62 protein-coding genes, 1 other RNA gene, 2 riboswitches and 1 other annotated feature (1 of these 66 running past the window's edge) are annotated in these 57671 nt (G+C 36.1%); of the genes, 48 read left to right on the top strand and 15 right to left on the bottom strand.

Features of this window, described 5'->3' with window-relative positions:
- From N0K80_RS06340 to mprF, 12 genes are all read left to right on the top strand, one after another.
- A protein-coding gene (locus tag N0K80_RS06340) for an RNA polymerase sigma factor (protein ID WP_146342911.1) crosses the window boundary here: on the top strand, window positions 1-526 show its 3' portion. The gene continues 83 nt to the left of window position 1, outside the view; only the last 526 of its 609 coding nucleotides appear in the window; the start codon falls outside the window, past its left edge; its stop codon occupies window positions 524-526.
- 121 nt (window positions 527-647) lie between these two features.
- Entirely contained in the window at window positions 648-797 is a 150-nt protein-coding gene (rpmG, locus tag N0K80_RS06335) for a 50S ribosomal protein L33 (protein ID WP_057974231.1), read from the top strand.
- Between the two features lie 11 nt (window positions 798-808).
- Window positions 809-988 (top strand): preprotein translocase subunit SecE, encoded by a 180-nt coding sequence (secE, locus tag N0K80_RS06330; RefSeq protein ID WP_057974232.1) that lies wholly within the window; start codon window positions 809-811, stop codon window positions 986-988.
- Window positions 989-1103: 115 nt separating this feature from the next.
- Entirely contained in the window at window positions 1104-1655 is a 552-nt protein-coding gene (nusG, locus tag N0K80_RS06325; RefSeq protein WP_057974233.1) for a transcription termination/antitermination protein NusG, read from the top strand.
- Between the two features lie 32 nt (window positions 1656-1687).
- A complete protein-coding gene (locus N0K80_RS06320; RefSeq protein WP_146744986.1) occupies window positions 1688-2545 on the top strand; it encodes an alpha/beta hydrolase in 858 nt (285 codons plus the stop codon).
- Window positions 2546-2659: 114 nt separating this feature from the next.
- Window positions 2660-3085 carry a 50S ribosomal protein L11 gene (gene rplK, locus N0K80_RS06315; protein ID WP_057974235.1) on the top strand — a complete coding sequence of 142 codons (426 nt, stop codon included), beginning with the start codon at window positions 2660-2662 and terminating at the stop codon, window positions 3083-3085.
- 106 nt (window positions 3086-3191) lie between these two features.
- Window positions 3192-3875, top strand: a complete 684-nt coding sequence (rplA, locus tag N0K80_RS06310; RefSeq protein ID WP_057974236.1) for a 50S ribosomal protein L1 — start codon at window positions 3192-3194, stop codon at window positions 3873-3875.
- A 63-nt stretch (window positions 3876-3938) separates the two neighbouring features.
- Window positions 3939-4054: a sequence feature (ribosomal protein L10 leader region), on the top strand.
- 34 nt (window positions 4055-4088) lie between these two features.
- Window positions 4089-4595, top strand: coding sequence for a 50S ribosomal protein L10 (gene rplJ, locus N0K80_RS06305; protein ID WP_057974237.1), 507 nt, complete (start codon window positions 4089-4091; stop codon window positions 4593-4595).
- A gap of 69 nt (window positions 4596-4664) precedes the next feature.
- The gene (gene rplL / locus N0K80_RS06300) at window positions 4665-5033 is read left to right on the top strand and encodes a 50S ribosomal protein L7/L12 (protein WP_057974238.1); all 369 of its coding nucleotides are present in this window, start codon (window positions 4665-4667) and stop codon (window positions 5031-5033) included.
- A gap of 155 nt (window positions 5034-5188) precedes the next feature.
- Entirely contained in the window at window positions 5189-5761 is a 573-nt protein-coding gene (locus tag N0K80_RS06295) for a dihydrofolate reductase family protein (RefSeq protein WP_269024144.1), read from the top strand.
- A gap of 249 nt (window positions 5762-6010) precedes the next feature.
- A complete protein-coding gene (locus N0K80_RS06290; RefSeq protein ID WP_186726297.1) occupies window positions 6011-6592 on the top strand; it encodes a TMEM175 family protein in 582 nt (193 codons plus the stop codon).
- Between the two features lie 57 nt (window positions 6593-6649).
- Window positions 6650-9259 carry a bifunctional lysylphosphatidylglycerol flippase/synthetase MprF gene (gene mprF, locus N0K80_RS06285; protein WP_269008294.1) on the top strand — a complete coding sequence of 870 codons (2610 nt, stop codon included), beginning with the start codon at window positions 6650-6652 and terminating at the stop codon, window positions 9257-9259.
- A gap of 299 nt (window positions 9260-9558) precedes the next feature.
- Here mprF and N0K80_RS06280 read toward each other — a convergent pair whose 3' ends face one another.
- Window positions 9559-9912 carry a bacteriocin immunity protein gene (locus tag N0K80_RS06280; RefSeq protein WP_269024145.1) on the bottom strand — a complete coding sequence of 118 codons (354 nt, stop codon included), beginning with the start codon at window positions 9910-9912 and terminating at the stop codon, window positions 9559-9561.
- A gap of 54 nt (window positions 9913-9966) precedes the next feature.
- Window positions 9967-10287 carry a bacteriocin immunity protein gene (locus N0K80_RS06275; protein ID WP_146342904.1) on the bottom strand — a complete coding sequence of 107 codons (321 nt, stop codon included), beginning with the start codon at window positions 10285-10287 and terminating at the stop codon, window positions 9967-9969.
- Window positions 10288-10549: 262 nt separating this feature from the next.
- On the opposite strand from N0K80_RS06275, the gene N0K80_RS06270 reads away from it, so the two are divergent.
- A complete protein-coding gene (locus N0K80_RS06270; protein WP_057974245.1) occupies window positions 10550-11902 on the top strand; it encodes a hemolysin family protein in 1353 nt (450 codons plus the stop codon).
- A gap of 195 nt (window positions 11903-12097) precedes the next feature.
- On the opposite strand, the gene nrdF is transcribed toward N0K80_RS06270, so the two are convergent.
- Genes nrdF through nrdH form a run of 4 tightly spaced genes read right to left on the bottom strand, consistent with a single transcriptional unit; the run spans window position 12098 to window position 15871 of the window.
- The gene (gene nrdF, locus N0K80_RS06265) at window positions 12098-13090 is read right to left on the bottom strand and encodes a class 1b ribonucleoside-diphosphate reductase subunit beta (RefSeq protein WP_269024146.1); all 993 of its coding nucleotides are present in this window, start codon (window positions 13088-13090) and stop codon (window positions 12098-12100) included.
- A 21-nt stretch (window positions 13091-13111) separates the two neighbouring features.
- Complete coding sequence (gene nrdE, locus N0K80_RS06260; protein WP_269024170.1) at window positions 13112-15283, bottom strand: class 1b ribonucleoside-diphosphate reductase subunit alpha; 2172 nt, start codon at window positions 15281-15283, stop codon at window positions 13112-13114.
- Complete coding sequence (gene nrdI, locus N0K80_RS06255) at window positions 15261-15641, bottom strand: class Ib ribonucleoside-diphosphate reductase assembly flavoprotein NrdI (protein ID WP_057974247.1); 381 nt, start codon at window positions 15639-15641, stop codon at window positions 15261-15263. Before nrdI ends, nrdE begins: the two co-directional genes overlap by 23 nt.
- Window positions 15641-15871 carry a glutaredoxin-like protein NrdH gene (gene nrdH / locus N0K80_RS06250; protein ID WP_057974248.1) on the bottom strand — a complete coding sequence of 77 codons (231 nt, stop codon included), beginning with the start codon at window positions 15869-15871 and terminating at the stop codon, window positions 15641-15643. Before nrdH ends, nrdI begins: the two co-directional genes overlap by 1 nt.
- A 211-nt stretch (window positions 15872-16082) precedes the next feature.
- Here nrdH and N0K80_RS06245 point away from each other — a divergent pair, with 211 nt between their 5' ends.
- From N0K80_RS06245 to N0K80_RS06185, 13 genes are all read left to right on the top strand, one after another.
- Window positions 16083-16685 carry a class I SAM-dependent methyltransferase gene (locus N0K80_RS06245; protein ID WP_269024147.1) on the top strand — a complete coding sequence of 201 codons (603 nt, stop codon included), beginning with the start codon at window positions 16083-16085 and terminating at the stop codon, window positions 16683-16685.
- Entirely contained in the window at window positions 16686-17186 is a 501-nt protein-coding gene (gene tadA / locus N0K80_RS06240; protein ID WP_269024148.1) for a tRNA adenosine(34) deaminase TadA, read from the top strand.
- Window positions 17187-17227: 41 nt separating this feature from the next.
- Window positions 17228-17314: signal recognition particle sRNA small type (ffs, locus tag N0K80_RS06235), an RNA gene on the top strand.
- 87 nt (window positions 17315-17401) lie between these two features.
- Window positions 17402-19117 (top strand): DNA polymerase III subunit gamma/tau, encoded by a 1716-nt coding sequence (gene dnaX, locus N0K80_RS06230; RefSeq protein WP_269024149.1) that lies wholly within the window; start codon window positions 17402-17404, stop codon window positions 19115-19117.
- 17 nt (window positions 19118-19134) lie between these two features.
- The gene (locus N0K80_RS06225) at window positions 19135-19449 is read left to right on the top strand and encodes a YbaB/EbfC family nucleoid-associated protein (RefSeq protein WP_057974252.1); all 315 of its coding nucleotides are present in this window, start codon (window positions 19135-19137) and stop codon (window positions 19447-19449) included.
- Window positions 19450-19476: 27 nt separating this feature from the next.
- Entirely contained in the window at window positions 19477-20076 is a 600-nt protein-coding gene (gene recR / locus N0K80_RS06220; protein ID WP_057974253.1) for a recombination mediator RecR, read from the top strand.
- 15 nt (window positions 20077-20091) lie between these two features.
- Entirely contained in the window at window positions 20092-20334 is a 243-nt protein-coding gene (locus N0K80_RS06215) for a YaaL family protein (protein WP_146342902.1), read from the top strand.
- 162 nt (window positions 20335-20496) lie between these two features.
- Window positions 20497-21138, top strand: a complete 642-nt coding sequence (gene tmk, locus N0K80_RS06210) for a dTMP kinase (protein ID WP_269024150.1) — start codon at window positions 20497-20499, stop codon at window positions 21136-21138.
- A gap of 19 nt (window positions 21139-21157) precedes the next feature.
- The gene (locus N0K80_RS06205; RefSeq protein ID WP_057974256.1) at window positions 21158-21487 is read left to right on the top strand and encodes a cyclic-di-AMP receptor; all 330 of its coding nucleotides are present in this window, start codon (window positions 21158-21160) and stop codon (window positions 21485-21487) included.
- A gap of 12 nt (window positions 21488-21499) precedes the next feature.
- A complete protein-coding gene (holB, locus tag N0K80_RS06200; RefSeq protein ID WP_269024151.1) occupies window positions 21500-22507 on the top strand; it encodes a DNA polymerase III subunit delta' in 1008 nt (335 codons plus the stop codon).
- Window positions 22508-22529: 22 nt separating this feature from the next.
- The gene (locus tag N0K80_RS06195) at window positions 22530-22886 is read left to right on the top strand and encodes a DNA replication initiation control protein YabA (protein ID WP_057974257.1); all 357 of its coding nucleotides are present in this window, start codon (window positions 22530-22532) and stop codon (window positions 22884-22886) included.
- Window positions 22883-23764 (top strand): 16S rRNA (cytidine(1402)-2'-O)-methyltransferase, encoded by an 882-nt coding sequence (gene rsmI / locus N0K80_RS06190; RefSeq protein WP_269024152.1) that lies wholly within the window; start codon window positions 22883-22885, stop codon window positions 23762-23764. The genes N0K80_RS06195 and rsmI overlap by 4 nt, the downstream gene beginning before the upstream one ends.
- A gap of 12 nt (window positions 23765-23776) precedes the next feature.
- Window positions 23777-24523, top strand: a complete 747-nt coding sequence (locus tag N0K80_RS06185) for an acyl-[acyl-carrier-protein] thioesterase (protein WP_269024153.1) — start codon at window positions 23777-23779, stop codon at window positions 24521-24523.
- Window positions 24524-24572: 49 nt separating this feature from the next.
- Here the strand turns inward: N0K80_RS06185 and N0K80_RS06180 are convergent, their stop codons facing one another.
- Window positions 24573-25550, bottom strand: coding sequence for an asparaginase (locus N0K80_RS06180; protein WP_057974259.1), 978 nt, complete (start codon window positions 25548-25550; stop codon window positions 24573-24575).
- Window positions 25551-25644: 94 nt separating this feature from the next.
- On the opposite strand from N0K80_RS06180, the gene brnQ reads away from it, so the two are divergent.
- The 7 genes from brnQ (at window position 25645) to tsaD (ending at window position 31696) form a co-directional block, all read left to right on the top strand.
- Window positions 25645-27006 carry a branched-chain amino acid transport system II carrier protein gene (brnQ, locus tag N0K80_RS06175; protein WP_269024154.1) on the top strand — a complete coding sequence of 454 codons (1362 nt, stop codon included), beginning with the start codon at window positions 25645-25647 and terminating at the stop codon, window positions 27004-27006.
- A gap of 63 nt (window positions 27007-27069) precedes the next feature.
- Window positions 27070-27168, top strand: a riboswitch (THF riboswitch).
- Window positions 27169-27208: 40 nt separating this feature from the next.
- On the top strand, window positions 27209-27730 hold the full coding sequence (locus N0K80_RS06170) for a folate family ECF transporter S component (RefSeq protein WP_269008317.1): 522 nt from the start codon (window positions 27209-27211) through the stop codon (window positions 27728-27730).
- Between the two features lie 12 nt (window positions 27731-27742).
- Entirely contained in the window at window positions 27743-28132 is a 390-nt protein-coding gene (locus tag N0K80_RS06165; protein WP_057974262.1) for a tautomerase family protein, read from the top strand.
- Between the two features lie 122 nt (window positions 28133-28254).
- On the top strand, window positions 28255-29244 hold the full coding sequence (galE, locus tag N0K80_RS06160; protein ID WP_057974263.1) for a UDP-glucose 4-epimerase GalE: 990 nt from the start codon (window positions 28255-28257) through the stop codon (window positions 29242-29244).
- A 123-nt stretch (window positions 29245-29367) separates the two neighbouring features.
- Window positions 29368-30087 (top strand): tRNA (adenosine(37)-N6)-threonylcarbamoyltransferase complex dimerization subunit type 1 TsaB, encoded by a 720-nt coding sequence (gene tsaB / locus N0K80_RS06155; protein WP_269024155.1) that lies wholly within the window; start codon window positions 29368-29370, stop codon window positions 30085-30087.
- On the top strand, window positions 30071-30637 hold the full coding sequence (gene rimI, locus N0K80_RS06150) for a ribosomal protein S18-alanine N-acetyltransferase (RefSeq protein ID WP_112251112.1): 567 nt from the start codon (window positions 30071-30073) through the stop codon (window positions 30635-30637). Before tsaB ends, rimI begins: the two co-directional genes overlap by 17 nt.
- 30 nt (window positions 30638-30667) lie before the next feature.
- Complete coding sequence (tsaD, locus tag N0K80_RS06145; protein WP_269024156.1) at window positions 30668-31696, top strand: tRNA (adenosine(37)-N6)-threonylcarbamoyltransferase complex transferase subunit TsaD; 1029 nt, start codon at window positions 30668-30670, stop codon at window positions 31694-31696.
- Between the two features lie 90 nt (window positions 31697-31786).
- On the opposite strand, the gene cytX is transcribed toward tsaD, so the two are convergent.
- The 6 genes from cytX to N0K80_RS06115 all read right to left on the bottom strand — a co-directional run bounded on the left by cytX (window position 31787) and on the right by N0K80_RS06115 (window position 38076).
- Window positions 31787-32974 (bottom strand): putative hydroxymethylpyrimidine transporter CytX, encoded by a 1188-nt coding sequence (cytX, locus tag N0K80_RS06140; RefSeq protein WP_269024157.1) that lies wholly within the window; start codon window positions 32972-32974, stop codon window positions 31787-31789.
- Complete coding sequence (gene thiE / locus N0K80_RS06135) at window positions 32967-33635, bottom strand: thiamine phosphate synthase (protein WP_269024158.1); 669 nt, start codon at window positions 33633-33635, stop codon at window positions 32967-32969. The genes cytX and thiE overlap by 8 nt, the downstream gene beginning before the upstream one ends.
- The gene (gene thiD, locus N0K80_RS06130; RefSeq protein ID WP_269024171.1) at window positions 33622-34446 is read right to left on the bottom strand and encodes a bifunctional hydroxymethylpyrimidine kinase/phosphomethylpyrimidine kinase; all 825 of its coding nucleotides are present in this window, start codon (window positions 34444-34446) and stop codon (window positions 33622-33624) included. Before thiD ends, thiE begins: the two co-directional genes overlap by 14 nt.
- A 2-nt stretch (window positions 34447-34448) precedes the next feature.
- The gene (gene thiM, locus N0K80_RS06125; RefSeq protein ID WP_269024159.1) at window positions 34449-35240 is read right to left on the bottom strand and encodes a hydroxyethylthiazole kinase; all 792 of its coding nucleotides are present in this window, start codon (window positions 35238-35240) and stop codon (window positions 34449-34451) included.
- A 57-nt stretch (window positions 35241-35297) separates the two neighbouring features.
- A riboswitch (TPP riboswitch) is annotated at window positions 35298-35404 on the bottom strand.
- Between the two features lie 77 nt (window positions 35405-35481).
- Window positions 35482-37419 (bottom strand): ABC-F family ATP-binding cassette domain-containing protein, encoded by a 1938-nt coding sequence (locus N0K80_RS06120; protein ID WP_269024160.1) that lies wholly within the window; start codon window positions 37417-37419, stop codon window positions 35482-35484.
- Window positions 37420-37437: 18 nt separating this feature from the next.
- Window positions 37438-38076, bottom strand: a complete 639-nt coding sequence (locus N0K80_RS06115; RefSeq protein WP_269024161.1) for a CPBP family intramembrane glutamic endopeptidase — start codon at window positions 38074-38076, stop codon at window positions 37438-37440.
- A 226-nt stretch (window positions 38077-38302) separates the two neighbouring features.
- Here N0K80_RS06115 and groES point away from each other — a divergent pair, with 226 nt between their 5' ends.
- From groES to N0K80_RS06100, 3 genes are all read left to right on the top strand, one after another.
- Window positions 38303-38587, top strand: coding sequence for a co-chaperone GroES (groES, locus tag N0K80_RS06110; protein ID WP_057974273.1), 285 nt, complete (start codon window positions 38303-38305; stop codon window positions 38585-38587).
- Window positions 38588-38617: 30 nt separating this feature from the next.
- Window positions 38618-40243, top strand: coding sequence for a chaperonin GroEL (gene groL, locus N0K80_RS06105; RefSeq protein WP_057974274.1), 1626 nt, complete (start codon window positions 38618-38620; stop codon window positions 40241-40243).
- 253 nt (window positions 40244-40496) lie between these two features.
- Window positions 40497-42326, top strand: coding sequence for an APC family permease (locus tag N0K80_RS06100; RefSeq protein WP_146342889.1), 1830 nt, complete (start codon window positions 40497-40499; stop codon window positions 42324-42326).
- 280 nt (window positions 42327-42606) lie between these two features.
- Here the strand turns inward: N0K80_RS06100 and N0K80_RS06095 are convergent, their stop codons facing one another.
- A complete protein-coding gene (locus tag N0K80_RS06095) occupies window positions 42607-43170 on the bottom strand; it encodes a DUF5067 domain-containing protein (protein WP_269024162.1) in 564 nt (187 codons plus the stop codon).
- 450 nt (window positions 43171-43620) lie between these two features.
- Between N0K80_RS06095 and N0K80_RS06090 the strand changes: the two genes are divergently transcribed.
- Both N0K80_RS06090 and N0K80_RS06085 read left to right on the top strand, forming a co-directional pair.
- Window positions 43621-44067, top strand: coding sequence for a hypothetical protein (locus N0K80_RS06090; protein WP_269024163.1), 447 nt, complete (start codon window positions 43621-43623; stop codon window positions 44065-44067).
- A 337-nt stretch (window positions 44068-44404) separates the two neighbouring features.
- Complete coding sequence (locus N0K80_RS06085; protein WP_146302665.1) at window positions 44405-45490, top strand: glycosyltransferase family 4 protein; 1086 nt, start codon at window positions 44405-44407, stop codon at window positions 45488-45490.
- Between the two features lie 40 nt (window positions 45491-45530).
- Here the strand turns inward: N0K80_RS06085 and N0K80_RS06080 are convergent, their stop codons facing one another.
- Window positions 45531-46163, bottom strand: a complete 633-nt coding sequence (locus N0K80_RS06080; RefSeq protein ID WP_269024164.1) for a YigZ family protein — start codon at window positions 46161-46163, stop codon at window positions 45531-45533.
- Window positions 46164-46211: 48 nt separating this feature from the next.
- On the opposite strand from N0K80_RS06080, the gene N0K80_RS06075 reads away from it, so the two are divergent.
- The 10 genes from N0K80_RS06075 to N0K80_RS06030 all read left to right on the top strand — a co-directional run.
- Window positions 46212-47540, top strand: a complete 1329-nt coding sequence (locus N0K80_RS06075) for a DEAD/DEAH box helicase (protein WP_269026230.1) — start codon at window positions 46212-46214, stop codon at window positions 47538-47540.
- Entirely contained in the window at window positions 47537-48217 is a 681-nt protein-coding gene (locus tag N0K80_RS06070) for a ComF family protein (RefSeq protein WP_269024166.1), read from the top strand. Before N0K80_RS06075 ends, N0K80_RS06070 begins: the two co-directional genes overlap by 4 nt.
- Before the next feature lie 191 nt (window positions 48218-48408).
- Window positions 48409-48972 carry a ribosome hibernation-promoting factor, HPF/YfiA family gene (gene hpf, locus N0K80_RS06065; RefSeq protein ID WP_146342886.1) on the top strand — a complete coding sequence of 188 codons (564 nt, stop codon included), beginning with the start codon at window positions 48409-48411 and terminating at the stop codon, window positions 48970-48972.
- Between the two features lie 151 nt (window positions 48973-49123).
- The gene (gene secA / locus N0K80_RS06060; RefSeq protein WP_269008341.1) at window positions 49124-51487 is read left to right on the top strand and encodes a preprotein translocase subunit SecA; all 2364 of its coding nucleotides are present in this window, start codon (window positions 49124-49126) and stop codon (window positions 51485-51487) included.
- Between the two features lie 82 nt (window positions 51488-51569).
- A protein-coding gene (gene prfB, locus N0K80_RS06055; protein WP_112251078.1) for a peptide chain release factor 2 occupies window positions 51570-52686 on the top strand; the annotation gives its coding sequence in 2 pieces (ribosomal slippage) (window positions 51570-51641 and window positions 51643-52686; 1116 coding nt in all).
- A gap of 96 nt (window positions 52687-52782) precedes the next feature.
- Window positions 52783-53478 carry a cell division ATP-binding protein FtsE gene (ftsE, locus tag N0K80_RS06050; protein WP_057974283.1) on the top strand — a complete coding sequence of 232 codons (696 nt, stop codon included), beginning with the start codon at window positions 52783-52785 and terminating at the stop codon, window positions 53476-53478.
- Window positions 53459-54346, top strand: a complete 888-nt coding sequence (ftsX, locus tag N0K80_RS06045; RefSeq protein WP_112251076.1) for a permease-like cell division protein FtsX — start codon at window positions 53459-53461, stop codon at window positions 54344-54346. Before ftsE ends, ftsX begins: the two co-directional genes overlap by 20 nt.
- A gap of 133 nt (window positions 54347-54479) precedes the next feature.
- Window positions 54480-55616 (top strand): PDZ domain-containing protein, encoded by a 1137-nt coding sequence (locus N0K80_RS06040; protein ID WP_269024167.1) that lies wholly within the window; start codon window positions 54480-54482, stop codon window positions 55614-55616.
- Between the two features lie 20 nt (window positions 55617-55636).
- Window positions 55637-56338, top strand: a complete 702-nt coding sequence (locus N0K80_RS06035) for a response regulator transcription factor (RefSeq protein ID WP_269024168.1) — start codon at window positions 55637-55639, stop codon at window positions 56336-56338.
- Window positions 56339-56397: 59 nt separating this feature from the next.
- Window positions 56398-57671: sensor histidine kinase (locus tag N0K80_RS06030; RefSeq protein ID WP_269026228.1), on the top strand; the 1274-nt coding region annotated here is incomplete at its 3' end.

The raw sequence follows: 57671 nt of genomic DNA, 5'->3' as shown, positions 1-57671 counted from the left end.
ATTTGAACCGTTATTTGAACGCTATCGGCCAATGGTCTATTGTGTTATTCGCAAATACTATTTAAAATTATGGGATACAGAAGATTTTTTACAAGAGGCCAGGGCGGTTTGTTTTAGAGCGTTGAATAATTATCGACCGGACAAAGGTATCACGTTCGGGCAATATTTTAAAACGAGTTTATCAAATTGCATTTTTAGCTTAATTCGTAAAGAATCTGCGGCTAAAAGACTATCTGATGTTAACTCACATTCTTTAGAATGTTATGAAGAAACGTATGGTGAATGTGAACGACCAGCGTTTTATTGTGAATTGTTAGCAGATGATAGGTTGATCCTTCAAGAAAAGTTAAACGCTTTTGAATTGAAATTATCGGAATTTGAAAGAAGTACTTTTGTTTTACTTTATTATCAAATGAAAACACCGGAGGAAATTACGCTTGTTTTAGATTGTGACATAAAGAAAGTGTCAGGAGCTATCTCAAGATGTAAGAGTAAACTGGGATTATTCTTTAAAGAAAATCGATAATTTGAAAAGAAAGAAAAGAGGGTGGTTCCTTTTTTCTTTCTTTTAATGTAAAATGAGAGTATTCTTTAGAAATGTTGGTTGAAGCTAGCAATAGTTAGCTCTACATTAAGGAGAAACGGTTATGGCACAAAGAAAAGTAGCATTGGCTTGTATTGTTTGTGGCTCACGTAACTATATTGTGGCCGCAAAACCGAGCAGAACTGAACGTTTAGAAGTTAATAAATTTTGTAAATACTGTAATAAACATACGTTACATCGCGAAACAAAATAGGGGGATAAATCATGAGAAAAATTAATGCATTTCTTAAAAGTGTCATTGTAGAAATCAAAGCAACCACTTGGCCAACGGGTAAGGAACTACGTCGAGACACAACAACAGTTGTCGTAACTGCTATTATGTTTGCGATTTTCTTCTGGATCGTTGACTCGGGTGCTTCCGCATTCTTAACCCTATTTTCATAGAAAAATAGCTATTTAACTGATATTTTGATATAATGACACGAGTGAGAAAACTTCGTTGATGCGGAGTTTTTTTTGTTTGAGAAAAATGAACCCGATAATTTAAGGAGAGATATATATAATGGAATCAATCGAAAAAAGCTGGTATGTCCTACATACCTACTCTGGTTACGAAAATAAAGTTAAAACAAATATTGAATCACGTGCACAATCAATGGGAATGGAAGATTTTATTTTCCGCGTAGTTGTTCCTGAAGAAGAAGAACGTGAAGTCAAAAATGGTAAAGAAAAAACAGACATGAAAAAAACATTCCCTGGATACGTTTTGGTTGAAATGGGTATGTCAGATGAATCATGGTATGTTGTTCGTAATACACCAGGCGTAACTGGTTTCGTTGGTTCTCACGGTGCCGGAAGTAAACCAGCACCATTATTACCTGAAGAAGTAGAATTAATTCTCCGTCGTTTGGGTATGAGTGCTCGTCATCAAGAATTAGATATTGAAATTGGCGAATCTGTCACAATCGTTGAAGGTGCATTTGCCAATCTTGTGGGTAAGGTAACTGAAATTGATAACGAAAAACTAAAACTTAAAGTTAATATTGATATGTTTGGTCGTGAAACAAGTACTGAATTGAACTTTGACCAAGTGGATAAATTATTAGGTTAAAGTAATGATTTACAAAATAGAAGGTGATTTAAGTGACTAAGAGACTCTTAAAGATGGGGCTATTAGGTCTGGGCGCTGGCGCAAGTTTCATCGTTGGCAACAAGTTCAGACGTTATGGACACGTTTCAATCGATGCATCTGATCCCATTGTACCCAGTGATAAAATGATACCAACATTATTTATTCACGGATATGGGGGTAATCGGCTCTCCTTTGGACCGATGATTAGCCGATTTGAACGTGATGGGTACGGTCGAAAAGACATGGTAATTATTGTTGATATCGATGGTAGTTTACACGTTGAAGGTCAATTGAGATCAGCGCAGCCATTTATTCAAATATTATTTAAAAATGATATTGCTTCTGTTGAAAAGCAGAGTGCATGGTTGTACCACATTATGCAATTCTTATTTGGTGCATATGGCATTAAACAAGTTGATTTTGTGGGTCATTCTATGGGTGGGGTCAGCATATTACGTTACTTAACGGAATGCAGGGATGCGCTTGATGCGCCAGTAGTGGCACATGCTATTTCAATTGGTGCGCCCTATAATGATCATAACGTGGCACAAACGACGCCACAAATTGAAGATTTACTTTTAACGGATGCTGGTCCAATAGAAACCACGCCCTTATATCGTTATTTTGAAAAAACGATGCGCCATCTGCCAAAAAACTTGCAATTCCTAAATATTGCGGGTGATTTAAAAGATGGCAATGATGGGGCAGTTTCTGTTAATAGTGCGTTATCACTTCGATATTTGGTTCAAAATCAGCTTAACTATCACGAACTTATTGTGAGCGGTCGAAAGGCAGCACATAGATTATTACACGAAAATCAACGAGTTGATGATTCAATTTACACATTTTTATGGAAAAAACATAAATAAGATTGCGTGGAACCCATCTAGGTGTTATATTATATAAGTATGTTCTGCATACAGTGGGAGGAGAAATTTATATCTCCATTTACCACGCACGGACTTTACAAGGAGGTATGTCACGTGGCTAAAACAGTAGCAAACGTCGTTAAATTACAAATTCCAGCAGGGAAAGCAACTCCTGCTCCACCGGTTGGTCCTGCATTAGGACAAGCTGGTATTAATATTATGGGCTTTACAAAGGAATTCAATGCACGTACAGCTGACCAAGCTGGTATGTTGATTCCCGTTGTAATTAGTGTTTACGAAGATCGTTCATTCGATTTCGTTACAAAAACACCACCCGCAGCAGTTCTTTTAAAGAAAGCTGCAGGCGTTGAAAGTGGTTCTGGCGAACCTAACACTAAAAAAGTTGCAACAGTAACTAGTGCTCAAGTTCAACAAATCGCTGAAACTAAAATGCAAGATCTAAACGCTTCAGATGTTGAATCTGCAATGCGCATGATCGAAGGAACTGCACGAAGCATGGGATTCGTTGTAGAAGGTTAATTCCTACACTACAAACACGCTTCTCGGTCGGATACTCTATGAAAGTAGATGTATCAAGTGGGAGGTTTATCCGTTAGACCACATATTGCAAGGAGGAAAATTCAAGATGGCTAAAAAAGGTAAAAACTATCAAGACGCACTAAAACAAGTTGAAGAAGGTAAAAACTATTCAATCGCTGATGCAATCGCATTAGCTAAGAAAATGGATTTTGCTAAGTTTGATGCAACAATCGAACTTGCTTACAACTTAAACTTAGATACAAAACAAGCAGACCAACAATTACGTGGGGCTGTTGTACTTCCAAATGGTACTGGTAAAGACCAAACGGTTGTTGTATTCGCTAAAGGCGATAAAGCTAAAGCTGCACTTGCAGCCGGCGCTGACGTTGTTGGTGATGATGACTTGGTTGAACGTATTTCTGGTGGCTGGTTAGACTTTGATGTTGCTATTGCAACACCAGATATGATGGCTCAAGTTGGACGTTTAGGCCGTGTCTTAGGACCTAAAGGCTTAATGCCTAACCCTAAAACAGGTACTGTTACAATGGACGTTGAAAAAGCAGTTTCAGAATCTAAAGCCGGCAAGGTAACTTACCGTACTGATAGAGATGGAAATGTTCATGTTCCAATTGGTAAAGTATCATTTGATGATGCTGCATTAATTGGTAACTTTGATGTTATTAACGATGTTATTGTTAAAGCTCGCCCATCATCAGTTAAGGGTGGCTACATCAAACATTTATCTGTTGCAACAACATTTGGTCCAAGCTTAAACTTGGCTCAAAACTAATATTAGATAATTAAATTTCTTTAGTTGACCCATAAATCTAACTGTGTTAAATTTATGGAAGTCAATTAATTTATGATTCTACCGAAGACTCAGGTGGCGTAAGCCTTAATTTTCCTGCCGAGGAGTGAAGTTCTACTCTCTCTGTGTCTTGGTGGACACGGAGTTTTTTTATTGTAAAAAAGCTCTGACACGACTACAGGAGGTGAATCAATTATGAGTAAAGAATTTATCGCACAAAAAGCATTAATCGTGGATGAAATAACTGAAAAATTCAACAATGCTGCATCTGCAGTTGTTGTGGATTACCGTGGTTTAACGGTTGAACAAGTGACTGCATTACGTAAGGAATTACGCGAAGCAGGCGTTGAAATGAAGGTTATTAAAAACAAGATTTTAGTACGTGCTGCTGAAAAAGCAGGGTATGAAGGTATGGAAGAAGTATTTTCTGGACCTACTGCAGTTGCATTTTCTAGCGAAGATGTTGTTGCACCTGCACGTATTATTGCTACTTTTGCTAAAACTGCTGAAGCACTTAGCATTAAAGGTGGCGTCATCGAAGGTAAAGTTGCAACGTTAGAAGAAATTAACGCTCTTGCTACATTACCAAGTCGTGATGGCTTACTTTCAATGTTACTTTCAGTATTACAAGCACCTGTTCGCAACGTTGCTTATGCGCTTAACGCTGTTGCAGAAAGCAAGGACGAAGAACCTGCTGCTTAATACTTAGCATTTATGATCGGTACCTAACGGTACAAACAAAATCGTACACATAAAATGGAGGATACACACATGTCATTAGATACAGAAAAAATCATTGCTGATTTAAAAGAAGCAAGCATTTTAGATTTAAACGACTTAGTTAAAGCAATCGAAGAAGAATTCGGTGTTTCAGCTGCTGCTCCTGTAGCTGCTGCTGGCGCTGCTGCCGGCGAAGCTGCTGGTGAAAAGTCAGAATTTACTGTTGAATTAACAGAAGCTGGCGACCAAAAAGTTAAAGCTATCAAAGCCGTTCGCGAAATTACAGGTTTAGGCCTTAAAGACGCTAAAGGTTTAGTTGATAACATTCCATCTGTTATTAAAGAAGGAATTGCTAAAGACGAAGCTGAAGCAATGAAAGCTACTTTAGAAGCTGTTGGTGCTGTAGTTACTCTTAAATAATTTAATTATTTTTGAATAGATTTTAGCCTAAGGCTACCCCATTTTGGGTTAGTTTTAGGCTATTTTTTTACAAAAAAATAGCCTAAAGTGGTACAAATGTGGTACGGTAAAAAGCATGAAGGAATTGATTAGTATTTCAGGGGGAGGACTTTATAATGAATAAGCGAAAAGTTACTCTATACATTGCAATGAGCTTAGATGGTTATATTGCGGATGAAGATGGGTCAATTGATTTTTTGAATCTACACGATTCAGAGTTAGATGGGACATCACAAAGTGATTTTGAAGATTTTTACGCCGAAGTGGACACCGTTGTAATGGGTAGTAAAACATATCAACAGGTTGTAATGGAATTAGCACCGGAAGACTATCCTTATTCGAATGTAATATCATATGTATCAACCTCACAAAGTATAAAAGTTCAGGAAAAAAATGTTCACCTTGTGAATGAGCCAGTTGACGCATTAGTGAAACGTCTTCGTGAAGCACCGGGACAATCAATTTGGATTGTGGGTGGATCTAGTGTAGTGACACCACTCATTACGGCCAATTTGATTGATGAATATATTTTAACAACCATCCCGGTTATCTTGGGTAATGGTATTCCATTATTTCATGCACAGGAGAAGTGGCTCGAATTAGTTCCAATTGAAACCAATTTGAAAAATGGGTATATTCAAAGTGTCTATCATAAAGGGAATCCTTCAAAAGGTATTGATAGAAAATAAATATGATTTATTGTTTCTTAGTTTCATACAGATGAAAAAAGCCGTTATTGAATAATGGCTTTTTCTTTTTGGCTAAAATCAAAAAGTACTTATTAACGACAATCATTGTAGAGTAAAATAATTTGGTTATCTTAATAAAGCGTGATACAGTATTTAAATGGTCGTTAGAACGAGATAGATAAAAAAATAACCTTATAACTGGAAAAAGGAAACTGATTAAAATATAATAAAGTATAGAGGGGAAAAACTATGGATAAAAAAAGATTAGAAGCGTTTACGGATGCGATAGTTGCTATTGTCGTGACTATCTTGATATTAGAGTTTAAGTCGCCGTCAAAACCAGATATTCGATTAGTTTTAGAAGAGTGGCAAAGTTTTGCCATCTACACAATCAGTTTCTTACTGATATTCACAGTTTGGTACGATCATCATGGACTATTCAAAATAGCTAAACGTGTTGATAAGCGAGCCTACTGGGCCAATGCATTCTGGTTATTTTGGTTATCAATTATACCGTACGCCACATCATTTTCAGGCAAATTTCCAAATTATCGTGGTGCTTCATTACTATATTTAGGTGTGTTATTCATGTGGACAATTAGTTATATCATATTGTCTAAGACACTTATAAGAATTAATCCTGAAATGACAAGCCAATTGAGACAGATTGGCTTTCTTAACGGTAGAGATCTAATTGTATTTGAAGGAACCTTAATATCAGGATTTATCATTAGTTTTTTTGTACCTATCTTTACATGGATCGCGTTGATTCTATTAACGATATGGACGGTATTTTTTAACAGAGGCTATGTGAAAGAACCAGGATCATAGATTTGTATACTTCGGGGGGAGCATACGTAACCAATAATAAGTCGGGGGATTTAAAGAATGAAGAAAATAATTAGTACAGGTAACGAATTTATTAAAAAAAGATTAACGGCTATTAAGCTTTTATTTATTTTATCAGTTTTAATTTTTGTTATTATTGAAGTTGGTCGAATTTTTAAAGATATCAATGGTGATCAGGTTCGACAAAGTCTTGAATCTCAATCTACTGCATCAATTTTATTAATGTTGGTAATAGGATTTATCGCTGTTCTTCCCATGATGGTTTACGATTTTGTCATGGTTAAATTTTTACCGGAGAAATATTCGTGGCGTTACATTCTTCAAAGTGGTTGGATTACTAATACAATAACCAATATCGCAGGATTTGGTGGTTTATTGGGTGCCTCACTTAGAGCAAACTTTTACAGTAAAAATGCGTCAAAAAAACAAGTTCTATTTGCTATTTCAAAAATCGCACTATTCCTAGTTGCTGGTCTATCTCTGTACTGTTGGGTTTCTTTAGCTATGATTTTTGGCTTAAATATTGGACCACAATTTGGTCAATATTGGGTATGGTTATTGTTAGGTGGATTATATTTCCCAATCGTGTTTATTATTACAAAAACTAAAGATTCAGAATTTTTTGCTGACTTAACACTTGGACGCGAATTAACCTTAATCCTCGGGTCGTCTTTAGAGTGGGGATCCGCCGGATTATTTTTCATTTATATTGGATTTATGATGAATGTGGATACATCTAGTTTAGTTGCCGTTTTCCCGTTATTTATTATCGCATCAATAATTGGTGTTGTATCAATGATTCCGGGTGGATTAGGTTCGTTTGATGTCTTCATGATATTAGGCCTTCAAACGTTAGGTGTACTTAACAGTACTGCCGTTATCTGGTTGTTATTCTATCGATTGTTTTACTATATCTTCCCATTTTTAGTCGGAGTAGCTTTATTTATTAAGGATTCTGGGAGCCGAATTAATGAGTATCTAAAAGGGTTACCTGTCATGGTACTTAGTCGAGTTGCGCACCTTATTCTTGTATTATTTTTCTATGTGACAGGGGTTGTCCTTTTATTGGCTTCAACGGTTCCAGAATTTACGTACGCTAATCCTATTATCAGACAATTATATCCATATACGTTCTACTTTATTCATCAAATGAGTAATATTTTCTTGGCCTTCTTAATGATTGGAATTGGTCGTGGAATTGAATCTAAGGTAAAACGTGCCTACTGGCCGATGGTTATTTTTGTGGTAATGGGAATTATTAACACTCTTTGGCATGATTTTTCGATTAGTTTACTTATCTTCTTATCTATCATCCTAATTTGCGCACTTTTATCTAAGCCAATATTCTATCGCGAAAGATTCGAATATTCATGGGGTCGTTTATTAATTGATGGAAGTATCTTTGCCGGAACGTTTATTTTATACACGATTGTTGGATTCTTTAATATGCCTGAATTTCACTATTCAGGTAAAGTACCAGATGTTTTCTTATTTCCATCAGAGAAAATATGGTTATCTGGATTTTTAGGGTTACTTTTGGCAGTGGTCATCCTATGGATTACGTTTACGTATCTATCTCGTAAGGATAAACGTTTTTGCGAACAAGAATTCCCAGCTGATCGCGTTAAAAATGTGATTGATACTTATGGTGGTAATGAGGTTAGTCACCTTGCTTACTTAAGAGATAAAAATGTGTATTTCTATCAGAATGAAGGTCAAGATGAGGTCTTTTTCCTTTATCAAAAGAAATCAAATAAATTAGTTGTTATGGGTGAACCAGTCGGTAACCCTGAATTTATTCGCGCTGCAATTGATAAATTTATTGTTGATGCAGATGTTGAAGGAATGGAATTAGTTTTTTATGAAGTTGATGCTCAATTGACAATGATGTTACATGAAGTTGGATTTGATTTTATTAAAACGGGTGAAGAAGGTTTCGTGAGGGTTGCCGAGATAGAGTTAGCTGGTAAAAAACGACGTTCTGAGCGTGCTTTAATGAACAAATTTGAACGAGAACATTATACATTTGCGATGATTGAACCGCCTTATTCAAAAGAAACGATTCAAGAATTAAAAGATATTTCAGATAGTTGGCTTAAAGGTCAATCTGAAAAAGGATTCTCTTTAGGATTCTTTGATGAATATTATCTAAATCAAGCACCAATCGCTGTTATTAACGATGCTGAGGGGCACAAAGTTGCCTTCGCAACAATGATGCCAACCGGAAATCACGAGGTCTTATCGATTGATTTAATGCGATATAACAGAGAAACGGCTCCTTCTGGTATCATGGATAAAATTTTCATTAGTTTATTCCAACAGGCAAAGGAAGATGGGTACGAATTCTTTGATATGGGTATGGCGCCATTGTCAAATGTTGGTGCATCTAAATTTAGTTTTATTGAAGAAAAAACGGCTCATCTAATCTATGAATATGGATACCGATTCTATGGATTCCAGGGATTAAAGAAATACAAAGATAAGTACGTAACCGAATGGCATCCAAAATACATTTCATTTAGAAAACGTAGTTCAATTGCATTTACGTTACTACAAATTTTAGCAGTTGTTAATCAAAAGCGTGTTTCAAGTAAAAAAGCGAAAACGCCTATCTTTATTTTGAAAAACTTCTTAAGAAATTCTAGGTAAATAATAAAAGCACCGAATCATATTTACATGATTCGGTGCTTTTTTACGATAAATTCAATAAAATCTAGTGAATTAATAAACTGAGATAGAAGTACGTCCGATAAATCTACTAAGATTGTTAAACATAAAAAATATCTATAAAAATTATTTAATCGTTAAATAATAGCATTACAGATTTCCCACGTTAACCAAGCGATAATTGTCTTTTAAAAGCCCTTGGATATTGAGATTTATGATAGCTAATGTGTAAGTTTGATAGGGGATGCAATTAAAGGATATAGTTAATGACTTAAATGTTATTAATTGTGGCGAGGCATTTCTTCCACATAACTGTAGAATTGGGATTTATCGGAAAAATCGGCCATGTACAAACCGTTTAATCCAGCCTTTTGACCAATGACACTTAAATCGATAATCAATTCTTCCTGATTTTCTGGAAAATGAAGGTGGTCTGCTATCGCTATACTACGGATATAATTAACCAGTCTGTTAATGAGCGCCTCAGGATTATGAGACGAGTCTAATTTTTTGTACACTTGAGCTAATACATCATCAATATCAAGTAGTCCTGTTGATTTGGTTTGGTGCTCTTCTAGAAGAGCACGTAAATTTTGGATATCTGTTTTTGCCTCTACAATAATATTTTTTGTCATGGTAAATAACCTCCTAAATTTTATGAATAATTTATATAAAATGGATAATTCTCATTAATTAAACGGACTGAAGGTAAAGTGTGTCGCAACCAATCCATAACCAAGATTTACGTTGCGTAATTCTTCTTGATTAAGTTTTTTTAATTTATCTTGAACATATTGATACAAAATCCGATTAGCTTTTGGAAAACTCATTGGGACCATGTAGTTATCATGGTAAAGCGCATATATTGCAATACAAACATTAACCTCATCTGCACCGCTTGACAGATTTTTGGCGACGTTTAAAAGGCCTTCTTTATACTGTTTTGGTTGATCAGAAAGATCCTCGGCGTACGCAGCGTCTATTAAATTAAATAGGTTATCATTCTCCAAAGTGGAACATCTCCTAGGTTAATAATATTTTTACGCTTTCATCATAGATCAACCAAAATTGGATGTCAAAGAAATATAAGAAAAATCCATTATTACTAGAATTATTATCTAATAAATGGGGACGTATGGATAATCAATGATGAATTGGATCATTGATCTGATATTTAAAAATGATACTCGCTACTTACTAGTTTATGGGAGGTGTTTTTGGTATAATGGGGGTTAATAAAAAATTATTATAAATTGAAAGTAGGGTGTTACCTTGGATTCTGGTCCGGAAAGTTACTTATTGAATATCATTGTTATCATTGCGATATTACTCTTGTCTGTGTTATTTACGCTTACTGAGTATGCGCTGGTTCGTGTGCGTGTTAGTGCGTTAAAAGATATGCAAGAAAAAAAGCCGTTTAATAAAAATGTTAAACGGGCTATCCATATGACGGAGAACCTAACGGAATACCTGTCGACGGCTCAAGTCGGAATAACCTCAACCAGTTTGATTCTTGGTTGGATTGGTGAAAAAACGATTGCGGATGCGATTATTCAATCGCATATATTACCCGCGGCCATGGCAAATGCTGTTGCATCGGTAGCTGCAATTCTGATTTTTACGGTTATCCATGCTGTATTTACTGATTTAGTCCCTAAAAATATTGCAATTGCAGATCCGTTACCGGTGTTATTATTTATTGTTCGACCTATCTTGTTTTTCCATATCGTTTTGTATCCTTTGATATGGATACTAGATCGATCAGCAAATTGGATTACACACTTATTAGGTTATGAAGTAGAAAATGAAGAAGACATTTATTCGCAAACTGAAATATTGTCATTATCACGTTTATCTGCGAACGCCGGCGAACTAGATGAAGAAGATTTAACCTTCATGCGACGTGCATTTGATATGAACGATAAAGTTGCAGTTGATATCATGATTGATCGGACATCTATGGTTGCGGTCGATATAGACGCGACAATTAAAAATGTTGTTAATCTGTATTGGAAAACAAGATATTCTAGATTCCCAGTTATTGCTAATAATGATAAAGATAAAGTTATCGGGTACGTTTATAGTTATGATTTATTGCGACAGGAAAGAATTAATAAAACAAGTTTGATATCAACTATTATGCGTGATATTCCGGCTGTTCAAGAAAATGCCGAAGTTCACGGTATTATGGATGTTATGGTATCGAGACGAACGCCAATTGTTATTGTTGTTAATGAGTACGGTGGTACCTCAGGAATTATTACTGATAAAGATATTTACGAAGAATTATTTGGCGTTGTTAGAGAAGAATTTGATGATACCAATGACGATAATATTGTAGATATGGGTAATAATATTTATAAGGTTTCAGGAAAAGTTACCCTGTACGATTTTGAACGTTACTTTGATACAACGCTCAAAGAGACGGAAGAAAGTGAAGCGGTGACGCTGACGGGTCTTGTTCTTAATAAAGACTCTAAATTCCGCGCTAACGATGAAATGACGATTGCTAACTTTAAAATAAAGGCATTAGATTATGAAAATGCTTATATTTCTGAATTTGAAGTGACCGTCTTACCAGTAAGTGAAAAAACTCATCATAATGAATTAAGTGAACAAAACTAGCCTTCACGATTTTGTACTGTGAAACTAAAGGCACACCCATAAGTTAATTTATGGGTGTGCCTTTTTATGTGTAGTTATTATTGGTAATTCTATAATAATGAAACCATATCCGATTAAATTAATATAGTCAGTGGAAGACAGCAATTTTTTTATGAGGTATAAAAAAATCCCATACAGGTGTATGGGATATCTTTTCTAGCGTTTAGGACGACGTTTCATTTGGCCACTTTCGCCAATTTCGTAATCTGAATCATCCATTGATTCAACACTGCCAAGTAGGTAACCATTACCAACTTGGGAGAAGAAATCATGATTAGATGTTGATGTTGAAATACCATTCATCACAACGGGATTAACATCAGAAGCCGTATCAGGGAATAAAGGATCTTGACCTAAATTCATTAATGCTTTATTCGCATTGTAACGAAGGAAAGTTAAGACTTCTTCAGTCCAACCAACTTCATCGTAAAGTTCGTGAGTATATTTTTCTTCATTTTCATATAATTCAAAAAGAAGATCATACATCCACGTCTTCATTTTTCCTTGTTCTTCTTCAGAAAGTTCATTAAAGCCTAGTTGGAATTTATAACCGATAAAGGTTCCGTGAACAGACTCATCACGTAAAATTAGTTTAATGATTTCGGCAACGTTAGCTAACTTATTATGACCCAGGTAATAAAGGGGCGTATAGAAGCCAGAATAGAATAAGAATGTTTCAAGAAAAACGGAAGCAACTTTCTTTTCTAAAGGCGTTCCATTTTGATAAATACCATTAATTCGTTGGGCCTTTTTTTGTAGAAATTCGTTTTTATCAGTCCATTCAAAAATTTCAGTAATTTCTGAAGCAGTATTTAAAGTGGAAAAGATTGATGAATAACTTTTTGCATGAACAGATTCCATGAATTGGATATTGTTTAAAACAGCTTCTTCATGAGCCGTACGTGTATCATGACGTAATGATTCCATCCCATCTTGTGATTGAACGGTATCCAACAAGGTTAAACCACCGAAATCATGGCTAACTAATGTTTTCTCTGCGGGACTTAATGTCCGCCAATCGTCTAAATCATTTGAAAGGGGGATACGTGTATCCAACCAAAACTGCTCAGTTAGTTTTTCCCAAGTTGCTTTATCGACTTGATCTTCAATTTCATTCCAATTAATTGCTTTATAAATATCATTATTCATTTAACTTTCCTCCGTTACAGTTTAGATAACACAACTCTCACAAGCATTTGCGCCAACTTCTTCTTGATCATCAGTAAAAGTTCTGATGTAGTAAATTGACTTAATACCTTTATTATACGCATAATTACGCAAAATGTTTAAGTCACGTGTTGTCATTTTATCTGTACGGCCATTCTTCCATTCATAGAGACCCGCAGGAATAGTTGAACGCATGAATAAAGTTAAACTAAGTGATTGGTCAATATGTTCTTGAGCAGCAGCATAGACGTCGATTACTTTACGCATATCCATATCATAGGCTGATGTGTAGTAAGGAATAGTGTCGTTTGAAAGGTAAGGTGCTGGATAGTAAATCTTACCAATTTTCTTTTCTTGACGTTCTTCAATTCTGTTAATGATTGGGTGGAGACTTGCAGTCGTATCGTTAATGTATGAAATAGAACCATTTGGTGCAACGGCAAGTCTGTTTTGATGATAGAGGCCAGTGGCTTGAATATCAGCCTTCAAAGCAGCCCAATCTTCTTGGTTAGGAATATCGATACCATCAAATAAAGCAGCGACTTTATCGGAATCTGGACCCCAATCTTCATTAATGTATTTGTCAAAATAAGTGCCTGTTGCATAAGTACTTTTTTCAAAGTTATGGAATGTTTCTTTTTTTTCTTGCGCAATTGCATTTGAAGCTTTCAATGAATGGTAGTTAAGCATCATGAAGTATACGCTTGTGAAATTGATTGAGTCGGCTGAACCATAATGCATATGATTCTTAGCAAAGTAGGCATGTAGACCCATTGCGCCTAACCCAATCGTATGTGCCAAACTGTTCCCTTTTTGAATAGTAGGGACAACGTTGATATCTGAGCTATCAGTTACAAAAGTTAAAGCGCGAACCATTGAATCAACTGAACGGCCAAAGTCTGGAGAAGCCATCATATTAACGATATTTGTTGAACCTAAGTTACATGAAATATCAGTTCCCATGACATCGAAACCTTGTTCGTTATTGATAACTGAGGGTGTTTGAACTTGCATGATTTCTGAACAAAGATTACTCATGATAATTTTCCCATCAATTGGGTTTGCGCGATTGGCAGTATCAACATTAACGATATAAGGGTAACCAGATTCTTGTTGTAATTTAGAAATTTCAGTTTCTAATTCACGAGCAAGAATTGTTTTCTTAATAATATTTTCGTTGGCAACCATATTGTCATATTCTTTTGTGATATCAACATATGAGTAAGGAACGCCGTATTCTCTTTCAACGCTATATGGATCAAAGAGATACATTGTTGCATTATCTTTAATGAGTTCATAAAATTTATCAGGGACAGTAACGCCCAATGATAAAGTTTTAACACGAATTTTTTCATCAGCATTTTCTTTTTTAGCTGATAGGAACGCTACGATATCTGGATGGAATACATCTAAATAAACAACACCGGCACCTTGACGTTGACCCAATTGGTTTGAGTATGAAAAGCTATCTTCTAACAATTTCATAACGGGTAAGACACCAGAAGCGGCACCTTCAATCCCCTTAATTGGTGCGCCAGCACCTCGTAAATTGCTAAGCGTGATTCCAACTCCGCCACCAATACGAGATAATTGAAGTGCTGAGTTAATACCACGGCCGATTCCGTTCATATCATCCGTAATTTGAATTAAGAAACAAGAAACTAATTCCCCACGACGTTTACGACCCGCATTTAAGAAACTAGGTGTTGCAGGTTGGTAACGTTGATGAATCATTTCATTAGCTAAGTTCATGGCTAAATCTGTATCACCATCGGCAAAGTAAAGAACGTTCATTGAAACTCGATCAATATAATTTTCAAGGTAATAGGCATTGTTATCTGTTTTAAGTGCATACTGAGCGTAGAATTTATAGGCCGCCATAAATGTTCCAAAATGGAATTTTTGAGCTGCTAAATAAGCGTACAACTCTTCAATAAATGAAAATTCATATTTATTATAAAAACCGGTTTCAATATAATTATTATCAATTAAGTAATCAAAACGAGCCTGTAACGAATCAAATTTCATTGTATTTTCAGCAACATTTTCTTTTAAGAAGGCAGTTAAGGCTTCTTGATCTTTTTGAAGCGGAATTTGACCATCTACGGGAATATTAATTTCATTATTTAAATCATAATAAGTGACTTTATCACTATCTAACGTTTTTAATGTCAATTTCATCAACTACTTTCTTCATATTGAGGACATCTTCTTCAGTTCCATTGAATTCGAATTCGTACAATAAAGGAACTTTATAGTCAGTCGCGATATCTTTAGCCGTAAAAATAAAAAGTTGGGCGAAGTTTCGGTTCCCACCGCCAACAACACCCAGTATGTTTTCTCTATTTGATTTGTATTCAATGAAGTCATTAACCGATTCAGTGAGCCCAATTTCATAGGTTGGAACAACCAATATGTAGGGCTCATTTAATTCAACGAATGGGTTCGTTGGGTCAATTTCGAATGAAGGATGGCCAATCTTGTTAATGAAGCGACGTGTCTGACCCGTAATACTAAAGAAAACAATTTTCATTAGACTGCCAACTTTTTAAGCATATCTGGACGGAATCCAGCAATTGTATCAAATCCAGTAGCTTCGACAACAGGAACAGCTTGGAATCCTTGGTCTTTCAAGTAGTCAATTGCGTTGTCATCTTCAGAAATGTTACGTTCGTCAAAGTCCACGTTATTTTCCTCTAAGAAGCGTTTTGTCATTTTGCATTGGATACAGTTATTTTTTGTAAATACAGTTACTTTTTTCATTATATAAATCCCCCTTTAATATTTTGTTAATAAGCTAAGTATACATCACGCAACTCAAAAATCAATTAAAAAAACACCACATTTAGTGTGATTTTAAGTTGCATCACACAAGATGTAGTGTTCAAGGTCTTGACTCGTTTATATTAAATTTAGATTGCGAAAATCGAATTTTCTCCGTATTATAGAAACTATTGAGAAAGTAGGGAAAAACATGACTAACTATTATTTTACGAAAAATCCAGATGTCATTCACAACGAAAAAGAATGGACATTTGAACTGCTGAACAACGAATTTAAGTTTACCACAGATAACGGTGTATTTTCAAAAAAAACGGTCGATTTTGGATCAAGAGTTTTATTAAACGCATTTGCTCAACAAGAAATTATTGCGGGAAATATTTTAGATGTGGGATGCGGGTACGGTCCAATAGGACTTGCTATTGCCAAGGATCAACCCGAACGCCAAATTGACATGACCGATGTGAATGAATTGGCATTAGAATTAGCAAAGAAAAATGCTGGAATTAATAAAATAACTAATGTCTCGATTTTTGAATCCGCTGCGTATGATAATGTCACGAAGACGGATTACGCTACAATTGTGACAAATCCTCCTATTAGAGCAGGTAAAAATGTTGTCCATGATATTTTAAGTGGTGCATTTGATCATTTAAAAGTGGGTGGTCAGTTATTTGCCGTGCTACAAAAGAAACAAGGTGCCGGGTCTGCTCAAAAGAAAATGACTGATGTTTTTGGTAATTGTGAGATTATTTTAAAAGATAAAGGATACTATATCTTGATGAGTGTGAAGTAGATGCCAGAAAAATTAACAGAAGAACAAAAAGAATTTTTTATGCGTGAAGCTTTGTATGAGGCAAGGAATGCAAAAATTATTGGCGAAGTCCCAATTGGTTGCGTTGTTGTACAAAATGGCGAAATTATTGGGCGTGGGCACAATATTCGTGAGCATGTTCAAGATGCAACCTTGCATGCCGAAATATTAGCAATTCAAGAAGCCTGCGCTGCTGTTCATAGTTGGCGCCTAGTCGACGCACAATTGTTCGTTACTTTGGAACCTTGTCCAATGTGTAGTGGCGCAATTATTAACTCGAGAATACCAGAAGTTTATTTTGGTGCATTTGACCCTAAGGCTGGAACTGTGGGTAGCATTGGTAACTTGTTAACGGACGAACGATTTAACCACCAAGCAAAAGTTGAATCTGGATTATTGTTGGATGAAGCCAAAAATCTACTCCAATCATTCTTTAGAGAAGTTCGACGTAAAAGAAAAGAAAAAAAGCGATCACAAGGGTAGCTTTTTTGTTCAATTTAAGGTATTATAATAATTGCCGCAAGGCCTTAAGGCAATAGTGTGCTTACGAATTGTGTCAGGTCCGGAAGGAAGCAGCACTAAGTTTGATTCACTTTGTGCCTTAAGTAATTATGATTAATTAAGACTCTTAGTCAGAAATGGCTGAGAGATTTTTTTATTTAAAAAACTATTTATAGATTTTGAAAGGGGAGATTGTGATGAGTTATCAAGCTTTGTACCGTGTTTGGCGGCCACAAAAGTTTAGTGATTTAGTGGGTCAGGACATGATTACACGGACGTTAAAAAATGCCATTATGACACATCAAACGAGTCATGCATACATTTTTAACGGGCCACGTGGAACTGGTAAAACATCCGCGGCTAAAATTTTTGCCAAAGCGGTTAACTGCCACTTTCAAGAAAATGGTGAACCGTGTAATAAATGTGAAACATGTGTCGCCATTACGAATGGTCAATTAAATGATGTCATTGAAATCGATGCCGCATCTAATAATGGTGTTGAAGAAATCCGTGATATTCGTGATAAAGTTAAATACGCACCCACACAAGCTGATTTTAAAATCTATATTATTGATGAAGTCCATATGTTATCTACGGGTGCTTTCAATGCGTTATTGAAGACACTTGAAGAACCTCCCGAAAATGTTATTTTTATTCTTGCAACAACAGAGCCCCATAAGATTCCAGCAACAATTATTTCTCGAACGCAGAAGTTTGATTTCAAACGAATTACGCCAGCTGATAGTTATGCTCGAATGGTGTACATTTTAACGGAAAAAGAAATTGAATATGAAGAACCGGCGCTTAAAGTTGTCGCAAAAGCAGCTGAAGGTGGTATGCGAGACGCCCTAAGTATTTTAGATCAGGTTATCTCATTTGGCGATAATAAAGTGACACTAGATAATGCGCTATTAGTAACGGGTAGTGTAACACAAGACAAAATTCAAACTTATGTGACAGAAGTTAGTCAAAAAGAAACCACACAGGCACTAGAAACGATTCAAGAAATTATTGATGAGGGTAAGGACTCAACTAGATTAATAGAAGATTTAATTGCGTATGGCCGTGATCTATTGCTATATCAACAAGCGCCAGCACTCATTAATCAACTTGAATTAGGGATGGTTGATGATACATTTAAGACGTTATCACAAACTATTTCTGCTGAATTCTTATACCAAATGATTAATATTTTAAATGAAGTTCAACAACAAATGCGATTTACAACGCATCCAGATGTCTACTTAGAGGTCTTAACGATTCGATTATCACAGTTTAGTACGATAGAAGTGATTAGTGATAATAGTCAGTCTGGACTTAATCAAGAAGCAGCTAAACAAATTGATGACTTAACTAAAACAGTAGAAACTTTAAAAAAACAATTACTTAACTTAAACAAGCATGATGATCAGCATCAAGCCGTAGCGGTAGTAAAACCAAAAAAAAATGTCGCTACACAAAAAAAGGCAACATTAAATTTAAGTCAAATTTATCCCATTTTAGATAACGCTACAAAAGAAAGTTTGGTACAATTAAAACAGGTTTGGCCGGAACTATTGCAACAACTTTCGGTAACACAACGAGCTATTATGCAAGCAAGTGAGCCGGTTGCGGCTAGTCCAGATAGTGTACTTGTTAGCTTTAACTACGATTTCTTAGCTGCTAAGGCATCAGGTGATACAGAACTGCTCGATGCTTTAGGTAATGGGTTAGATCGATTGTTGCATAATACGCCTAAGTTGGTCTGTATTACGGCTGAGCAATGGCCAGAAGTACGTAAATCGTATATCGAACAAAATGGGCACGAAGGAACTGAAACTACGATTGAACCAGTTCCTGAGGTGGTCGAGCAAGTCGTTTCAAAAGCCGAAGAAATTTTTGGAACCGAAAATATAGAAATTAAACAGGATTAGAAAGGGAGTAATTAATAATGATGCGAGGAAATGGCAACATGCAAGGTATGATGAAACAAATGCAAAAATTACAAAAAGAAATGACAAAGGATCAAGATGCTTTGAATCAAACTGAATTTGTCGGTGAAGCTTCAAATGGATTAGTCAAAGTAACCTTTACGGGAGACAAAAAAATGACTGATATTTCAATTAAAGAAGAAGTGGTTGATCCTGACGACGTTGATATGTTACAAGATTTGGTTATCATGGCTGTTAATGATGCGATGACTAAAATTGAAACAACAACGGCAGATAAATTAGGCAAATACTCTCAAGGAATGCCTGGACTATAAACTTAAAGTTAAAGAGGTCTAAAGAAAATGCAATATCCTGAACCTATCGCAAAGTTGATTGAAAGTTATATGAAATTACCGGGTATTGGTGGCAAAACGGCTACAAGATTAGCTTTTTTTACAATTGATATGGATGAAGACGATGTTACGGATTTTGCTAAATCATTGATATCTGCCAAACGCGATCTACATTATTGTAGTATTTGCGGTAATATCACAGAAGAAGATCCTTGTCAGATTTGTTCTGATCCATCGCGTGATCAAACGAAAGTTATCGTTGTAGAAGAACCTAAAGATGTTATGTCATTAGAAAAAATGAAGGAATATCACGGGTTATATCATGTTTTACATGGTGTTCTATCACCAATCGAAGGCAAAGGACCCGAAGATATTAATATCACGAGTTTATTAACAAGGCTTCAAACGCATCCCGATATGCAGGAAGTTATCATTGCGACAAATGCAACACCAGAGGGTGAAGCAACGTCAATGTACTTATCTCGATTGATTAAACCTGCAGGTATCAAAGTCACAAGGTTAGCTCATGGATTGGCAGTGGGTAGTGATATTGAATACGCTGATGAAATGACTTTATTTAAGGCTATTGAAGGACGTACTGAAATATAGAAATGGGTTGGTAGCATGTTTAATAAAAAAGCAAAACTTAAATTACGTAAAGAATACGATGCAGAATTGTTAAATTCAATTGACCGTGCTAAGTTAGCGTGGGATCAAGCTAAACAAACTGAAGAGGCCATTTATGAAGTTGATGCAGAATTAATCAATGAAACACAAATGGCGAGAGCGAGATATTTCTTTCTTTACAATGAAGCTCGTGTTCGTTCCGTTAAGGGACATATGCAGGCCTCAGTAATTACACATTAATTAGAGTGAACGTTGAGACGGTTGAATAACTTGTCTTGACGTTTTTTTGTAAATGAGTGATTAGATTTATTAAACGAGAGATAGTATACTGTTAACAGGTTTATCTTATAGACAGGTTTTTAAGATTCAAGTACAATAATAATAAGCATTGGGGTCGTTAATGTGACTGGAAAATTTGTAACGATTGAAGGACCAGATGGGTCCGGTAAAACAAGTGCTTTAAAAGGCATTATAGAAAAAATAAAAGTACTTTTAGCAACAGAGTTGGTCGTAACACGTGAACCAGGTGGGAATCCAATATCTGAAGCCGTTCGCGATGTCGTCTTAAATCAAGACTATCCCGAAATGGATAAACGAACAGAAGCGTTGTTATTTGCGGCATCAAGACGCCAACATATTGTAGAAACTATTTTACCAGCGCTTGAGGCGAATAAATTAGTCATGTGTGATCGTTATGTAGATAGCTCAATCGCCTATCAGGGAGCTGGTAGAGACATTGGCATGCAGGCGGTTGCTGATATGAATTTATTTGCAACAAATGGAACAGAGCCTGATTTAACTTTGTATTTTGATGTGCCATCCGAAATTGGCTTAAAACGTATTTTTGAACACCGTCAAAATGAAGTGAATCGATTGGACGATGAGAAATTAGCTTTTCATCAAAAAGTGCGTAAAGCTTACCAACAGCTAGCGGTGGAAAATCCTGAACGCATAGTTACTATTGATGCGACTCAACCTTTGGATAAAGTCATTGAAGATTGTACCAAGGTTTTGATGAAGAAATTACCCGAGTCTTTTAAATAAATGAAATGAGGGAATTCAAATGAAATTAATTACAGCGATTGTTCAAGATAAAGATAGTAACCGATTAAGTAATGTCTTTATCGATGCAAATGTCCGTGCGACAAAGTTATCATCAACAGGTGGATTTTTAAAATCTGGTAATACAACTTTTCTGATTGGGATTGAAGATGAACGCGTAGATGAGGTTTTACAGATTATTAAGGAAACATCATCGAGTCGTGAACAATTCATGGCACCTCCCGTTAATTTGGATGTCTCAATGGATGCACAAGTACCATTTCCTTTAGAAGTCCAAGTTGGTGGCGCAACGGTTTTTGTCTTACCAGTAGAACAATTCCACCAATTTTAGGAGTAAATAGTCATGACGGAAATAGTTACTGAAACCAGTAATATGACGATTCAAGAATTACAACCGGCCTTAGTTGGACATTTTAAAAAGCTAACAACAATGAATCAATTGGCTCATGCGTATCTATTCGCGGGGCAAGAAGGCGTTGGTAAAATTGAACTAGCACAATGGGTCGCGATGAGACTTTTTTGTACCGCTGATGAGGATCAAAAACCATGTGGTATTTGTGCGGAATGTCGCCGAATTCTTTCAGGTAATCATCCGGATGTCGTTGTCGTTAAACCCGATGGGCAGTCAATCAAAGTTGATCAAATTCGGTTTTTGAAGTCAGAATTTTCTAAAAGTGGTGTTGAAGGTAATCAAAAGGTCTTCATCATTGAAAAAGCTGAAAGTATGACTGCGAGTGCCGCTAATAGTTTATTGAAGTTTTTGGAAGAACCCGTTGGGACCGTAACGGCGTTCTTGTTAACGGAAAATAAAAATCAGATTTTGCCAACGATTCAATCACGTTGTCAGCTAGTCAATTTTGCGACGTTATCTCAAGATAAATTAATTCAAAGTCTAATGAATAAGGGTGTCTTAAAAGACCAAGCGAATTTACTTGTTCATGTAACTGAGAGTATTAGCCGTGCGGAAGAATTATCGCAAGATGAGAATTTTATTGAGATGACTAAGCAGGTCTGGAATTGGTTCAATAAGTTATTGAAAAATGATGCTGAGAGTTTTATTTTAGTTCAAACTAAATTAGTACCACTCGTAAAAGAAAAAGGCCAACAGCTATTGATGGCTGATTTAATTACATTGTTAGCACGAGATTGTTTACTTGTTCGTTATAATCGACAAGAACAAATTAGCTTTTCTGATCGATTAACTGAAATTGATAAAGCTATTCAATTAATTAGTGATGAAAAATTAGTGGAGATATTAGATAATTGCTTGCAAATTAAAAATTTACTTCAAATGAATATTGCATTTCAAAGTGTACTTGAATCAACAACATTAAAATTAATAGACTTATAGAATATGAAATGAAGGTGATTTTGTGGATAAGCGTCAACTATATGATAATTTTATAGCTATCGAAGAGGAAATGAAACGGATGTTATCGAGTTTTGAAACAATAAAATCTGACATGACCGGTGTTCTTGAAAATAACGCCGAATTAGAGATTGAAAACCAACATCTAAGAGAGCGACTAAGTGAAATAGAGCGACAAACGTCTAAAGATTTTAATGAATCTTCTGATGCTAATCTATCAAAATCACGCCAGAATTTAGAAAAATTATATGATCAAGGATTTCATGTTTGTAATATTGAAGGGATGTATGGTTCACGTCGGGTCGACGATGAACCTTGTGCATTCTGCCTAGACTTAATTTATGGGGAGCGCGAAATATGAGTGAAATAGCCGCACAGAGCAGCTTCCAAGGTAAAGGAACAACCGGGTCATTATATTTGGTACCAACACCGATTGGTAATTTATCCGATATGACATTTAGGGCAATCGACATTTTAAAAGAGGTCGATTACATAGCAGCCGAAGATACACGAAATACACAAAAATTATTAAACCACTTTGATATTGAAACAAGTCAACTGAGCTTTCATGAACATAATACGCAAGAACGTATTCCACAATTCGTTGAGAAAATATTAGCGGGTCAGTCAATCGCGCAGGTAAGTGATGCTGGAATGCCTTCAATCAGTGATCCAGGTCATGATCTGGTTAAAGCATGTATTGAAGCTAAAATCCCAGTGGTCCCACTTCCCGGAGCAAATGCTGGAATTACGGCGTTAATCGCATCGGGATTGGCACCACAACCATTCTTATTTTATGGATTCTTATCGCGTAAGCCAAAGGATCAAAAAGAAGAACTAGCAGAGTTGAAAAATCAAACAATGACCATCATTTTCTATGAGGCACCACATCGTTTGAAAAAAACATTAACACAACTTGCTGTTAGTTTTGGCGGGCAACGTAAAGTGGTTCTTTGTCGCGAGTTAACTAAACGTTATGAAGAATTTTTACGTGGTACATTAGATGACGCTATTGAATGGGCCGGGTCAGATCAGGTTCGGGGAGAATTTTGCGTGATTGTTGAAGGAAACGATTCACCCGAGGCAACAGAAGTTGATCATCTGGCGGGTATGACCATTGAAGAACAAGTTGATTATTTAATTGAATCTGGTATGAAAACGAATGACGCAATTAAAGAAATCGCTAAAAAACAAGAAATGAAAAAACAAGAAATCTATAATCTCTATCATCATATTTAAGGGGCGGACATAGTGGAAGATAATAAGTTTAGTGAAACGCATCGCGCCGTTTATTATGAAGGCGATAAAAGTGGTCGTGTAACAATGGCCATGCTAATTAATATGATTATTTTGGTCTCAACGGACCAAAGTGATCATCTAGGTCTCACCGAAAAGCATCTATCTGATTTAGGTTTTGGTTGGGTTATTACACAATATCTGATTGATGTTGAGAGAATGCCTCATATTGATGAAAAATTAACGTTAACAACAGAGGCAGTTTCGTATAATCGCTTTTTCTGTTATCGAGACTTTTGGATTCATGATGAAGAGGGTAATGAATGCGCGCGTGTTCATGCTGTACTTGTCTTAATGGATCATGAAACGCGTAAAATGGTTCGGGTATTACCCGAAGTTATTGAACCTTTTGGGGCCGAATATACGCGTAGAATTGAACGTTTAGAAAATCCGGTTGGTATTTCGGATGATGATACGGTAGATTTCAAAAAATCATATGATGTTCGATTCTTTGATATTGATCCAAATCAACATGTTAATAATTCTAGGTATTTTGATTGGTTATTGGATTCATTGACAGAAGAATTTTTGATGTCACATAACTTAAAACATATGAATATTAAGTATGAAAAAGAAATTCATTATGGTCACAAAATTGATAGCATCGTTGTTATAAAGAACGATGGATTATTAACGCACCATCAAATTAAGATTGGTGATGACGTGTATTGTGAAGCAGATTGTGAATGGACGGAACGTTAAATTAAAAAAGTCTCAACTTCAAATAATGAAGTTGAGACTTTTTTAATTATTATGACAATGCATCTGCAACGTAAATTGCGAGTTCATCTTTTTGAAGTCCAGTACTCAAACCAACCAATAACTTAATGCGTGCTTTTTGCCCGTTTAAGCCACGGCAGAAGATGCCACCCATTTTCTTTAATTGAACGCCACCACCTTCATAGTCGTAAACATCTTGTGCCACACCATTAAAGCAACGTGAAACAATGACGACCGGTATGTCTCGATCAATTAATTTTTGGAGATTTTCTAGAACTTGTGGTGGTAAATTGCCAGCACCAAGGGCCTCGATGACAACGCCGTTTGTTTGGTCGTTATCAAGAAAACCGAGTAATTCAGCATCCATTCCGGCGTAAGCTTTAATGAGGTAAACGTGATCAACAACTTCATCAATAGCTAGGCAAGTTTGACTAAGTAGCTCAGCAAAAAAATTAACACTATCTTTAGCGATGCTACCAATGGGACCAAATGTTGGTGTTCTAAATGTTGCGACGTTAGTTGTATGTGTTTTTGTGACATAACGAGCGGTATGAATTTCATCATTCATGACGACTAACACACCTTTATCCACGGCATCATCACTTGCGGCAGTTAAAATGGCTGTTTGGAAATTGTGTAGACCATCTGAGCCGATTTCATTTGCTGAGCGCATAGCACCTGTTAGGACAACTGGTAAGTGATTAGGTAAGGTTAAATCTAAGAAATAAGCGGTCTCTTCCAATGTATCTGTGCCATGAGTAATAACGACACCATCAATATTTTCATTGAAAGCGAGCATAATTCTTTTTTGGATAATTAACATTTCTTTAGGACCGATATGTGGAGAAGGTAGATTAAAGACGTTCTCAGTAATTAAATCAAAACGATCACCAAATGGGTTTACGGCTTGATTTAAAGGGTTCTCTGCACCAGGCGCAATGGCCCCCGTTTCTTGATTTTCGGACATGGCAATAGTGCCACCAGTATGTAAAATTAATATTTTTTTCATAGTTTCCTCCTTGCTGACAATTAGATTATACAGATTATATTGTACTTTGACTATGAATTTGTTACGGTATATGACAGATAAGGTGGTCATGAAGATGGAAGAAAAGCGATTAAGTAGGAACGATTATTTATTTATTAGTTCAATGTTATTTGGGTTATTTTTTGGCGCAGGGAATTTAATTTTTCCTGTTTTTGTTGGTCAGCAATCAGGACAAAATCTTTGGTTAGGTAATTTAGGCTTCTTAGTCGCCGGCGTTGGTTTACCTTTTTTAGGCGTCATTGCGATAGGATTATCCAAAAGCCGAGGTGTTTTTGAGCTAGCATCCAAGGTTAGTAAACCATACGGTATCATTTTTACAATGTTACTTTATTTAACGATTGGACCGTTATTTGCTGGGCCAAGATCAGCAACAATTCCGTTCGAAATTGGGATTGCGCCGCACATTAAACCCGGTCAACAAGCTGGTTGGCTTTTATTATTTTCGTTTTTATTTTTTACGGTAGTTTGGTTGTTGGCAATTAAGCCAACTAAGATCTTAGTTTACGTGGGTAAGTATTTAAACCCAATATTTTTATGCGCGTTAGCTATTTTATTATTATTCGTATTTATCCAACCAATGGGTAACTATGCAGATTTTGCTGCAACAAGTATTTATCAAAAAAATACATTTATGTCAGCTTTTGGGCAGGGTTATTACACAATGGATGCACTGGCTGGTCTAGCTTTTGGTATTATTATTGTGGATACAATTAAGGATTTAGGCGTCACAAATTCCAAATCAATCACAAAAGGGATTATCTATTCTGGTAGTATCAGCGTTATTTTAATGGGTATTATCTATACCTGTTTGGCCTATTTAGGGGCAACTAGCTTAGGTTCATTTGCACGTTCTGATAATGGTGGGGCTATTTTGGCTCAGGTGGCAGAACGCTACTTTGGAAGCTTAGGAAGTCTCTTTCTTGCCGCAATTATCGTAGTGGCCTGCATTAAGACGGCAATTGGTGTGACTAGCGCCTTTGCAAAAACATGCGCTGAAATTATTGGCCGGGGTAGCTATGAATTGTATCTTACGTTGGGTTGTGTGGTTAGTTTCTTGATTGCAAACGTTGGATTAGATCAATTAATCTCGTTATCAACGCCGGTCTTAATGTTACTTTACCCGCTTGCAATTGTCTTGATGATTGCAGCATGTTTGGAACCCGTTTTGGAGAGATATAACTTAAAAGTTGGTATTTTATACAAGTGGTTAACTGTGCTGACCTTTTTTAGTGCTATTTTTGATGGGTTAAACGCAATGCCAATGTCAGTAAAAAATCTAGCATTTACGAAAAATATGTTAAATTTTGCAAATCATTATCTACCTTTATTCAATATTGGCTTGAGTTGGATGCTACCTGCTACGATTGGCCTAATTATGGGCTTTATTTTTATGATTCGGAAAAATAAAGTAAATTAAAATGAAACGTTCAGTGTTAATTAGGTTTAGTGCTATACTATGTAAGTAGTAAACTACAAAAATTTCGGGGTAGAGAGTACAGCGTTAAGTGCCAAAAGGACGGAATGTGTCTTTTGGACGAAGGCTAGCGATAGCTGCGGTTGTATTCTCGCATTCGCCGCATATTATAATGTGGCAACTCCAACGAGGAGATGTCTGAATCATGGAAAATTTAACAAAGAGATTGACTGCAAGGAATATAGCAGTGATGGGCTTATTATTAGCCGGTCAAATTATTCTAACCAATTTTTTATCGTATCAAGTATTAACGTTGAGGATTAGTTTTACGTTTATTGTGACTTATCTTCTGGCAGCTTGGTTTGGCCCGTTGCTGGGTGGTATCGGTTCTGTTTTATCCGATTTGGTTGGGACCATATTATTCAGTAAAGGGGGAACCTTTTTCTGGGGATTCACATTATCCGCTTTTCTGGGTGCGTTTTTCTATGGGCTTGTGTTTTATAAAAAGCCATTTACATTACCACGGATTATCATCGCCGTATTAATCAATGTCATTGTGATTGATTTATTATTAAATACATTTTGGTTGGTACTCATGTATCAATCGCCTTGGACAATTATCTATGCACGTGGGATTAAAGATTTATTTTTAATTCCTATTCAAATTATGTTGTTGTATATTGTTGGTAATAATAAACAGATTCAAAGATTAGGTAAACGATTATAGGGGGAATGGATCATGCCAGTAATGAGAGTTGATATGATTAAGGGCCGTTCTGAAAGTCAGATAAAAGAGATTTTGGACATTGCGTATGACGTTATGCTTCAATCATTTGGAGCGCCAGTCGGTGATAGGTATCAAATTGTTACGCAACACGCGGCAAATGAGATGCAAGTTCTGGATACCGGACTAGGATTTACGAGAACCGAAGATGTCCTCGTTTTCAGTTTAACAACACGACCAAGAACGACTGAGCAAAAAGAAGATTTTTATCATCGGTTAATGAATCAGTTACAACAAAAAGTTGGCTTGAGACCGGAAGATTTAGTGATTAATCTAACAACTAACACTGATGAAGATTGGAGCTTTGGTATGGGGAAAGCGCAATTCTTAACAGGTGACTTATAAAAAAACTACAAGACGGTGAGTTTATTGCCGTCTATTTATTTATTGAAAAGGCTTTAATTCGTGATATACTCAATGAAGTAAGCTATAATGAAATTATCAAAAACCCCTTGGAGGAATGTTAAATGTCAATTTTAGTTTTAGGTGGCGCAGGTTACATTGGTTCACATACTGTTGATCAGTTGGTAGAAAATAACCGCGACGTGGTTGTTGTTGATAATTTAGTAACGGGACATGTAGAAGCTGTTAATAAAGCAGCAAAATTTTATCAAGGCGATATTGCAGATAAAGATTTTATGCGTGATGTTTTCAAAAATGAAGATATTGAAGCAGTTATCCATTTCGCTGCCTCATCTCTTGTTGGCGAATCAATGGAAAAACCATTAAAATATTTTGACAACAATACAGCAGGAACGGTTCATTTACTTGAAGTTATGACTGAGGTTGGCGTGAAGAAGATTGTCTTTTCTTCAACGGCAGCAACGTACGGCGAACCTAAAGTTGTACCAATTCACGAAGATGATCCTCAAATTCCGACAAATCCATATGGTGAAAGTAAATTAGCCATGGAGAAAATTATGCATTGGACTGACGTTGCAGATGGCGTTAAATTTGTTGCCTTACGTTACTTTAATGTTGCAGGCTCAAAACCAGATGGTAGTATCGGTGAAGATCATAATCCTGAAACACATTTAATTCCAATTATTTTACAAGTTGCCAATGGTGAACGTGAGAAATTACAAATTTTTGGTGACGACTATGATACAAAAGATGGTACAAATATCCGTGATTATGTTCACGTTATCGACTTAGCAGATGCACATATTCTTGCTTTAGATTACTTGCTTGAAGGAAACGAAAGTAACGCCTTTAACTTAGGTTCATCTAACGGATTCTCAAACAAAGAAATCTTAGAAGCAGCTCGTCGTGCAACAGGTAAAGAAATTCCTGCTGAAATTGCACCAAGACGTGCGGGTGATCCTTCAACATTAATTGCCGCTAGTGGTAAAGCACGTGAGGTTCTTGGTTGGACACCTAAGTATGAAAATATGGAAGACATCATTAAAACGGCATGGACTTTTGAACAGTCACATCCAAATGGTTTCTCAAAATAAATAGTATAGCGACGATAGAGCAAGAGACTTGCTCTATTTTTTTGTTAATTTTTTCTTAGAAAAAATGTGTTAAGCTATTTTTGTGCTAAAATATGAACAAAGTAGAAATAAAGGAAGATATGAATGAAAATTTTAGCAATTGATACATCGAACATACCACTTAGCGTTGCCGTTCTAGAGGACAAGACATTATTGGCAACTATGACAACAAATATTAAAAAAAATCATAGTATTACACTGATGCCAGCAATCGCTGATGTCATGAAATTAGCTGGTGTGAAGCCTGCTGAATTAGATAGAATCGTCGTTGCGCAGGGACCAGGATCTTTTACAGGCCTTAGAATTGGCGTTGCAACTGCCAAGACACTGGCGTTTACATTGGATTGTGAATTAGTTGGTGTTTCTAGTTTGGAACTATTGGCTGCAGGTATTTCAGATGAGAAAGCTGATATTGTACCGCTATTTGATGCCCGTAGAAATCATGTTTTTTCCGGTTTGTATAGAAATAGTAATGAACTGACAAACGAGTTGCCAGATCAACACCGAGACCTTGTGGCATGGCTTACTGAATTAAAAGAACGTAACCAACCACAAATTTTTGTTGGAACCGATGTTGATTTATTTAAACCCCAAATTATCGATATTTTAGGCGAACAGGCACATTTTCCGGCTCCATTTTTAAACGTTCCACAGGCCTTTATTTTGGGGCTGATTGGTAAAGATAAAAAGCCCGTTGAACAGGAAACGTTTATTCCGAATTATCTACGTTTAACGCAAGCAGAATCCCAGTGGCTAGAAACTCATTCAGATAAGGATCATAATACCTATGTTGAAAAAATTTAAAGCACGAGTGAAACAAATTATCCCAGATTTTAGGATAGATGAACCCGCGAGAACATTAGTTTTTCAAAATCATCGTATTCAAATTAGAAATGAAACTTATTTTATGACACGTGCTGTTGTTCCTGATATTCCTGAATTACTTGAAATTGAGAAGGCAGTTTATGACGGTAAATCACCATGGAGTGCTAAAATATTCGAAGGCGAGATTTGTCAAAAAGGGAGGACCTTATATCTTGTCCTACGTAAAGAAGATAAAATGTTAGGGTTTATTGGCTGTTCAACGGATGCATTAACTGGGGATGTTCACATTACGAACATTGCCGTTCTGCCAGAATGTCAGGGTAGAGGGATGGGCAATTTCCTAGTTACGGCGATCACGAAGCGGGCTCGATTAATGAAATTTAAAACGGTTAGTCTAGAAGTCCGTCGTGATAATCAGGCCGCATTGAACTTGTATCACCAACTGGGATTTAACAAAGTTGGTATTCAAGAGAATTATTATGTTGAAGATGGCCAAGATGCCGTTGATATGTTACTTAAATTAAGATAGTAAATATAAAGTCAGTAGGAAGGAGTCCCAATGAGCGCAGAGAAAAGAAATTTAATTTTAGCATTTGAATCAAGTTGTGATGAAACTAGCGTTGCGGTGGTTGAAGATGGACATATTATACTGTCGAACATTGTTGCTACACAGGTTAATAGTCATAAACGATTTGGCGGTGTGGTACCTGAAGTCGCTAGTCGCCACCACATTGAGCAAATTACGAGTTGCGTTCAAGATGCAATGACGGAAGCCAACGTTAGCTATGACGATCTAGACGCCGTTGCAGTTACTTATGGACCCGGATTAGTGGGTGCATTATTAGTTGGTGTATCTGCAGCGAAGGCGATTGCTTTTGCCCATGAATTACCATTAATACCAGTTAATCATATGGCGGGACATATCTTTGCAGCGCGTTATGAATCTGAGATAAACTATCCTTCGATGGCGCTACTTGTTTCGGGTGGACATACAGAACTCGTTTATATGCCGGAAGAAGGCCAATTTGAAATTATCGGTGAGACACGTGATGATGCCGCCGGTGAAGCTTACGATAAAGTAGGACGTGTTCTTGGGATGACTTATCCATCAGGAAAAGAAATTGATGAACTTGCGCATACAGGGAAAGATACTTTTAATTTCCCTCGTGCAATGATTAAGGATGATAACTATGATTTTAGCTTTAGTGGTTTGAAGAGCGCCTTTATCAATACCGTTCATCATGCAGATCAACTAGGTGAAACGTTGGATCGCGCCGATTTGGCAACGAGTTTCCAACAAAGTGTAGTTGACGTGCTTGCTGAAAAAACGCTTCGCGCATGTCATGAATACGATATTAAGCAATTAATTCTAGCTGGTGGTGTAGCCGCAAATAAGGGACTACGTGTCAGACTTGAAGCTGACATGGAAAAAATGCCTACTGTTGAATTTGTTAAAGCACCCATTAAATTATGTGGTGATAATGCTGCCATGATTGGTGCCGCAGGTTATGTTGAATTTCTAAAAGGGCAACGTGCCGGTTTAGATTTGAACGCGGATCCTAGTTTAGAATTTGATTGGATTGCTTAACTATCGATATGAAAATAGAGTTCTAGAATGATACTAGATGTGAGGTTAACATCGAGGGTCATTCTAGAACTCTATTTTTTTGCCTTCAGTTTAATGTATTTTTTTAAGGTATCGCTTAGGTAAAATAAATTGTGATAAGTAAACAAATAAACTTAATCCGATTAAGAGTACAATTGTTGTCCCCAGGATGAAATCAAATGATTGCAGCTGGTAGTAAGCGAAAATACCAACGACCCACCAAAAAATATTTAACCAATAAGGTAGCGATTGTTTCATAACGAAATAACTAACAAATACTATTGCATACAGTGGTGTGAAGACGGATGCGATAAAATATAAGAATGTTTGATAGTTATCAATTGGGACTACCCATGCGATGATTAAACCAAGTACCACGATAACAGGACTAATTAATTTCATATTTTTGAATGGATGAATATTTTGAATATTAATTGTGGCTGAGAGGACATCTAAAAAAGTTGTCGTTACAGTTGAAAAAATAATGATGAATAAAGCAATAATACCTAAACCAGAAGTGACTAAGAATGATGTGAAATCAGTATAGCCGGTTCTTGTTGTTAAAAATAAACCAATTGTAAACATGATAAAACTACCGATAAAGTAGCCCATGGAACTGATTGCGGACATCGCGATTGGACGAGTTGTTGATTTTGTGTAATCACCAATCAATGGTAACCAAGATAATGCCATTGTAATATTTAACTCGACGGCTGAACCAAATGTCATCGTAGTGAGATTCGGCGTATGAGAAACGGGCGTTTTAAAAATTAAAAAAATCATGATGATTGAGCCAATAACTAACAGACTAACAATAACTAAATTAATCTGGTATAAGTGAGATACATCAACTAAAAGCCAAATGATAATTAAAATTGCCATAACGATGCCCATAATAATTGAATTTTTAAAATTAAATAAGGAATTTGACACACCGTTCATTGCAGAAATAGCGTTAACAATCATAACCGCCGTCCAACCAATTAATTGCACAAGGTTGATAAGTGAGAATAAAATAACGCCGGTTGAACCGAAAGTAGATTTTGTTGATTGAATAGCCGTCTGATGTTTCTTGGCGCCAATGTAACCAGCAGGTAATAAAAAGAGACCACACCCAATTAGATGGCCAATTAGAATAGCAAAGAGTCCTTTGGAAAACCCAAGTGGTGCTAGCAACATTCCAGTCATAATTTCAGCGATTGAAATAGCTGCACCCAGCCAAATTAAAAATTGACCATGTAGTGCTTTAGATTCAGACATCTTGGGCGCCCCCAAATTTGAAATAATGATTAATGGATTGCACCGTTTGTTTAATATCGGTACTTTGGGAAATTAATGAGATAACGGCAACACCTGAAACAGTTGTCTTGGCTAAATCGGCTAAATTAGTCTCTGAAATACCGCCAATGGCAACAATCGGGTGATCACTGATAGCCAGTAATTGAGAAAGTCCCGCAATTCCGAGTGGGGCAGTGGCATCTGGTTTAGAACTTGTAGGAAAAACGGGGCCACTGCCAACATAATCAACAGCTAATAATTGATTTGCTACATTAATTTGATCAAGCGTCTGGCAAGAGAGTCCAATACTTAATTGACCTGCTGCTTGTTGAATGACATCTGTAATTCGTTGATCTGTTTGACCAACGTGAATACCGTCTGCATGAATGTCGAGTGCTAGAGAAAGGTCATCGTCAATGAAAAAGGGGACATTGTATGCTGCACATAAATTTTGACAGCCGATTGCAAGCGCCTTTTTCTGCGTTTTATTTAACGGTTTTAATGGATTTTTTTCTCTGAATTGAAAGCAAGAAATACCGGCTTTTAATGCTTTTTCTAATATAGGTAATAATTGATTGTCAGGAACGTCTTGTGTCCCTGCAATAAAGTAACTTGCTAACCACGCTTGATTAAAGTTTTGCATTTTTTGCGACCTTTCGATATGCCCAATGGTTTAAGGGTCCATGACCGTGGCCAACAATAATGCCATCGGTAATTGTTGCTTCAACATATTTTTTGGCTGTTATAATAGCCGTTTCAACATCCACACCCTTGGCTAACTCAGCGGCAATACATGCTGATAGCGTATCTCCGGTACCATGAGTTCGGATTGTATCAATGCGTTTCGAAGATAACCAAAATGAATGGCCATTTTCTAGTAAGACAAAGTCACTCGCAGTGTCTGCAGAGGCCTGATGACCACCTTTAATAATGACATTTTTTGCACCTAACGCCTTAATTTTTTGGCCGGCCATGATCATATCTTCTTTGGAGTTAATTGTTAGATCCGTGAGTACTTCAGCTTCAGGAATATTTGGCGTCACTACTGTAGCCAGTGGAATCAAATTTTCTTTAATTGTGATAACGGCATCTTCGGTCAGAAGCGTTGCTCCACCTTTTGCGACCATGACGGGATCAACAATCAACGGACCAAAGTCGTACTTTTTTAGATTCTCTACGACAATAGAAACGTGCTCTGAATCGGCTAGCATCCCTGTTTTGCACGCTTTAATAGCTAAATCATCTGCAATTGATGTGAATTGTTCATTAATAATCTTGGCCGGTAGTGGGACGCTATCTTGCACACCTAATGTATTTTGTGCCGTAATTGCAACAAGAACAGTAGCAGCGTACACATGGCGTTCTTGCATTGTTTTCAAATCAGCTTGCATACCAGCGCCACCGCTGCTATCTGATCCAGCAATTGAAAGTGCTTGTGGGAAATCAGTCATTATATTTAGTCCTCCATAGTTATTTGGTCGGCAATTTCTTTTGTTGTCACCAAATGTAATTTGTCTAGTAAGGCGACAATAAAGCTACCTGGCTTTTCATCTACCAATTCATTTGCGACGATTTCACCAGTTGTCGCAAAAATAAGACAAGCCATTCTCGCTGCTTCAAAGTAGTTATTTTTAGAAACTGCTGCAAATGCGGCAATAAAACTTGAAAGCATGTCACCTGAACCCACGTGAATCTGGAAAAGGGGCGTGCCGTGAGTCACCGTTGTGTCATGCGTTCCATCAGAGATATAATCGGTTGGACCGCTCAAAACAACCGTACAGTTGTAACGTTGCGCGACTTTTTTTGCGACTTCTGCCAAATCAGCGGACCCATCACCAGCATCAATTCCTTTGGCCTGCCATTTGATACCGGCAAGTGCGGCTATCTCACCAGCATTACCACGAATAAAGTCAAAATGGATATGGTCTAATAAATTAGTGACCACTTTTTGGCGGTAAGGCATTGCCACAGCAACGGGATCTAGTACAAGCGGGATATTTAAGTCGTTGGCAAGTTGACCGACTTTTTCAATGTAGGGAAGCTCATTACTTCTGAATGAGCCCATATTAATTGCGGCACCGGAAGAAATCTGAAGCATTTCGCTCGCTTCTTCAATTGCGCTGGGCATAATGGGCGAAGCACCAATTGAGTTAAGCCCGTTGGCAACGTCTTGAACAGTGATGTAATTTGAAATATTAAATATAACCGGATTTTCTGAACGGATTCTATCGAGTAATTCTAATTGCATGGTTTCTCCTCTTAAGTACACAAAAACCCCACTCCTTAACAAAAAAATCGTAGAGTGGGGTCCTTCTTCACACTTTCCTACGCAAGTTTTGACTTACAGGTTCGAAGGGATTAAGCCGCAAAAGCTTATCTCAGTTCTTCTAAAGAACACCCCTAGTGTACTTATATTAAATTTTTAGTTTACAAGAAAAGAATAGGCTTTCATTGCTTGAATGTCAACAAATAACAAAAAAGAAGCGAGTCTATTCAAGAGCTAGACTTGCTTCTTCCCAATTGCTTTCTGCAGTTTCAATTGCAATTTGAACGGTTTGTAAATCAGTTTGAAGTTCTTGAAGTTTATCAGCATTACTGAAAATATCAGGCTGTGACATTTTTTCTTCAAGTTTCGTTTTCTGAGTTTCCAAAGCGGTCAGTTCGGTCTCCAAACGATCAATTTCACGTGTTAACTTGCGTTGTTCTTTTTGAGTCTCTTTATTTTGTTGGTAATTAGTTGTGACTTTGGCTTCAGGAAGTGCAGTCGTTGAAGCAAGTTCAAGGGCTAGTTTTTCAGCTTCAATTGCTTCCAGTTCTTCTTTTTTATCCACGTAGTAATCGTAATCGCCCATGTAGTAAGTTGAACCCTCTCTAGAGACTTCAATAATACTTTCGGCTACTTTATTAATAAAATAACGATCATGTGAAACGAGTAAGACTGTTCCGTCAAAGTTATTAATCGCTTTTTCGAGAACTTCTTTACTATCAATATCCAAATGGTTAGTTGGTTCATCAAAAATCAAGAAATTATCTTTGTTCATTGCAAGCTTTGTTAAGGCTAAACGTGCTTTTTCACCACCACTCAGGTTAGAAACGCGTTTCAAAACGTCATCCCCGGAAAACAAGAAACTGCCTAGTAATGAACGAATATCTGTTTCGGGAGTTGAGGGATGGTCATTCCACAATTCGTCTAAAACAATATTTTTATCCGTTAATTGGTTTTGTTCCTGATCATAGTAACCGATATGAACGTTAGTACCAAGAAAAGCTTCACCACGAATAAAGGGGATTTGGCCTAAGACGCTCTTAAGTAGGGTAGATTTACCAACACCGTTTGGTCCAACAATAGCTTGAACCTGATGTTTATGTAAGTCGATCGAAACGGGTTCAGATAATACTTGATTATCATAACCAACGGCTGCATTAGAGACGGTTAAAACAATATTGCCACTCTCATCTGCGGATTTGAAACTGAAACGCGGTGCTTTTTCATCGCCTTCAGGACGGCCTACTTTATCCATTTTTTCAAGTTGTTTACGGCGACTTTGTGCTCGCTTAGTTGTTGAGGCACGCACAATATTTTTATTAACAAAGTCTTCAAGTTTTTCAATTTTATCTTGTTGTTTTTCAAAAACTTTCCATTCTTGTTTCAAATTTGCTTCTTTTTTAACAATGAACTGTGAGTAGTTACCGTTGTAATGTGTGGTTTCATTGTGGCTCATATCGTAAACCTCTGTGACAATTTTATCTAGGAAGTAGCGATCATGAGAAACAATGAGAAGGGCGCCTGTATAGGTTTTTAAATAACCTTCTAACCAAGTTAACGTTTCGATATCCAAGTGGTTAGTGGGTTCATCTAAAATAAGTAAATCGCGTTTTTCTAAAAGTAGTTTGGCTAAGGCAAGACGTGTTTTTTGACCACCGGAAAGGGTTCTGATGTCGCGTCCAAAATCCTCTTCAAAAAATCTAAAACCATGTAAAACGGAACGGATTTCAGATTCATAACCGTAACCGTTTTGTTCACTAAAATCATGTGAAAGTTGGTCGTACGTTGTTAATAGTTTTTCGAATTTTTCCGAATCTTCTGCATTTTTCGGGTCGGCAATTTGTGCTTCAAGCGTATGAATTTGAACTTCCATTTTCTTTAAGTAGTCAAAAACGTGACTCATTTCTTCCCAGACTGAGCGTTCTGAAGAAACGGTTGTTGTTTGGGCCAAGTAACCAATAGTCATCCCTTTATGTTTAATGATTTGACCGGCATCAGTCACTTCTTGATCAATAATCATTTTAATTAACGTAGATTTTCCGGCGCCGTTTCGACCCACTAAAGCGATCCTGGCGTCATCCTTGATATCCATATTGGCATTTTCAAATAAAACGTCTGCACCAAAATATCGAGCTGCTTGTTGTACTTGTAACAAAATCAAAATAATTCCACCTTTCTTTTAGAGTAGTGCTTGAATCGTTAACACTAAGCTGTTCATGAGAATATGTGCGACCATGGATGTTTTAATATCACCCGTTCGTTTGTAAAGATAGCAAAAGAGTAATCCAATTAAGAAGTAGATAGCTAAATGGCCATCGTTATGTGCCAAACTAAATAAGAGACTAGACGTAATTGCGGCAAAGGCCGGCGGAATAAAACTTGCTAAATTGCCAAAGAAAACCTTTCTAAAAACGAGTTCTTCCATAATTGGGGCACCAAGTGAGACGGCTAGCATGTAATAAGGATATTTTGAAAAAATAGTCATAATCTCGCTCGTATTTTGTGAGGCCACGGTTGTTTTTAAAATGGCGTATGAGATTAATTGGATTCCCATTTGGATGACTAGGGTTAAAATAAATCCAAGAATTCCCCATAAAATAATTTGCGACCATTTGGATTGACTATCTATTGAATTTTTATTACTAAAGTGATGGTTTAACCAGATTAGTAGTAGGGCGCCTAAAACGTAATCGGCCGTCATAACGGGATAAATAACTGATTTTAAAGAAAATATTTGATTTAGAATTGTTGGTAAAATGAAAATAATAAGATAACCCAATAAAATGGCTATTGAGTTTTTACTAGTTGATTTTGACATGAAAACTCCTTTAACGACTATTAATTAGTTACGACTGTTTTTGTTGAACAAATTCGTATGATAAGTATAGCATAATTGACCGAATAACGAATTTAATTCATATCAAAATTTCCATATAAATAAGAGCTTAAACACTTGCAATTATCCCGAAAATTGATTATAGTTAATTTTGTGATTAGCACTTACATAGATAGAGTGCTAAATAATATAGTTGGAGGGATAGAACGTGTTAAAACCATTAGCAGATCGTGTTATTTTAGAAGTAACTAAAGAAGAAGAAACAACAGTAGGTGGAATTGTCTTAGCAAGTAATGTGCAAGAGAAACCACAAACAGGTAAGATTATTGCGGTGGGTGATGGTCGTACAATGCGTAATGGTGAAAAAATCGCCATTGCTGTCAGTGTCGGACAAACCGTTTTATTTGATAAATATGCTGGATCAGAAGTTTCATTTGAAGGTAAAGACTACTTGATTGTTCATGAGAAAGATATCGTTGCAACAGTAGATTAATATAAATTTTAAAGATGAGGTGGATTAATTATGTCAAAGGAATTAAAGTTTTCTGAAGATGCTCGTTCAGCAATGCTTAGAGGTGTTGACCAATTAGCCAATACCGTTAAATCAACTTTAGGACCAAAAGGCCGTAACGTTGTTTTGGAAGAATCATATGGCTCACCAATCATTACAAATGATGGTGTGACAATTGCTCGCGCTATTGAATTAGAAGATCATTTCGAAAATATGGGTGCTAAATTAGTTTCAGAAGTTGCTTCTAAAACTAATGATATTGCTGGTGATGGGACAACAACAGCCACTGTTTTAACACAAGCAATCGTTACCGAAGGTATGAAAAATGTGACTGCCGGTGCTAACCCGGTTGGTATTCGTCGCGGAATTGAAGCAGCAACTAAAGCAGCTGTTGCTGAATTACACGAATTATCACATAAAGTTGAAACTAAAGAAGATATTGCACAAATTGCTTCTGTTTCTTCAGCTAATGATGAAATTGGTGCTTTAATTGCTGATGCTATGGAAAAAGTTGGTAACGATGGTGTTATTACAATTGAAGAATCAAAAAGTATTGATACATCATTAGATGTTGTTGAAGGGATGCAATTTGATCGTGGTTACTTGTCACAATACATGGTAACTGATAACGATAAAATGGAAGCTAACTTAGAAACACCATACATCTTGGTGACAGATAAAAAGATTTCTAATATTCAAGAAGTATTACCATTATTACAATCAATCGTTGAACAAGGTCGTCCATTATTGATTATTGCTGATGATGTTGATGGTGAAGCCTTACCAACATTGGTCTTAAATAAAATTCGTGGTACATTCAATGTTGTTGCTGTTAAAGCACCTGGTTTTGGTGATCGTCGTAAAGCTATGCTTGAAGATATCGCTATCGTAACTGGCGCAACAGTTATTACAGATGAACTTGGTTTACAATTGAAGGATACAACGATTGAACAATTAGGTTCAGCTGGAAAAGTTAATATCACAAAAGAAAACACGGTGATTGTTGAAGGTTCAGGTAATAAAGAAAAAATTATCGAACGTGTTGGTTTGATTAAAAAACAAATCGATGAAACAACTTCTGAATTTGATCGTGAAAAGCTACAAGAACGTTTGGCTAAATTGTCAGGCGGGGTTGCTGTCATTAAAGTTGGTGCCGCAACTGAAACAGAATTAAAAGAACGTAAGTACCGTATCGAAGATGCTTTAAATGCAACACGTGCTGCTGTTGAAGAAGGTTTCGTAGCTGGTGGTGGTACTGCATTTGTTAATGTAATCGGTAAAGTTGCTTCACTTGAAGCAGTTGGTGATGAATTAACAGGTATTAAGATTGTGCAACGTGCTCTAGAAGAACCGGTACGTCAAATTGCAAAGAATGCTGGTCTTGAAGGTTCTGTGATTGTTGAAAAATTAAAATCAGAGAAACCTGGTATTGGATTCAATGCCGCAACAAATGAATGGCAAGATATGATTGCAGTTGGAATTGTTGATCCAACGAAAGTGACACGTTCAGCATTACAAAATGCAGCTAGTGTCTCAGCATTATTATTAACGACTGAAGCAGTTGTTGCTGATAAACCAGAACCAATATCTGCAGCTGACCCACAACAAATGCCTGGTGGCATGGGCGGCATGATGTAGACCAATTGTCACAAAAAATAACAAATTTTGAAGAGCTATCAATCGCCGTTATTCTGGGGATGGTAGCTCTTTTTTTTGAGCGTGAATAAAATTCGTTCATGGTGTTGTATATTTAAATATAAACGAGTAAAATAGACTGCATTCGGTGGATAGTTAATATTGTTTAAAATAATTATCTGGCAAGATGCATGTGTCTTTTTGGCAGCATGCATAACGATTAAAAAAAATATAGAACATAAGGGGTAAAAATGAAATGCGGCGTTATTTAAAGAGACTTTTAATAGGGAAACCATTAAAATCTTCTGAAGAGGGAAATCAACAATTATCAAAATTTAAGGCACTGGCTCTCTTATCATCAGATGCATTGTCATCTGTGGCATATGGGACTGAACAGATTGTTACTGTTTTGGTTGGTTTTTCTGCGATGGCAATTTGGTACTCGTTACCTATTGCGTTGCTAGTCCTAGTTTTATTGGCATCAATTACAATTTCTTATCGTCAAATCATCCATGCCTATCCTAAAGGTGGGGGCGCATACGTCGTCTCTAGTAAGAACTTAGGAAAGAATGCGGGTCTGATTTCCGGTGGGTCACTTCTAATTGATTACATGCTAACTGTTGCAGTTAGTGTGTCCGCCGGAACCGAAGCGCTGATTTCCGCTGTCCCATCACTTTATGGGCATCAGGTTGGTATTTCGGTAGTTATCATTATATTAGTAATGGCGATGAATCTACGTGGGTTACGTGAGTCCGCATCATTCCTAACAGTTCCGGTTTACCTTTTCGTGGTTATGATCATTTTAATGTTACTTGTTGGTGGTTATAATATTATGACGGGTCAAGTACCCTATCATGCAACAGCAGCAGTCGGTACTGCTGTTCCTGGTATTACAATGGCTTTACTATTAAAAGCATTCTCATCAGGTTCTTCTTCATTAACTGGTGTTGAAGCAATTAGTAATGCGGTACCTTTCTTTAAAAAACCACATGCTAAAAATGCGGCAGCTACGTTAACAATTATGGCAACACTTTTAGCAATCTTCTTCGGTGGGATTACTTTCTTGAATTACTGGTATGGAATTGTACCTACTGAAAAAGTGACAGTGCTTTCTCAAATTGCACAAACAACATTTGGACAAGGTATTTTATACTATATTTTCCAATTCTCAACAGTTTTAATTTTGGTATTAGCTGCAAATACAGGATTTTCAGCTTTCCCAATTTTAGCTTTTAATTTAGCTAAAGATAAATTTATGCCTCATTTATACATGGATAAAGGTGATCGTTTAGGTTATTCTAACGGGATTATCACGTTAGCAGCCGGATCAATTATTTTAACGTTTATCTTCAATGGGACAACATCATTGTTAATTCCATTGTATGCAGTTGGTGTTTTCATTCCGTTTACGTTATCTCAAACGGGTATGATTGTAAAATGGTATCACGATCGTCCAAAAGGTTGGATTATGAAGGCCTTTTACAATTTCTTAGGTGCTTTTATTTCACTAAGTATCTTGTTAATTCTCTTTAGATATCGTTTATCAACTGTATGGCCATTCTTTATTATTATGCCGGTCATGTACGTTATTTTCTATAAAATTAATGATCACTACAATAAAGTTGCTGAACAATTACGTTTAACAGAAGAAGCAGAAATTCACGATTTTGATGGCTCAACGGTTATCGTTTTAGTTAGTTCTGTGACCCATGTTACAACTGGGGCAATTAATTATGCGCGTTCAATTGGTGATTACGTTATTGCAATGCATGTGTCATTTGATACGAATCCTGAGAAGGAACACGAAACAGAACGTGAATTTAAAGAACGTTTTCCTGGTGTTCGCTTCGTCGATTTACATTCGTCATATCGTTCAATTGCATCACCCGTTGTGAAATTTACGGATGTCATTGCTAAGAATGCTGCTGCCCGTAACTTTACGACAACAGTTCTGGTCCCACAATTCTTACCTAAAAAGCCATGGCAGAATATTTTGCATAACCAAACGAGTTTAAGATTAAGATCAGTTTTAAATTCTCGTGAAAATATTATTGTCGCAACTTATAACTACCATTTGAAAAAATAATATTTTGAGTATGAAATGGAATCAAACAAAAAGATGTTAAGTATAATATAAGTATCGAACAATGAGATTTTAGGGGATTACGAATACTCAGTTCAATATATAATTTTGATAAATTAAGAATTTTTAGTCTAATTTGAACTTTCTAATAATTATCTTATTATAAAACAAGTTATTAAAAACCGAAAAAAAGAAAACTAGCTATAAAACCAATTCGGTTTTATGGCTAGTTTTCTTTTTCGAAGTACTACCATTCATTATGTGAAGACTATAAATAAAAAAATTATTTTAGTTCAAATTTTTGTGATCCAATTACTTTACCAGAAGAATGGTCTGTAAGTTTTAATATAACTGGCGTTTTTGTATCGGACAGTTCATACGACATTGCGCTGTCTGCAGTCGCACCACTTTTTATTTTTTCCTGTTGTGTTTTTAAAAATTTTTTATCGGGTAACCACCCCACTTTTAATGTATTAATCTGTGTTTTACTTGTATCTTGATAGGCTTCGATGTTATTTAACCATGCGCCATTAGGATCAATATCTATGCCACCAATATTTTTAGCAGAGAACCAAAATGCGATGACTGTATTCTCACCATATTCATTTCCTTTATCACCGGCTTTAATAATTTTAGTTTTAGTAATTTTTAACTTAATGTCCTTCAATTTAGCGGTGTTATCTTTAAAATAATATTTACTTTCTTTTTTTGCCGAAGACGTATATTTTTGGCTAGAACTACTTACTTCTGGTACAGTATTGCCTTTTTTACTTGTATTCAATCCGCAGGCCGTAAAAAATAATAACATAAACATTGCTATACATGTACTTAATAAAATCCTTTTCATAATAAAACCCCTTTGTGAATTATAATTTTTTATCCTTAAATTAATATTATGTAACTTCTAATACAAAGATTATACGGAATATAATTAATTTACCGCTATTATACTAAAATAAATTGTGTTTTACCACAGATATACTAGATGAATTAAGTACCTATGATAAGTACTCGTTCTTATTTTTATGGGTTTGCAGAAACGCTTGTTAAGAAATATGAAGTATTAAAAACTTAATTGAATTATTTCGGTAATTTAAGATATTATTTGTTAAGTATTTCCGTAATGGTAAGATAATGAAATTATCCGTATAAGATAAAATTTAATAAAAAGGACATATTGTTTATAACAATATTATTTTAATACAGGTTGATTAGTTTAAGTGTTTATGAGAAAATCTCATAGAAATCGGATTTTAAAATAAGAATTTAAGTATTATTTATATTGGGGGTAATTGGAATGAGAAATTTGTTGGGGAAAGTAAAGGATAGCAATAAAATATTTGGGCTGGGCGTTGTCGTTGGGATTGTAATTTGTGTACTTTTTATTAGTGGGTACTCAGTCGTACAAAGACATAACGTTCCTAAATTTGAAAATATTACGATTAAAAAGGGAAATAAAAATGAAGTTTATATAAAAAATTATATTGGCATAAATGCTGTCGATATAGGGCATTTGTTTTCGACTGGTGATGTAGTTGATGGATATGGATTTGACACTGGTGATACCAAAATAAGGTTACAGACTGACACTGGAGAAGCGGTATCCAAGAAACATATAGATAGATATGTTGTTGTCAAACAAGTTCCAAAACCTAATACAAAAATAAGTGTTTTTTCCGATGATTATGGTAATAGGAGATTGGATTTATCTGAAATTATCCTTACCGTTAAAAAGCTTGATTAAGAATAAATGAGATGTTGAGCAATTATGATAATAATCTTAAGTCAGTTTTTCTTGCGTTTTGTAATTGTACAGTCACATTAAGACTAGTAAGTTAAAATTTAATATGTGTTTTCTCTAAATTGAAATGAGCGATAGTCTAGCGGCTATATTGAATAAGATTAAGATCAGTTTTAAATTCTCGTGAAAATATTATTGTCGCAACTTATAACTACCATTTGAAAAAATAATGACCGAAAAACATCAATTGATTTTAATTGATGTTTTTTTTGAATTCAGGTAACAACGTGGTATAGTTAAAAGGATATTACAACACAATACCATGAGGAGAGGGACTATAATGTTTCCAATTATCGTAGCATTTTTCGCAACAGCGCTTATCTCCGCGTTGTTAACGCCAGTTGTTAGATTGTTTTCACTTAAGATTGGCGCAGTTGATGTACCAAATAAACGTCGAGTAAATAAAATTACAATGCCTACAATGGGCGGCTTAGCCATTTTCTTGGCCTTTAACTTCACAAACTTCTTCGTATTAAGAAATCAATACCCAATTAAAATGTTGGTCTCGTTATCGATTGCCGAGTTGGTGATCATAATTACCGGTGCTTTAGATGATAAATTCGAATTAAGTCCACGACAAAAACTAATTGGCATTACCATTGCCGCTTTGATTGTTTACTTTTTTACAAATATGCGGATGACAACATTCACGGTACCTTATTTTGGCATCGTAAACTTGGGATGGCTGAGCTTACCAATTACAGTAATTTGGATTTTGGCTATTACAAATGCAATTAATTTAATTGATGGTTTAGATGGACTAGCAACCGGCGTCTCAATTATTGCGTTGTTTACTAGCGGGTTGGTAGGGTATTTCTTTTTAGTTAATACAAATAGTTATATTGCTATCATGATGTTTACGTTGGTTGCCGCTTTAATCGGGTTCTTACCTTATAACTTCTTTCCGGCAAGAATATATCTTGGGGATACTGGCGCACTGTTTATTGGGTTTATGATTGCGGTGTTTTCACTCTCTGGGTTAAAAAATGCGACATTCATCTCAATTATCGTGCCAGTTTTAATTTTGGGTGTACCTATCACAGATACAATTTACGCGATGCTACGCCGGATTTTAAATAAAAAACCTATTTCTCAAGCGGATAAACACCATTTACATCATCGATTAATGCAAATGGGATTGACTCACCGTCAAACGGTCTTGGTTATTTATGGGATCGCGCTGATTTTTTCATTTATTTCCTTACTGTACCCAATTTCATCAATTTGGGGTTCAATATTAATGTCGGTAGCAACACTGATAGGATTAGAGTTATTCGTTGAGTCTATTGGGTTGGTTGGATCAAAACGGAAGCCACTCTTAAATTGGATTAAAAAAATTGTTAAAGCCATGACTTCAAAAAAATAAATAGAAAAAAGGATGTCCGTTTTTGGACATCCTTTTTTTACTATATTGAAAGTTCGTTATACAAATCTTGACCTAATTTAAAGGTGACCTGATTATTGAGAAGATCAATCAGGTGGTCTTGCAGGGTAATCAGCTCTTTTTGATCAACTGCAAGAGTGAATGAAACTGATTCAAGATAGGTTACTTGCTGAATGGTAACGTTATTTTTTTCGAGGTAGTTTTCTAATTTGCCAACGTTTTGGTAGGCAATCTGGCAAATAAGTTCAGTTTGCAAAATACGTTCAACAACGCCGATTGCGTCGATAGTTTGTGAAGCGGCATTACTATACGCACGAATAAGTCCACCGGTTCCTAATTTGATTCCGCCAAATTTTCGACTGACAACGATGCAGACGTTTTTAAGTTGTTTGGCTTTGATAACTTCCAAGATTGGAACGCCAGCCGTCCCAGAAGGTTCGCCGTCATCACTTTGACGTTGAACTTCCGAGTCAAGATTAAAGGTGTATGCAAAACAATGGTGTCTGGCTTTAGGTTCTAATTTTCTAACTGACGCAATGAAAGTGAGCGCCTCCTCTTCGGTTGTAATTCTGGTGATTTGACAAATGAAGGCAGACTTCTTTTCAATTAAGGTATCCGAACCAGATTTTTTAATTGTTAAGTAATTTTTAGACATAATTAATATTCCTTTACGTATTTAAAGTTATTGAAGGGATTGATGAGAATGCCACTTTCAAATTTATATGGCCGCTTAGTAACAAATTTAGAAATAGATGAAACAATTAAGTTGGATGGGCTTATTGCCTATTCGGGCATCATGACTAAGGGTAAACAGTTAACTTGTCGTAGGTGTTCCTCAAGGCTAGATCTCAGCGAAAGTCACCTACAGGGTAAGCGGTATTACTGCACCCAATGTATCATACTGGGTCGTATCTCGAGTACGACTACACTTTATACTATACCTGAACCAAACCTGTTTACAACTTGGAAAAAAAGTCCTTTAACGTGGGATGGACAACTAACAAGTCAACAAGAAGCTTGTGCTAATGAAGTTAGACAAATATTTGCGAAACCGGCTGCTCGTCATTTATTATGGGCTGTTACAGGTGCTGGAAAGACGGAGATGTTATTTAAAGGTATCGAAGCGGCATTAATGGATAACAAGCGTGTCTGTCTGGCATCTCCGCGAGTCGATGTGTGTATCGAATTATTTCCAAGGTTGCAGGCCGCGTTTAATGGCGTTGATATTTGCTTGTTGCATGGTAAGTCAACGGATCCATATAAATATACGCAATTGGTCGTTTGCACGACTCACCAGCTACTACGTTTTCAACAGGCGTTTGATGTCATGATAGTTGATGAAGTGGATGCCTTCCCATATGCCCAAAATAAACTACTCTTACAAGCGACAATCCAGGCAACAAAAAAAGAAGGGGCTAGTTTATATTTAACAGCCACACCTAGTGAAGAACTGTTAAGAGAGGTCCGGCTAAACCGGTTAACTGTCAGTTACTTACCCGTACGTTTTCATGGACATAAATTACCCGAAATTAAAATCGTATTTGAAAAATCATGGGAGAAAAAAATAAAAAAAGGACATTTACCGAAAAAGTTAATATTGAGAATGAATCAATGGCTCAAACGTGAGGATCCGTTCTTGATTTTTGTGCCTAAAATTTGGCTGTTACAACCAGTGATGCAGGCATTCAAAAAGAAATTTCCTAATTTGAAGGGGGAAACTGTGTACTCTGAAGATCCTGATCGATTAGAGAAAGTAAAAGCCATTAGATCGGGTGAGACGCGGTATCTTATTACGACAACAATTTTAGAGCGTGGCGTAACTTTTGCTAATTTGGACGTCTTCGTACTTGGAGCTGATGATAAAACTTTTTCAACGGCGGCTTTGGTTCAAATTGCCGGTCGCGTCGGTCGCAATGTTAACCGACCTTACGGCGACGTTATTTTTTTGTGTAGTAATTATACAGTTACATTGAAAAAAGCAGCGGGACAAATAAAAACAATGAATCGAAAAGCAAGGCGGTTAAAGGTATGAGAAATTGTAAAATTTGTCAGAATGAGTTTGGTCAGAAATTAACTTTAGCATTTATTGTGTCTTTTAAACCTTATGAAAAACAGCAAATCTGTCAGAATTGTCGGGAACAATTCGAGGTAATTCAGGCTGGTAAGGCGTGTGAGGGATGTGGACGAAACCAAGAGAGTCAAAAGTGTTGTGCGGATTGTAAAAAATGGCGACTTATTTATCCGGGTTGCGATTTTCAGAATCAAGCGTTATTCGTTTACAACGATTTTATGAAAGAAATTATTAAAAACTATAAATTTAATGGCGACTATCAGTTGAGAACTGTTTTTCAAACGGCGATACAAAAGAAGCTTGAAACAATCAATTTTGATTATCTTGTGGTGATCCCCGTAGATTCTGAGACAATGAATAATCGAGGGTTTAACCAAGTTTGCGGTCTTTTAACGATCAAACATAGTCATTTTTTGAAGCGAAATGATACTGTTAAGGAAAAACAATCTCACAAGAATAGGCATCAAAGGTTGGAATTGATCCAGCCTTTTGAGCTCAGCTCAGATTGTCCGGATTTAACTGATAAAGTTGTGTTAGTTGTCGATGATATCTATACGACGGGTCGAACGTTATTTTATGCGATTGACTTATTAGCATCGAGGGCTAAATGTGTTAAAAGTATAACGCTTGCAAGATGAGGGCTTTATATTTCAATTAGAAGAGAATCGAGAAATGTCTAAATAAAGATGTTTGCGATTACAATGGCGTACTAATCGTATTTTATTAGGGGATATCGTTTGTATATTCAGTCATATTCGCTTATAATTAAACCAACGGGAAGGTTATTAATTGGTTCGTTACCTGCCGTAGATTGAAGGGAGAGTTTATTATGCTAAAATACAATATTCGCGGTGAAAATGTTGAAGTTACAGATATTACTAGAGATTACGTTGAAAAGAAGTTATTCAAATTAGAAAAATACTTCACTGATACATCAAATTCAACGGCTCATGTTAATTTAAAAGTGTACTCAGATAAAACGGCTAAAGTGGAAGTGACTGTGCCAATGCCTTCTCTCGTCCTTCGAGCTGAAGAAACATCACAAGATTTACTTTCAAGTGTCGATCTTGTAACTGATAAATTAGAACGTCAAATCCGTAAATATAAAACTAAAATTAACCGTCAATCAAGAGGTAAAGGAATTAAAGAGATTGAAATTCGTAACGAAATCGCTGATGAAGAATCAGATTCTGTTGATGAAGAAGTAAGCATGTTTGATGTTGTTCGTACAAAACATGTTTCTTTGAAACCAATGAGCAGTGAAGAAGCTATTTTACAAATGGATATGTTGAGCCATAACTTCTTTATTTACGAAGATGCTGATACAGAAGGTATTAACATCGTTTATAAACGAAATGATGGTCGCTACGGTTTAATTGAAGCCGAAGATTAAGTTAGAAGGGAAAAGCCTGCTGGGTAGTTTAACTACGCAAGGCTTTTTTTATTTTTGGTTTAAAATTTGTTGATTTAGTGATACTATAAAAAATGATATTATAATTAAAAATAATTCAATAAGAGTGTTTGATATATAAGGGGAAAGCTAAATGGCAAATGTATTAAGACAATGGGTTGAAAGTGACACCCGTGAATTACGAAGACTGGGTAAAATAGCTGATACTATTGAAAACATGGCTGATGAAATGGCTGCACTATCTGATGACGAACTAAAAGCTAAAACGCCCGCTTTTAAGGCAAGATATCAAGAAGGTGAAACGCTTGATGATCTTTTACCTGAAGCATTTGCGGTTGTTCGTGAAGCCGCAAAACGTGTACTAGGTCTATATCCATTCCGTGTCCAAATGATTGGTGGAATGGTCTTAAATGCTGGTAATATTGCGGAAATGAAAACTGGTGAAGGTAAAACTTTGACGGCTACCATGCCCGTTTATTTGAATGCAATCTCTGGATTAGGTGTTCATGTTGTTACAGTTAATGAATACTTGTCGAGTCGTGATGCAACAGAGATGGGCGAATTGTATTCATGGTTGGACTTAACCGTTGGATTGAATATTAATGCAAAAACGGCTGAAGAAAAACGTGAAGCTTACGCTGCTGATATTACGTATTCAACAAATAGTGAATTAGGATTTGATTATTTACGTGATAACATGGTTGTTTATCGTGAAGATATGGTTCAAAGACCTTTGAACTACGTTATCGTCGATGAAGTTGATTCAATCTTGATTGATGAAGCTAGAACGCCGTTAATTATTTCCGGTCAAGCTGAAAAAACAACTGCAATGTATGTTCGAGCAGATCGATTTGCTAAAACATTAACTGAAGAAGAAGATTACAAAATTGATCTTGAATCAAAATCAATTTCTTTAACTGAAGAAGGAATCCGCAAGGGTGAAAAATACTTTGGTTTAGATAATCTATTTGATACAGATAACACAATTTTAACGCATCATTTAGATAATGCGTTACGTGCTAACTTTGTTATGTTACGTGATAAAGATTATGTTGTACAAGATGGCGAAGTAATGATTGTTGATCAATTTACTGGTCGTATCATGGAAGGTCGTCGTTATTCTGATGGTGTTCATCAAGCAATTGAAGCTAAAGAACACGTAGAAATTGAAGACGAAACAAAAACAATGGCAAATATCACCTACCAAAATTTCTTTAGAATGTACAAGAAGTTATCTGGGATGACAGGTACTGCCAAAACGGAAGAAGAAGAATTCCGTGAAATTTACAATATGGAAGTTGTTCAAATTCCAACAAACAAACCAATTATTCGTGATGATAAAGCTGATTTGTTATATCCATCATTGAATAGTAAGTTTAAGGCTGTAATCGCTGATATTAAAACACGTCATGAAGCTGGACAACCAATGTTGATTGGTACTGTCGCAGTTGAAACGTCAGAATTATTGGCACAAATGTTAGATGAGGCTGAAATTCCACATGCCGTTTTAAATGCTAAAAATCATGAACGCGAAGCTGAAATTATCTTGAATGCCGGACAACGTGGAGCCGTTACAATTGCAACAAATATGGCTGGACGTGGGACTGATATTAAATTGGGCCCCGGTGTTAAGGAAATTGGCGGATTAGCTGTTATTGGTACAGAACGTCATGAATCTCGTCGTATTGATAATCAACTTCGTGGTCGTGCCGGCCGTCAAGGGGACGATGGAATGACGCAATTTTATCTTTCTTTAGAAGATGATTTAATGTTACGATTTGGTTCAGAACGTATTAAGAGTTTCTTAGAACGTATGAATATTACCGAAGACGATGCTGTAATTCAAAGTCGTATGATTACAAAACAAGTTGAATCGGCGCAAAAACGTGTTGAAGGTAATAATTATGATACGCGTAAAAATGTTTTACAATATGATGATGTCATGCGTGAACAACGTGAGGTTATTTATAACCAAAGACAACAAGTTATCATGGAAGAAAAAACGTTGAAGCCTGTCATTATGCCTATGATTCAACGAACTGTAAATCATATTGTTCAAATGCACACTCAAGGTGACCAAACTGAATGGAACTTGCAAGCTATTATAGATTTTGCAGTATCTTCAATGGTTAACGAGGATAGCATTTCTTTGGCAGATTTAGAAGGTAAGGATGCTAAAGGGATTGAAGCCTACTTAGTTGATCGTGCCGAAAAGAATTATAAAATTAAAGAGGACCAATTAGTTGATGCAGCACAAATGCTTGAATTTGAAAAAGTAGTTGTGTTACGTGTTGTTGATGATAAATGGACAGCTCACATCGATGCAATGGATCAACTACGTCAGTCAATCGGACTACGTGGTTACGGACAATTAAACCCATTGGTTGAATACCAATCAGATGGATTCAGAATGTTTGAAGAAGTTGTGGGTACAATCGAATTTGAAGTGACACGTTTATTCATGAAAGCTGAAATTAGACAAAATATTAAACGTTAATAAAAAAATATCAGTAAAGGGTCACTTCCGAATTCGATAGAGTTTGAAGGTGACCTTTTTTAACAGATTAAGGAGAAAACTCATGGAACTAAGTGATTATAGGAAACAGATCAATGATATGGAACAAAAAATAACTAACTTCAGGGGGTCTCTTTGACTTAGAGACACTGAATGAACGAATTTCTGAGAATGAAGAACGGATGGCTGATCCAGATTTTTGGAATCATCAAGAAGAAGCTCAAAAAGTCATTGATGAAACAAATCAGTTAAAAGGTAAGTATGACTCTTTTCATGATTTAGAGAGCCGGGTTTCGGAACTACAAGTGATGCTTGAATTATTACAAGAAGAAAACGATCCGGATATGCTAAGTGAGTTTAATGACTTATTTGACGAAACGATGAAGGCGCTTGATAGGTATCAGTTAAGACTACTACTGAATGAACCTTATGACAGTCGAAATGCCATTTTAGAAATCCACCCAGGTGCCGGTGGAACTGAATCTCAAGATTGGGGACTAATGCTCCTAAGAATGTATACGAGATGGGCTGAAAAGAGTGGATTGACCGTTGAAACAGTTGATTATCAATCCGGAGATGAAGCAGGCTTAAAAAGTGTAACGCTTCTAATTAAGGGACTAAATGCATATGGATATTTAAAAAGTGAAAAAGGTGTCCATCGATTAGTCCGAATTTCACCATTTGATGCCGCAGGACGGCGTCATACATCATTTGCATCCGTTGATGTCATGCCCGAATTGGATGACTCCGTTGAAATTGAATTAAACCAAGATGATATTAGAATGGAAGTTTTCAGATCGTCTGGGGCCGGTGGACAACATATCAATAAGACGTCTTCGGCGGTTCGATTGATTCATATACCAACAGGAATTGTAACATCAAGTCAAGCGCAACGATCACAATTTCAAAATAGGGCGACAGCAGAAAGCATGATGAAATCTAAATTGTATCAACTTGAAATGGAAGAAAAGGAAAAAGAACGTGCTGCCATTCAAGGCGAACAGATGGATATTGGGTGGGGATCGCAAATTAGGTCGTATGTATTCCATCCTTATTCAATGGTAAAAGACCATCGTTCAGAATTTGAAACGGGAAATGTACAATCAGTAATGGATGGAGACCTAGACGGTTTTATTAACGCTTTTTTACAGTGGAAACTAAAAAATGAAAACCCAAGTTAATAAATGAAACTTAATTGTAAAACTACTGAAATCTGTAGGACCATAATCATGGTATAATGAAAACATTATGAAAATAGACATAGGAGGATTCACTGTTTGATAGAATTTAAAAATGTATTTAAACAATATTCCGATGATATTATCGCAAGTAATGATATCAATATTCGAATTGACCAAGGTGAATTTGTATACGTGGTTGGACCCAGTGGGGCCGGTAAATCAACATTTATCAAAATGATGTACCATGAAGAACAAGCAACATCTGGTGAAATTACCGTAAATAACTTTCAGTTACAAACGATGAAACCAAAAGAAGTTCCATTTTTACGAAGAGATTTAGGGATTGTTTTCCAAGATTTCAAATTATTACCACGCCTAACAATATTTGAAAATATTGCCTATGCGCTTGAAGTGATTGAAAAAGAACCAGCAGAAATTAAGGAACGTGTTGACTATGTTCTGGATCTCGTAGATTTAGCTGATAAGTCAGATAAATTTCCTGAAGAATTATCTGGTGGTGAACAACAAAGAATTGCTATTGCACGTGCGGTTGCTAATAAACCGGAAGTGTTGATTGCTGATGAACCAACGGGTAACTTAGATCCGGAAACGTCTGACGATATCATGGCAATTTTAGAAAAAGTAAATAAACAGGGAACAACAGTTATCATGGCAACTCATAATAGTATTATTGTGAACAAATATCCACATCGTTTGTTGGCTATTGAAGATGGCCGTATTGCCCGAGATGAAGAAGGAGGAAAATACGGTTATGAAAATGAGAACGTTTAAGCGCCATTTAGGTGAAAGTGTTAAGAGTCTTCGTCGTAATGGATGGATGTCTGTTGCCGCTATCAGTGCAGTTACTGTAACATTAATTTTAGTTGGCGTATTGCTCTCGATTTTAATGAATGTAAATAAATTAGCATCTGATGTTGAAAATGATGTTCAAGTTCGAGTATTTGTTGAACGCAAGACAACAAAGAACCAACAAGATACATTGAAAAAGAAACTTGAAAGTTACTCTGAAGTTAAAAAAGTCACTTTTTCAAGTAAAAAAGAACAATTACAACAAGTTGTCGGCAGTTATGGTAATGAGTTTAAATTGTTTGGTGGGGATGATAATCCTCTATATGATACATTTGATGTTCAAACGAAAGAACCAAAGCAAACTGAACAAGTTGCAAAAAAAGCTAAAACTTTAGATTATGTAAATGATGCAAGTTTTGGTGGAACATCTGCTAAAAAACTATTTAAAGTGGTTGGTAGTATCCAAAAATGGGGTATGATTATTAGTGCATTACTTCTATTCGTTGCGGTATTCTTGATATCTAATACAATTAGAATCACAATTTTATCTCGTAGAAATGAAATTGGTATTATGCGTCTAGTTGGTGCCACAAATGGATTTATCAGATGGCCATTCTTACTTGAAGGTGCATGGACCGGTCTTTTAGGGGCAATTATCCCAATTGCGTTAGTTGATTTTGGCTACATTTGGATTTATAACGGCTTACAGGCTTCATTAGCATCAACAAGTTACAGATTATTAACACCAGGAACTTTCTTGGCGGAGATTGATTTGCTATTAATCTCAATTGGTATCATTATTGGTGCGCTGGGATCATTTGTTTCAATGCGTCGATTCTTAAAGATTTAATTAAAATTAATGAAGACTGGGTGCCGTTTTTAACGGTGTCCAGTCTTTTTTTTCGATTTAGATAATCATTTTTTAATCATAATAAAGCATGATATAATTTGAGTATTATATCTTAAAGAAAATAGGTGGATTTATGGAGATACTTAAAATTATTGGAACATTTTTCATTCAGCCGACGGTTTGGTTGGCAACGATATTGATGTTTGTTATTTATAATCAGAGGGTAAAAAAAGAGCGACAAGCATTTCGGACGGCTGTCGATAGTGATTTCTATGAGGGACGCCACGCAATTAAAGTAGGAACACTCTTTGGTATTATTGGATCAGTAATTTTATTTGGAACGGGAACAATGATTCCAATGAACTGGGTACTTATCTATACGATCTGCATGATTGTAGGACTTTTGTTATACCCATTATTCAACAGCATCTATCCATTATTCTTAATTTCTGGACTTATTTATGGGATGTTGGAATGGCAACCATCTAATATGAATGTATTTAAAAATGAAACTTTCCAACCCGAATTTTTAACGGGAATCCTAATGGTGGGAACGCTTAGCTTGCTTATTACAGGTATTGCACTACACTTATTTAGGAAGAGCCAATTGTCACCAAGTACGCAGGCCGGAAAACGGGGACGAAATATATCATCATTTAAAATGAAAGAGTTGTATCTTATACCACTCGTAATATTAGTGCCAGGTAATCAATTTCACAGTGTATTTGATTGGTGGCCATTAATTCATGTAGCGGGGACAGAATACAACGTTATCATTTTACCGTTAATTATTGGATTGACGCTTCGAATATATAAAGAATTGCCAAAACTAGCCATCAGCTTTACCAAAAAACAATATTTATATCTAGCAGTAATCAGCGCCTGTTTAACCGTCATATCTGCATTTTCTCCAATAGCGGGTATAATTGGCCTAGTCATATTATTAATTGCTTATTTTGGGGATAGATATGTCATTAAACGCCATGATAATAAACAAGAAAAATGGTTTGCAGAATCTGATGAAGGTATCTTAATTGTGGGGGTACGACCAGAAACGCCAGCGGCGAAAATGGATGTCGAGGTTGGGGATGTCGTGATCCAATGTAATGGTATTAACGTGAGAAATGAAAATGAGCTATATAAAGCACTAGAAAGTAGTTCAACATATTGTCGATTAAAAATTAAAACGTTTAGTGGTGACACTAAAATAACGGAAAGTGCCATTTTTTCAGATTCACCGTACGAAATAGGGTTGGTTATAATCAAATAAATTTGGTTAGGGGATAAGTAATGAAAAAAATTTTAGTTGTGGACGATGAACCGGCGATTGTGACGTTACTAACGTATAATTTAGAAAATGCGAATTATGAGGTGCAGGTGGCAACTGATGGTCCAAGTGCGTTCAAAAAGGCAACAGAACGAAATTTTGATTTCATTATTCTTGATTTGATGTTACCAGGATACGATGGTATTGAAGTTACAAAAAAGTTAAGACAGGAAAAGATAAAAACGCCAATAATAATATTAACGGCTAAAGATGATGAATTAAATAAGATTATTGGGTTAGAAATTGGCGCGGATGACTATATGACGAAACCGTTCAGTCCAAGGGAAGTAGTAGCAAGAATTAAAGCTATTTTAAGACGTACCGAGATTAATCCATCTGGAATAGAACAAGATAATGAGGAAGTTAAAGAATTTAAAGATTTTAAAATTGATTTTGCAAATTATTCTGTCTATAAAAATAATGAAAAAGTTTCATTGACGCCAAAAGAGTTTGAGCTTTTGGTGTACTTTGTTAAACGAATAGGCCGTGTTTTAAGCAGAGAAAAATTGCTCAGTGGCGTATGGGGATATGATTATGAAGGACAGACGCGGATGATTGATATGCATGTCAGCCATTTACGTGAAAAATTAGAAGTCGATCCAAAGAAACCAGTATATTTGAAAACGGTTCGGGGATTTGGATATAAGTTTGAGGAAAATAAATGAACAAAAAAATGAAATATATGATCGCAATTTTAATAATATCGCTAAATTTAATATTTGGCATGACGTTATTATGGAGTACAACTGGCCGTTTTTTTAGTAAAACTAACCTAAGCGGCGCAATTATCTTGAGTTTTATAGAGATATATATTATTTATAAGATGGTGTCTAAGTCTGATGCGGAATCTAAGTTGATGGCAAATAGACTTAATAGCTTAGTCAATCAGGGTGCCTCATTTCATGTTTTACTGGATACGGATAGTCCAAATTTTGAATTGTCAAAGGCAATTAATCGCGTGGAGAGTTATCAAAAGAAAAGAAATGTCCATTATCAGGTTCAAAATAATAATTATCTGCGATTAATTGAGCATTTAACCGTTGGTATTATGCAAATAGATCATAAAAGACAAGTCTTAATGGCAAATGAAACGATAGATACGTTGTTGGGACGCAAGATTCAACAACAACGGCACTCGTATATTGATGACATTAAAACATATAAATTAAGTGGGTTAATTGAGAAAGCTATAAAGTTAAAAGAAAAACAACGAGCTGAAGTTGAGATTGGAAATACAAATAAGGTAGTGGATGCAACGGTGGTCTACGTCGCAAATGATAACGTTGACTTTCAAGTGATTGTAATTTTGTACGATATAACTGAAGTGAAACTCTTAGAGAGAATGCAGACGGAATTTGTTGGAAATGTAAGCCACGAGCTAAAAACACCAGTTACCGCAATAAAAGGTTTTACTGAAACCCTTTTGGAGGAACCGGTTAATCCCGTGACAACAAAGAAATTTTTGAATATCATTTACGATGAAAGCAATAAGTTAGAGGTCCTAATTCAAGAAATACTGAAATTATCAAAGGGTCAGAGAAGTAAAGAAAACATTACAAAATTTAAGTTAAATGACGTAATTGATTCTGAATTAGAACTTTTAAGCAAAAAGATTAGAAGTAAAAATTTGGAAATTAATATAAAAATACAAAAAGATTTTGTTATCAGTTTTGATAAAAGTAAAATAACAACTATCGTGGAGAATTTACTACAAAATGCCGTTAAATATAACGTAGACAACGGTTCAATTTTAATTGAGGCAGGTATGAATGAAGAAAAAACATTTATTTCGGTTTCAGATACGGGTGTCGGCATTTCAGACGAGGACAAAAAAAGAATATTTGAACGCTTCTATAGGGTTGACCAGTCTAGAAGTAAACAAATAGAAGGTAATGGGCTTGGACTTTCTATTGTGCAGGAGCTAGTAACGGCAATGGGTGGGGAAATCGTTGTTAAAGATTCAATCGGTAGGGGAATTCAAATCACGATTTATTTATA

Source organism: Dellaglioa carnosa, from assembly GCF_026948345.1.
GTDB lineage: Bacteria > Bacillota > Bacilli > Lactobacillales > Lactobacillaceae > Dellaglioa > Dellaglioa algida.
The sequence above is the reverse complement of the archived record's forward strand: the minus strand, read 5'-3'. Positions and strand labels throughout refer to the sequence as shown.

Coding starts and splice junctions, on each gene's coding strand:
- rpmG (WP_057974231.1), top strand. CDS start 648: ATGGCACAAAGAAAAGTAGCATTGGCTTGTATTGTTTGTGGCTCACGT.
- secE (WP_057974232.1), top strand. CDS start 809: ATGAGAAAAATTAATGCATTTCTTAAAAGTGTCATTGTAGAAATCAAA.
- rplA (WP_057974236.1), top strand. CDS start 3,192: ATGGCTAAAAAAGGTAAAAACTATCAAGACGCACTAAAACAAGTTGAA.
- rplJ (WP_057974237.1), top strand. CDS start 4,089: ATGAGTAAAGAATTTATCGCACAAAAAGCATTAATCGTGGATGAAATA.
- rplL (WP_057974238.1), top strand. CDS start 4,665: ATGTCATTAGATACAGAAAAAATCATTGCTGATTTAAAAGAAGCAAGC.
- N0K80_RS06295 (WP_269024144.1), top strand. CDS start 5,189: ATGAATAAGCGAAAAGTTACTCTATACATTGCAATGAGCTTAGATGGT.
- N0K80_RS06290 (WP_186726297.1), top strand. CDS start 6,011: ATGGATAAAAAAAGATTAGAAGCGTTTACGGATGCGATAGTTGCTATT.
- mprF (WP_269008294.1), top strand. CDS start 6,650: ATGAAGAAAATAATTAGTACAGGTAACGAATTTATTAAAAAAAGATTA.
- N0K80_RS06280 (WP_269024145.1), bottom strand. CDS start 9,912: ATGACAAAAAATATTATTGTAGAGGCAAAAACAGATATCCAAAATTTA.
- nrdF (WP_269024146.1), bottom strand. CDS start 13,090: ATGAATAATGATATTTATAAAGCAATTAATTGGAATGAAATTGAAGAT.
- nrdI (WP_057974247.1), bottom strand. CDS start 15,641: ATGAAAATTGTTTTCTTTAGTATTACGGGTCAGACACGTCGCTTCATT.
- nrdH (WP_057974248.1), bottom strand. CDS start 15,871: ATGAAAAAAGTAACTGTATTTACAAAAAATAACTGTATCCAATGCAAA.
- N0K80_RS06245 (WP_269024147.1), top strand. CDS start 16,083: ATGACTAACTATTATTTTACGAAAAATCCAGATGTCATTCACAACGAA.
- tadA (WP_269024148.1), top strand. CDS start 16,686: ATGCCAGAAAAATTAACAGAAGAACAAAAAGAATTTTTTATGCGTGAA.
- dnaX (WP_269024149.1), top strand. CDS start 17,402: ATGAGTTATCAAGCTTTGTACCGTGTTTGGCGGCCACAAAAGTTTAGT.
- N0K80_RS06225 (WP_057974252.1), top strand. CDS start 19,135: ATGATGCGAGGAAATGGCAACATGCAAGGTATGATGAAACAAATGCAA.
- recR (WP_057974253.1), top strand. CDS start 19,477: ATGCAATATCCTGAACCTATCGCAAAGTTGATTGAAAGTTATATGAAA.
- N0K80_RS06215 (WP_146342902.1), top strand. CDS start 20,092: ATGTTTAATAAAAAAGCAAAACTTAAATTACGTAAAGAATACGATGCA.
- N0K80_RS06205 (WP_057974256.1), top strand. CDS start 21,158: ATGAAATTAATTACAGCGATTGTTCAAGATAAAGATAGTAACCGATTA.
- holB (WP_269024151.1), top strand. CDS start 21,500: ATGACGGAAATAGTTACTGAAACCAGTAATATGACGATTCAAGAATTA.
- rsmI (WP_269024152.1), top strand. CDS start 22,883: ATGAGTGAAATAGCCGCACAGAGCAGCTTCCAAGGTAAAGGAACAACC.
- N0K80_RS06180 (WP_057974259.1), bottom strand. CDS start 25,550: ATGAAAAAAATATTAATTTTACATACTGGTGGCACTATTGCCATGTCC.
- brnQ (WP_269024154.1), top strand. CDS start 25,645: ATGGAAGAAAAGCGATTAAGTAGGAACGATTATTTATTTATTAGTTCA.
- N0K80_RS06170 (WP_269008317.1), top strand. CDS start 27,209: ATGGAAAATTTAACAAAGAGATTGACTGCAAGGAATATAGCAGTGATG.
- N0K80_RS06165 (WP_057974262.1), top strand. CDS start 27,743: ATGCCAGTAATGAGAGTTGATATGATTAAGGGCCGTTCTGAAAGTCAG.
- galE (WP_057974263.1), top strand. CDS start 28,255: ATGTCAATTTTAGTTTTAGGTGGCGCAGGTTACATTGGTTCACATACT.
- tsaB (WP_269024155.1), top strand. CDS start 29,368: ATGAAAATTTTAGCAATTGATACATCGAACATACCACTTAGCGTTGCC.
- rimI (WP_112251112.1), top strand. CDS start 30,071: ATGTTGAAAAAATTTAAAGCACGAGTGAAACAAATTATCCCAGATTTT.
- tsaD (WP_269024156.1), top strand. CDS start 30,668: ATGAGCGCAGAGAAAAGAAATTTAATTTTAGCATTTGAATCAAGTTGT.
- cytX (WP_269024157.1), bottom strand. CDS start 32,974: ATGTCTGAATCTAAAGCACTACATGGTCAATTTTTAATTTGGCTGGGT.
- thiE (WP_269024158.1), bottom strand. CDS start 33,635: ATGCAAAACTTTAATCAAGCGTGGTTAGCAAGTTACTTTATTGCAGGG.
- thiM (WP_269024159.1), bottom strand. CDS start 35,240: ATGCAATTAGAATTACTCGATAGAATCCGTTCAGAAAATCCGGTTATA.
- N0K80_RS06115 (WP_269024161.1), bottom strand. CDS start 38,076: ATGTCAAAATCAACTAGTAAAAACTCAATAGCCATTTTATTGGGTTAT.
- groL (WP_057974274.1), top strand. CDS start 38,618: ATGTCAAAGGAATTAAAGTTTTCTGAAGATGCTCGTTCAGCAATGCTT.
- N0K80_RS06100 (WP_146342889.1), top strand. CDS start 40,497: ATGCGGCGTTATTTAAAGAGACTTTTAATAGGGAAACCATTAAAATCT.
- N0K80_RS06095 (WP_269024162.1), bottom strand. CDS start 43,170: ATGAAAAGGATTTTATTAAGTACATGTATAGCAATGTTTATGTTATTA.
- N0K80_RS06090 (WP_269024163.1), top strand. CDS start 43,621: ATGAGAAATTTGTTGGGGAAAGTAAAGGATAGCAATAAAATATTTGGG.
- N0K80_RS06085 (WP_146302665.1), top strand. CDS start 44,405: ATGTTTCCAATTATCGTAGCATTTTTCGCAACAGCGCTTATCTCCGCG.
- N0K80_RS06080 (WP_269024164.1), bottom strand. CDS start 46,163: ATGTCTAAAAATTACTTAACAATTAAAAAATCTGGTTCGGATACCTTA.
- N0K80_RS06075 (WP_269026230.1), top strand. CDS start 46,212: ATGCCACTTTCAAATTTATATGGCCGCTTAGTAACAAATTTAGAAATA.
- N0K80_RS06070 (WP_269024166.1), top strand. CDS start 47,537: ATGAGAAATTGTAAAATTTGTCAGAATGAGTTTGGTCAGAAATTAACT.
- hpf (WP_146342886.1), top strand. CDS start 48,409: ATGCTAAAATACAATATTCGCGGTGAAAATGTTGAAGTTACAGATATT.
- secA (WP_269008341.1), top strand. CDS start 49,124: ATGGCAAATGTATTAAGACAATGGGTTGAAAGTGACACCCGTGAATTA.
- ftsX (WP_112251076.1), top strand. CDS start 53,459: ATGAAAATGAGAACGTTTAAGCGCCATTTAGGTGAAAGTGTTAAGAGT.
- N0K80_RS06040 (WP_269024167.1), top strand. CDS start 54,480: ATGGAGATACTTAAAATTATTGGAACATTTTTCATTCAGCCGACGGTT.
- N0K80_RS06035 (WP_269024168.1), top strand. CDS start 55,637: ATGAAAAAAATTTTAGTTGTGGACGATGAACCGGCGATTGTGACGTTA.